The sequence below is a fragment of the Rhizobium esperanzae genome (assembly GCF_014197615.1).
GTDB classification, from domain to species: Bacteria; Pseudomonadota; Alphaproteobacteria; order Rhizobiales; family Rhizobiaceae; genus Rhizobium; species Rhizobium esperanzae_A.
The window spans coordinates 164,317-218,351 of the sequence record NZ_JACIFY010000002.1 but is presented as its reverse complement, the minus strand read 5'-3'; the positions used below and the strand labels follow the sequence as shown (position 1 = coordinate 218,351).

Sequence of the window (54,035 nt, the reverse complement as noted above, 5' to 3'; positions counted from 1 at the left end):
GAAACCCTGGCTGGAAACCGGCTCGGTGCAACTGCCGGATCATCATGGCACCGAGCGGGCGCTTGTGCCGGCAGTGAAGATCGGCCTGTTCGTGTTTCTCGGCGTCGTCGGCGCCGTCTTCAGCCTTGCCGTCAGCGCCTATTTCATGCGCGCGGCATCGGCGGACTGGTGGGGGATGCCGGTTCCGCGGCTGCTCTGGGTAAACACCGCGGCACTGGCCTTGAGCAGCGCCGCACTGCAATGGGCCAAACGTGAAGCACAGCACGGCCGGATGGAAAGCCTGCGGCCGGCGCTTGCGACAGGACTGGCACTTGCCGTCTTCTTTCTCGCCGGGCAGATCCAGGCATGGCGGGAACTGACGGCGGCCGGCTACGTCCTGGCCGACAATCCCGCCAACAGCTTCTTCTATATGCTCACCGGCCTGCATGGGCTGCATATTTTGGGCGGGCTTGCCGTGCTGGCGCATACGACGGTCAAGGCGTTCGCAGCCGATGTCGCACCGGAGAGACTGCGGCTCAGCGTCGACCTTTCGGCCATCTATTCGCATTTCATGCTCGCCGTCTGGCTTTTGCTCTTCGCGCTTTTTGCCGGCTGGGCGAATGATTTCGTCGATCTTTGCCGCACGTTGATAAGCTAAAGGATTTGCAGATGGCACATTCTGTCCAGACACATTCTGTCCAGAAACATGGCGAGGCAGATCTCAGACCCGCGGGGCTTCGCGGAGTCGCGGCCGATTTCAGCTCGGATCAGCGCGCCTTCAAGACCGCCTCCTGGGGCAAGGCGATGATGTGGATCTTTCTGCTCAGCGACACCTTCGTCTTCGGCTGTTTCCTGATCGCCTATATGACCGCCCGCATGTCGACGCCCGTCCCCTGGCCCAATCCGAGTGAGGTCTTCGCGCTGCATATCGGCGGCCAGGATGTGCCGCTGATCCTGATCGCGATCATGACTTTCGTGCTGATCTCGAGCAGCGGCACCATGGCGATGGCGGTCAATTTCGGCTATCGCCGTGACCGCCGCGTGACCGCGATACTGATGCTGCTGACGGCACTTCTCGGCGCAACCTTCGTCAGCATGCAGGCTTTCGAATGGACGAAGCTGATCACCGAAGGCGTGCGCCCCTGGGAGAACCCATGGGGTGCAGCCCAGTTCGGATCGACCTTCTTCATGATCACCGGCTTCCACGGCACCCATGTGACGATCGGCGTCATCTTCCTCCTCATCGTCGCCCGCAAGGTCTGGCGGGGCGATTTCGACGTGGAACGGCGCGGCTTCTTCACCAGTCGGAAAGGCCGCTACGAGGCCGTCGAGATCATGGGCCTCTACTGGCACTTCGTCGACCTGGTGTGGGTCTTCATCTTCGCGTTCTTCTATCTGTGGTGAGGTCGTCATGAGCGAGACAACGGCGCATGCCCAAAGCCAAGCGGTGCACGCACAGGCGCACACCGGACAGCAGCATCCGATCCGGCTCTATCTCCTTGTCTGGGGGCTGCTCTTCGTCCTCAGCGCGGCGTCCTACATGGTCGACTATCTCGGCCTCCAGAGCTATCTGAGGTGGACTCTGATCCTGCTGTTCATGATGCTGAAGGCCGGGCTGATCGTCGCCGTCTTCATGCATATGGCCTGGGAGAGGCTGGCGCTCGTCTATGCCATCCTGCTGCCGCCGGTGCTGGTGCTGGTCTTCGTGGCGCTGATGGTATCGGAAGCGGACTATACGATCTTCACCCGGCTCGCCTTCTTTGGTGCTACGCCGTAGACAGCGATCATCGGGAGAAGGTTTCGTATGGCTGAGGTCTTGTTGTTCCACCATGCTCAGGGGCTGACCCCGGGTGTGTGCGCCTTCGCCGACGTCGTGCGGGCAAAAGGCCACATCGTGCACACGCCGGATCTCTTCGAGGGGCAGGTGTTTCAAAGCATCGAAGAAGGGCTCGCCTATATCGACGGGATCGGATTCGACGAAATGAGGGAGCGCGGCGTTCGCCTCGCCGACGACCTGCCTGCGGAGATCGTCTATGCCGGCTTTTCGTTCGGCGTGCTGCCGGCGCAGAAGCTGGCACAGACACGGCCCGGAGCCCGTGGGGCTCTGCTCTTTTACTCCTGCCTGCCGATCCGTGGCGAGTGGGCCTTCGGACCCTGGCCGGATGGCGTGCCGGTCCAGATCCACGGTATGGACAAGGATCCGATTTTCGCAGGCGAGGGCGATATCGATGCCGCCCGCGAGATCGTCGAGGCGGTCGAGGATGCGGAACTTTTCCTCTATCCCGGCGATCAGCACTACTTCGCCGACAGCTCGCTGCCGTCCTATGACGCGGATGCGACCGCGCTGCTGACTGCCCGCGTGCTTGCCTTCCTGGATCGCGTTTGATCAGTGCCGGCCATCGCAGCGGTTGAACGGCGTCTGACCGGCTGAACCTCGGCTCGGCTTTGGCTGATCGCGACGGCGTCCCCCGGCTGATTTCCGGGGGCGCCAGATCGAAAATCCGAACCTAAAACGCGTCCTAAAACATGATGAAGGTCGCGCCGGGCGAGGATCTCGGCAATGATGGTCTTCCATTCGCCATTTCGATCCTACGGCCCATGATCTTCATTCCGCTTCCCTTCGTCGTTGCCCTGCTGCTGCTCATCCTCTTCGTCATCGTGCTCAGACGCGACGAAGAGGGGCAGCCCAACCGGCCGTTTCTGACGCTCCTTCTGCTGAGCGCACTGCAATCCTTCCTCTCGGGCCTGCGCTGGGGTTATGGGGTGCAGGCCGTCGGCATGATCGTCCCTATCATTGCGGCGCTGGTGCCGCCGCTTGCCTATGCAGGTGTTTCCGGGCTGGTGAAGACGAGCCGGCGGCCGTTGCCGGCGCGGATTGCGCTGCATTCCGTGCCTGCCGCCGTCCTTCTGCTGTTGATGGCGTTCTGGCGGGATGCGATCGACACCGCGTTGGTGCTTGTCTTCGTCGGTTATGCACTGGCGATCCTGCTTCTGATGCGCCCCGGCGCGGATGCGCTTCGGCTTGCGCCCTTCGAGGGAGCGGTGCCGGCCTATCGGGCGATCATCTTCGCGGCGGCGGCGCTCTGCCTGTCGGCCGCGGTCGATACCTTCGTCTTTCTCGATTTCACCTCGGCACATGGCGAACGCGCGCTGACGCTGATCAGCGTCGGCAACCTCGCCGCCCTCGTCATCCTCGGCATCGCGGCGGCGGCGGCGAGCCGCAGCCGGGCGCCGGCCGAAACGGCGGAGCCGGTCCCGAAGCCTGAGACGACCGAGGACAAGGAGACGATCGCCGCCGTCGATGCGCTGATGGAAGCAAGGAAGCTCTATCGCGACGCCAATCTCAATCTCGACCGGCTGGCCCGCAAGGCCGGCATTCCCGCACGCCAGATCTCGGCGGCGATCAACCGGGCGATGGACAAGAACGTCTCGCAATATGTCAATGATTACAGGATCGGCGAGGCATGCCGCCTGCTTGCCGATACCGAGAAGCCGGTCACCGAAGTGATGTTCGAAGTCGGCTTTCAGACCAAGTCAAATTTCAATCGCGAGTTCCGCCGGGTGACGGATATGACGCCAGTCGCCTGGCGGCAGCGGAAGGGGTGAGGCAAGCGCATCGTTCCGATGCTTGGGACGTCGCTATCGATTGTTGTCGGGTGCACTGGATTCCTGTCGCTCCCTCGCGCAGAAGCGTGAGGAGAAAAAAGAGGGTGCCACACGGCAATACAGTTGTTGGTCGAGGCGCGTATGCCCAGTCACGGCCCCCAAGAGCCCGACCACCACGTCCTCAATCGCGATCGAGCACCGCCTGAAACCTGTTCGAGGTCGCGGTTTTGTCACCGGCGGCCATGCTGCCGGCATGAACACGACATCAGAACATGACCGAGCCCTTGCCGCCAAGCTGAGATCGCTTTCGATCGAGCCCGCGGCCTTGAAGACAGAGCCGCCGGAGCCTCGTGGCCGGCGGCGCATGATTCCTGGCGCAATGCTCGCCCTGGCGGCGGCCTCGCTGGCGGGAGTACTTTTCTACCGGCTTGAGGCGCTTGAGCGCATCGAGGCGGCGCTTGTGGGGTTTTCGGGCAGTGATCCGGCTATATCGGATCATCGAGTGGAGGCGCCGGCCAAGGGCGGTGCTGCCGTCGAGGGAATGCAGGCGCCGGCCGACGGCGGGGTGAAGAGCACGGCTGCGCCCAGGGAGATCACCGGCTCCGGCTACGTCGTCGCACCCGATATCGCCACCGTCTTTTCCAAATATGAGGGCCGGATCGTCGCGGTCGAGGTGGAGGCGGGCGATAGGGTGGCGGCGGGACAGGTGCTGGCGCGGCTCGACGATGCCGGCGCGCGTTTTGCGCTTCGGGGCGCGGAGATCGCCCGGCAATCGGCGGAGCTGGCGTTGGCGGCAAAGACCATCGAGCTTGCGCAGGCACGGTCATCGCTTGCGCGCACCGAGCGGCTGGCCGGGCGCGATGCCATGTCGGCGCAGGCCCTGGAGGAGGCGAAAACGGCTGCCGACGGCGCCGAGAATGCCGCCCTGCAGGCAAGGCAGGATGTCGAAAAAGCCGAACTCGAGATCGACAAGGCGCGCGAGCAGGTGGAGGCGCTGACCGTGCGTGCGCCGATCTCCGGCACCGTCACGCGGTTGACCGCGCATATCGGCGATACGGTGCTGTCGCGCGAGGACAGCGTGCGGGAGAATGAAAGCCTGCTCGTCATCGCCGATACCGCAAGCCTGGTCATCGATGCCGATGTCGCTGAGTCCAATATCGCGTTGATGCGGCCGGGCCTGTCCGGCGAGGCGGTGCTTGACGGCTTTCCAGGCCAGCCTTTTCCGGTCGAGGTGTCGAAGATCGCGCCGGTCATTTCGCGGGAAAAGGGGACGGTGACGCTTCGTCTGTCGATCTCCCAGCCGCCTTCCGGCATGCGGCCCGCCATGGCGGCGCGCATCCGGCTGGTGGTTGGGGAGGCTGCCTCCACTCCGCAGGCCGTCGGTGGCCATCAACCGCCCCCGTCCTTCGAGGCTCCGGCCGTTGGCCTGCACACGTCAGGATGAGGGCTGACCGGTGTGCCGTGTTGTGAGGACTGTTGAGGTGCTGTGCGGCCGCGGCTTCGGTGCGACAAGCTGCGACTTCTCTCCGACCTCATCCTGATGCGCCCCGGAGGACGAGGGCGGCCTCCGGCGGCGGGATTTCATCCGATCAATAAACCACCAAGGAGCAGAGCAATGAACGACACTCAAGACCCTTATATCGCGCTCGCCGGCGTCCGGAAGGCGTTCAGGATCGGGGCGGAGACCATACCGATCTTTTCAGGGCTCGACCTTTCCATTCCGCGCGGCGATTTCGTCGCGGTCATGGGGCCGTCGGGTTCGGGGAAATCGACGCTGCTGAATATGCTCGGCGGCATCGACAGCCCGGATGCCGGCGAGATCCGCATCGGGCGCAGCCATCTCGAGCAGATGGGTGAAGGCGCGAGGGCTGCCTGGCGGGCGCACAGCATGGGCATCGTCTTCCAGTTCTACAATCTGCTGCCGATGCTGAATGCGGCGGAGAATATCGAACTGCCGTTGCTCTTGAAGCCGCTCGGCCGCAAGGAGCGGCGGGCGCGCGTCGATACGGTGATGGATCTGGTGGGGCTCGCCGGGCGGCAGCGGCAGTTTCCGTCGAGCATGTCGGGCGGGCAGCAGCAGCGCGTCGGCATTGCCCGCGCCATCGTCTCCGATCCCGACCTCATTCTTTGCGACGAGCCGACCGGCGATCTCGACCGGAAATCGGCCAATGACGTCCTGGAGATGCTGGCCTTCCTCAATCGCGAGCTTCGGAAAACCATCATCATGGTCACGCATGACCCCGAGGCCGCTGCCTTTGCCCGGCGCACGCTGCATCTCAACAAGGGCGCATTCGTCGAGGGGGAAAGCCGATGACCTTTTTCAAGCTCATGCGGCGCAATGCCTGGCGCAAGCGGCTGCGGGCCATCTTGCTGATGTGTTCGGTCGGCATCGCCTTCCTGATCTATGGGCTGACGGCGAGTTTCGTCAGCGGCAGCCAGGGGGCGGCCGGCGCCAGCGACGACCTGCTCGGCGTCTTCAACAAATCGGGCCGGGGGCTGCCGCTGCCGCTTGCCTATCTTAACCGGATCGCTGGGGAAGGCGATGTCGCGGCCGTCGCCTATACCGCGCGCATGCGGGGCTTCGTCGAAGTCGAGAAGAATGTCGTGGCCGTCAGCGCGGTCGATCCGCGGGCGATTGCCGCTGCCAACGGCGCCGAACTCGGACTGACGCCTCAACTGATCGCGGCGCTGGAAGAGGGTGGCGACCGGGTGCTCGTCGGCAGGGCGCTGGCCGAGGCGCAGGGCTGGTCGATCGGCCAGCACATCAGCATCACCAGCCAGATGATGAAGGTCGACGGCAGCCGGAACTGGAGTTTCACCGTGTCGGGCATCTTCGATGGCGCCGATGTCAGCACCGACACCTATTTCATGCTCGCCCGCTACGACATGGTCAATTCAGCCCGCGCAAGAGACAGGGATACGGTCGATGCTTTCGTGGTGCGCCCGCGCGACGGCGTCGCCTCAGGCGTGCTGGCGGGGCGCATCGATGCGCTCTTTGCCAATTCGGCGGCACAGACCAGGACGCAATCGGAAAAACAGTTCCTCGAAGCCTTTCTCCGGCAGTTTGCCGATGTCGGGCTGATCGTCGGCCTCGTCGTCGGCGCCGCCTTCGTGACGATCCTGATGATATCGGTCAACACCATGCTCTTCGCCATCAGGGAGCGCCGCTTCGAGATCGGCGTGATGAAGGTGCTCGGTTTTTCCCGCGGGCGGATCGTGGCGCTCATTCTCGGCGAGACGCTGTTCATCTTCGCCGTCGGCGGCGCGGGCGGGCTCATTCTGGCCAAGCTCGCGACGTTCATGATCGGGCCGGAATTCGGCCTCGTCTTCGGCGGTGAGGTGCTGCTGAAATCCGCCGCGATCATCGCGGGGCTCGGCCTGCTGACCGGGCTGCTGCCGGCCGCAAACGCCATGCGCCTGCCCATCGTCAACGCCTTCAGAACGAGATAATCCAATGTCATCAGCGCTCAAGCAGATCTTTCTCATGATCAGAGTCAACCTCGGCAGCCTGCCCAGGCGGCTCGCGATCTCGCTGTCGATGGTGCTGTCGGTTGCCCTCGTGGTGGCGGTGCTCACGGGCTTTCTGGCGATGGCGCGCGGCTTCGGGGCCACTCTTGCCGGGGCTGGCTCGCCCGATATCGCCGTCATTCTCGGCGGCGGCACCAACCAGGAAACCGGCTCGGACGTGCCTGCCGATGCGATCCGCAGCCTTGCCGCAGTCCGCGGCGATAGCGGAATTGTGGGCGATGGGGTGGGCGAGCCGGTGCTGTCGCGCGAGACCATCGTGCCGATCGATGTCAGGGGGAGCGACGGTGCCGAGCAGACGCTGTCGCTGAGGGGCATGGACCCGGCCGGGCTCGATCTGCGCAGCCGCGCCCGGCTTTCGCAGGGGCGGATGTTTGCATCAGGCGCCCGCGAGATCGTCGTCGGCGCCCGCATCGCGGAGGCTTTCCCCGGCTTTGCCGTCGGCCAGACGGTGCGGTTCGGCGCAGTCGACTGGACCGTCGCCGGTCATTTCACGGCGGGCGGCAGCGCCTTCGAATCCGAGATCTGGGCGGATCTGGACGCGGTGCAATCGGCCTTCGACCGCCAGGGGCAGGTGCAGAGCCTGCGCGTGCGGCTTGCCGGCGGCGACCCCGCAACAGCGCTGGCGGTGCTGCGCCAGCGTCTGTCCGATATATCGGGGACGCCGCTCACCGCCGTCTCAGAGGCCGATCTCTATGCCGCGCAGGCCGAACGCACCGAAAGCCTGATCCACCTGTTCGGCTGGCCGATTGCGCTGCTGATGGCGATCGGTGCGACGGCGGGTGCCTTGAACACGATGATGAGCTCGGTTTCCGACCGCGCGATCGAGATCGCCACGCTGCGCCTGCTCGGCTTTTCCCGCCTGCCGGCCTTTGCTGCCACCTGGGTCGAGGCGGTGCTGCTCTCGGCGGCGGGGGCGGTCGTCGGCGTGATCGGCTCTCGGCTTGCTTTCAATGGCTGGCAGGCGAGCACGATGGGAGCCAACAATACGAAGATGGCCTTTCAGCTCGATGTGACGGCGGATGTGATTTTGACCGCAGGGCTGCTGGGGCTGGCGGTCGGCGTGATCGGTGGGGCGCTTCCGGCGCTGGCGGCGGCGCGGCTGCCGCTGAGCTCGGCCTTGCGGGCGAGGGGGTAGGAGTGCGCTCGTGATTATCACCCGCCCTCGTGGTTCGAGACGGCCCCTCGAGCCTCCTCACCATGAGGGCTGATCGGTGTAGCATGCCGCTGCGGGACGAGCGCGAGCCAAGAGCGAATCACCTGCCGTACACCCTGAAGGTGAGGTGCGTTCCTCCCGGATTCTTCGATTTATTCACTTTCAAGTCGCTGTTTTCTCGGGCCAAGTTGCAACTTTCCGGATGCTTGGCGACACCCGCGCCCTTGTCTGTGGAATAGAGCGGCAAACCGGCCGGCTGCCGCATTGACAACATCTTGTCGCCTCTTTGCCACTTACGTTTGCCCCCGCCGCATTCGGACGGCCGGTCCCGGTCGATTCCAGTGGCGATGTAGCGATCCGACGAACAGGGCAACATTGGCGATATGACAATCTACTATGTGAACTCAACGACTGGCTCCGACGGCAACAACGGAACGAACCAGACATCGGCTTTTGCGACTTTGTCCAAAGTGGAATCCCTCAAACTGAAACCGGGCGACAGCGTGCTGCTGGCCAAGGGGAGCGTGTTCAACGAGCAGTTCGATATCAAATATTCCGGCACCGAAAGCGCGCCGATCAAGATCGGCAGTTATGGGACGGGCTCAGCCCCGGTCATCCACAGCAACGGCGACGGCATTCACAGCCTCTATGCCTCCAACATCGTCATCGAGAACCTGAAGATCTCGAACATCGGCGGCGCCGGCATTTATGGCGGCAGCGTCACGAACTGGACGGTGCGCAATGTCGACATCTCCAAGACGGGATTGTCGGAAAGCGCGGGCGCCGTCACCTTCCGCAGCAGCAAGAACGTCACCGTCGAAAGCAGTAAGGTAACCGATGTCAAGGGCGACGGCTTCTGGATCGAGAAGGTCGCCGGCGTCAAGCTTCTCAACAACACCGTCACCGGCGCGAACGGCTCGACGGCCGATGCCGTGCAGATGAACGACAGCAGCAATATTCTGATCAAGGGCAATCATCTCGATCAGACCGATGCCAGCAGCCCGAAGGGCGTGATCGCGCTTGTCAGGCCGACGAATGCCGTGGTCGAGGACAATGTGCTGACCGGCGGTGGCTTCGGAATCAGCGCGCAGGCGGGCAAGACCATCGCCATCCGCGACAACGACATATCCGGATTTCACGGCTACAGCTGGTCCTTCGCCGTCGGCCTCGGCGATCAGGGCAATGCCCGGGACTATGACATCTCGGGCAACCATATCCATGACGGCGCATGGGGCGTGGCCGTCAGCGGCCCTGTCGGCACCAGCTATACCCGCACCAATATCAAGGTGCACGACAACACCTTCGACGACCTCTCGCAGGCGGCGCTGAAGGTCGACAGGCCGGCCTCCGGTTCCTTCACCAACAACACGATCGAGAGCGGCACAACGGCCACCAGCATCTCGCCCGCCATCGCCGACGCGCACACGTTTACCGTCAGCGGCAACCAGACGGTCGCCAATGTGGAAACGACGCTTGCGAGCGCCGACACCAAGGTCGCCGCCGCAACGACGACGACGGAGGCTGCCGCGGACGCGGCCGTCGTCGCCGTCCACGACAATCTGAAGATCTTCACCGATAACGGCGAGGCCCATCGCGGCAATCTTCTCGAAAACGACAGCTCCGACAACGACACCCTGGTGCTGCGCCGCTTCGGCGACGAAAGTGTAGGCAAGCACGGCCTGACGCTGACCGGCGACTATGGTTCCATCCACGTCGACCGGGAAGGCAACTATGCCTATACGCTCGATGAAACCAAGCTCCCCGGCCATGACGGCCATGTGAGCGAGTCCTTCAGCTACGGGGTCAACGACGGAAACGCGCATCATAGCGATGCGGATACGCTGACGGTGTACATCCATATGGATGGTTTGGTGAGCTGAGAGTGCGGGCGGGGTGGCCTGATCAGCCGCCCGCCCTCGTTCTTCTACGCTGCCGTATGGTGCGGTTGGGTATGCCGTGTGGCACCCCCCTCTGTCCTGCCGGACATCTCCCCCACAAGGGTGGAGATTGGCAAGGGGCTTGACCATCACTCCCTCATGAACGGCTGCGACAATAACTATGCTCAATTGTTTGGGGAAGCCATATCGCCCAGCCGATCTCTCTCCTTGTGGGGGAGATGGCCGGCAGGCCAGAGGGGGGTGCCACTTGGCACGCCCGTAAGGGAAAGAGTCGGCCACTCCATGAGGCCCGACCATTCCCGACAGCACGATAGGTTACCGTTTATTCACCTTTCGGTCGCCGTTCTCTGGATTATTTTCCCATAAGTTGTATTGTTGAAGATGCAGCCACCGCCAGGCTTCTCGGGAGCACGGCAGGCCGATAGGCCTGCCTGACCGCCGTCACGGCATTGAACGCCATTTTGAGCATGGCCTTCACCTCCCGACCGCATCCGATCCACGCGTTGCAGCCGTTCCAGACGGCTCAGCGACCATGCGAGAACAGGCGATATGACAGTCTATTATGTGAATTCGGCGACGGGCTCCAACAGCAATGCCGGGACCAGCGAGGGCGCGCCTTTTGCGTCCTTCTGGGCGGTGGAGAACGTGAAGCTGCAGCCGGGCGACAGCGTGCTGCTGGCCGCCGGAAGTGTCTACAACGATCAGCTCGATCTGAAATATTCCGGCACCGTCGCTGCACCGATCACCATCGGCAGTTACGGCGTCGGCGATGCGCCTGTCATCCATAGCCCGGGCGACGGCATTCACAGCCTCTATGCATCGAACATCGTCATCGAGAATATCAAAATTTCCGACACAGGCGGGGCGGCCATCTATGCCGGCAGTGTATCGAACTGGACCGTGCGCAATGTCGAAGTCGATCACACCGGCTTGGCGGGCAAGGCGGGGTCGGTCACCTTCCGGACCGGCTCGAACATCACCATCGAAAACAGCACGATCAACGACGTGAACGGCGACGGTGTCTGGATCGAAAAAGTCAACGGCGTCAATTTTCTCAACAACAGCGTCACCAACGCCCACGGCACGGCGGCAGATGCCGTGCAGATGAACGACAGCAGCAATATCGTGATCAGCGGCAATTACCTCGATCAGACGGGCGCCGCGACGCCGAAGGGCGTCATCGCGCTCGTCCGGCCGGTCGATGCCATGATCGATGACAACACGATTATCGGCGGCGGCTTCGGGATCGGCGCACAAGCCGGCACCAACGTCGCGATCCATGACAACGATATTTCAGGCTATGGCGGCTACAGCTGGTCCTATGCCATCGGTCTCGGCGACCAGGGCGATACGCGCAACTACGATATATCAGGCAATTACATTCATGATGGCGTCTGGGGCGTCGTGATCAGCGCTGTCGGCACCCCGAGTTACGTTCGCGAAAACATCGATATCCACGAAAATGTCTTCGACGACCTGTCGCAGGCCGCACTGAAGGTCGACAGGGCTGCATCCGGGGCTTTTCACGACAATATCATCGCCAGCGATGTCACGCCCTACAGCATATCCCCGGCAATCATCGCCGCGAACACCTTTCCCGTCAGCAACAACACGACGCTTGACGAAGCGCAGCTTGCGATCCTCGATAGTCACGTTGCGGGAGATACCCATGTGGATGCAGGCCCGACGATCGTCGCAGTCCATGACAGCCTGAAGATCTCCGGCGACATGGATGAGGCCCATCATGGCAATCTCCTCGACAATGACAGTTCGGCCAATGGAATCCTGCTGCTTCGCCGCTTTGGAGACGAGGTGGTCGGCAAGAACGGCCTAACCCTGACCGGCCAATACGGCACCATCCATGTCGACGATCACGGCGACTATAGCTACACGGTCGACGCAGCGAAGCTCGCCGGGCTTAGCGGCGATGTGAGCGAGATCTTCCAGTACAAGATCTCGGACGGGGCTGCGCATCATTTCGACACGGATACGCTGAGCATCTCCATCCACGTGGATGACGTGCTGATCTGAGCGGGATTCCGGCATTAAGCCGCGCCGCGCCGCGTTCGGGGCGCGGCAGTGGCGGGCGAGGGCGGATGTCTCACTATTCGTCGAACAGGATTCTGATGACGTCGATTTCGATTTCGGCGCAGATGATCTCATATTCGGTGATGATCGCGGGATCGGCCGACACATCCTTGCGCATGCGATCAAGGGCGGCGCAGGCCTCGCCATAGGCTTCGCACAGTTCGTAAAGATGGGGCCGGCTGACCGCGGTCGCCCGGATCGTCGCCCTCGTCGCAGGCAGCCTCATCATCAGCCGGGCCATTCCCTGTTCGGCGGCCGGCCGGGGGATGTGTGCTACGCCTTCTTTCCTGACCATACCGTCCTCGCTGTCTGTGGTCTGTCGCCGAGAGCTAAAGCGCATCGCGATCTTTCAGATTCGCTATTTGCGCTTTCGCTCATTGTTCTTACGCATGTCGTTGCCGCAAAACCGCTGCACAGTTTTGCGCGACATGCTTTAATACGCAGGAATGCGGCATCTGGTTTCATGCCGGATGCAGGATTGGCACGCGCTGCCGGCGATTGTCGGCCTTTTCAGCCGCTGCCGCTCAGGAAGAGAGGCCGATCGTGATGGTGGCGGAAAGCACGCCGCCGTCGAGCTTCTCGAAATCGAAGATGTGATCGGCGGCATCCTCCGGGATGATGCCGTCCGCGTCATTGCGCGTATCGCGGGCGGGGCGTCCAAGATAGTCCGGATGCTCGCCATAGATGATGTCGCTCAGCGCATCGTCGAAATAGATCTGGCTGACGAGAAGCTCCTTGCCGTCGGCGAGGATGCGGCAGTGAACATGCGGCGTGCGGCCCTTATACCATCCAGGATAGGCCGTCAGGAAGCTTGCTTGCCCCTCAGCATCCGTCAGCTGGCGTCCGCGAAAGGCGAGCCCGCTGATTGCTTCGGCATCGCCGAACGTACACATGTTCGCCGCCTCACGGCCGGAATAGATGCCGCGGTGATCGGTATGCCAGATTTCAATGTCGGCATGTTCGACCGGCCGGCAATCGGCCGCATGGACAATGCGAACGGCCAGCCGCAAGGGCAGCCCGGCTTTTCCTTCCGAGACGTCCTGACGGACCGGAATATCGTTGACATGGCAGGGACCAAGGGTCTGGGCTGATGTCACGACGCAATTCGAACGGCTGCGAAAGAGCGGTGCGGGCAGCTTTTCCAAGGCGACCGACTTTGTGCCGCCGCTGAGGAAATCCGTTCCCTTCCAGTCGAATGTTCTCGCGGCGACCGTGATATGCCGCCGCGGCCAGATCGCTACCGCAGTTGCGGTTGACGCGACGATGGTCGCACCTCCAAGCACCAGCGTCCGCCTTTTCATGGGTCTTCCTTTGCCTCAAGACGTCTGATGTAAGGAGGATGCGCAGGAAACGCCAATTAAATCCAGGCAATGACCAGTGGACGCGAGAGCCGAGGTTTCGACCCCGGCGCGAACTCCAAAGCGCGGCGTGTCTTTTCAGATGCGCAAGCTCGCTGTAATTCTTTGCAACAGGCATCCGATCTTCATTGCTGAGCCGGGGCAGGGGCACATGGAACCAACCCATTTATTCGAGCTTGTCATTGCAATGTTTCTCGCGATCATCGCGCTGCACTATGCAGCTCACAGGCTCGGACTGCCGCCGTCCGTCGCGCTGCTGACCGGTGGCGTTTTGCTGGCGTTTGTGCCGGGGCTGCCGGCAATATCAGTCGATCCAGAGCTGGTGCTGGTCATCTTCCTGCCGCCGCTGTTGATGGATGGCGCCTGGTCCATCGCGCTGGCGCGGCTGAGGCGCCACATGATCGGCATCGCCTCGCTTGCCGTCGGCGCGGTGTTGTTCACCTGCGCCGTCGTGGCCTTTGTCGCTCATCTTATCTTTCCGTCACTCCCCTGGGCCGCCTGTGCGGCACTGGGCGCGATCGTTGCGCCGCCGGACGCGGTTTCGGCGCGCGCCGTGCTGGAGCGCGTCAGGCTGCCACGGCGGCTTCAGATTCTGCTGGAAGGCGAAAGCCTGCTCAATGATGCGAGCGGCCTGGTTCTCTTCCGTTTCGCCGTTGCCGCCGCCGTAACGGGCGCCTTCAGCGCGGGGGAAGCGGTCGGCAACTTCTTCGTGCTGGCGCTGGGCGGCGCCGTCGTCGGCGTCGTGGTCGGAGCGGCATGGGTCAAACTCGTCCGGCATCTCGGCGACGACTATCTCATCATCGCAGCCACCGTGCTGCTCGGCTGGATTTCCTATCTGCTCGGCGAACTGCTGCATGTTTCCGGCGTCATCGCCACCGTGACCACGGGCCTGATCGCCTCCTGGCACCAGCACACCGTATTTTCAGCCGCGACACGCATGCGAGGCACGTCGTTCTGGACGGTGATGATCTTCCTGATGGAAGCTGCGGTCTTCACATTGATCGGGCTGTCGCTCCGCGATGTCGTCGAACGCGGCGGCGGCCTTACCACCGTGATCGCGACCATGGGACTGCCGATGCTGGCGATCCTGATCACGCTGGTGCTCGCGCGTTTTGCCTGGGTCTTCGCCTCCGATCTCGTTATCCGCTTCTGTGCAGCCCTGGGGGTCACCCGCGCCCAGCCGCTCGGCGCCGGCGGTGCGACCGTGCTCAGCTGGGCTGGCGTGCGCGGCGTGGTCACGCTGGCGCTGGCGCTCAGCCTGCCCGAAGGATTTCCGGGCCGTGACTTCATCCTCGCCACCTCCTTTGCCGTCATTCTTGGAACGGTGCTCGTGCAGGGCACGACATTGGGGAGGGTGATCGCCTGGGCGCGGCTCGCGCCCGAGACGGAAAAAGCGCGCCTCACCATGAGCCAGGCCGAAGCCGCCATGGCACAGGTGCAGTTCGGGATTGTCCAAAACCTGGCCTATGACGCAGAGGGAAAGCTTATCCACCCGCAATTGCTGGAACGCTACCAGCGCAGAGCGACAGCGATCGTCGACTATGCCGAGAGAACCGAGCACTACATGCCTATGCTGCATGCGCATTTCGACGTCGTTCTCGAAGCGGTCGCATCAGGGCGCCGGGAACTCATTCGTCTCCACCGCGCCGGCGACATCGACGACGAGACCTTGGACGAACTGGAACGGGATCTCGATCTCGAGGAACTGAGCGCAATCTCGGCCAAGGCCTGACGCCTCTTTTCCGGCTTCCACTTCTCCTATCCCGTCTTCGGCCGCAGGCTCTCCATCAAATCGTTAGATGGCAATCTGTTCGCCGAGTTCGACGACGCGGTTTGACGGCAGGTTGAAGTAATCGGAAGGATCGATGGCAAGGCCCTCCAACCCCATGAAGATGCGCTCCTGCCAGCCGGGCAGGCCGGTATTCGGCGTCCTGACGAGGTTCCTGCGGCCGAGATAGAAGGAGGTCCTCATAATCTCGAACTTGAAGCCTCCCTCTCTGCACAGAGCCAGCGCCCTGGTGACATCAGGGTCGTCCATGAAGCCGAAGCTGATATCGAGGCGCACGAAGCGCGGCGAAAGCTGGCTGATCCTGATGCGGCGGCTGTCGGGGACGTAAGGTTCGTCTTCGGTCCAGACAGTCAGAATGATGTTCTGTTCGTGGAGCACGTGGTTGTGCTTGAGATTGTGAAGCAGAACACTCGGCGTCCGATCCGGGACGCTCGTCAGGAAGACTGCCGTTCCCGGAACGGTGACCGGTGAATGGTCCGATTTTCGTTCGATCGACCTGATGAAGGAATCGAGCGGGATCTCGTTGTTGGCCCGCACCCTCTTCAGATAGGCCTGCCCTCGGGTCCACGTCCACATCAGCATCATGATCGTCAGCGCAAGGGCGACCGGAACCCAGCCGCCATCGTAGATCTTCAGCAGATTGGCCGCCAGGAACATGACTTCGATGGCGAAGAGCGGCAATAGCCAGGCGGCGGCGAGCACCAGGGAGTAACCCCAGACGACCCGAAGGAACTGGAAGACCAGCATCGTCGAGATGACCATGGTCCCGGTCACCGAGATGCCGTAGGCCGTCGCCAGCGACTCGGAGTCGCCGAAGGAAAAGATCAGCATCAAGACGCCGACCAGCAGGAGAAGATTGACGGCCGGCACGTAGATCTGGCCGGTGTTGGTCTCCGAGGTGAACTTGATCCTCAGCCGCGGCAGGAAGCCGAGGTGAACTGCCGAACGGGATAGCGAAAATGCGCCCGTTATCACTGCCTGGCTGGCGATGATCGTTGCCATCGTCGCCAGGAGAACCACCGGCAGCAAGGCCCAGTCGGGATACATCAGGAAGAACGGGTTGCCGGCCGTTTCGGGATGGGCGAGAACGAGCGCCCCTTGCCCGAGGTAGTTCAACAGCAGCGCCGGAAAGACGAGCACGAACCATGCCGTCTGGATCGGGCGGCGGCCGAAATGCCCGAGATCGGCATAGAGCGCTTCGCAGCCGGTGACAGTCAGAAAGACGGCGCCGAGGACAATGAGGCCGACGCTGCCGGCATGGGTCAGGAACAGGAATGCATTGATCGGATTGAGAGCGGCCAGAATTCTCCAGTCGTCGCCGATATGGATCAGGCCCCCCGCCGCCATGGCCAGAAACCACAAAACCGTGATCGGACCGAAAAACATCGAGACGGCGGCAGTTCCCCTCGACTGGACCGCAAAGAGAACGATCATGATCGCCGCCGACGCAAGCGGGACATATTCGGCAAAGGCGGGCGTGACCAATTTCAGACCTTCGAGCGCCGACATGACGGACAGGGCAGGCGTGATCATCGCATCGCCGATGAAGAGGGCTGCGCCGATCAGGCCGGCGAAGAACAGCACCGGCACATTTCGCCCCATCTTCTTCATTAGCAGGGCGAGGAGCGAAAGAGCGCCGCCTTCGCCGTCATTGTCTGCCCGCAGCAGGAACAGCACATATTTGAAGGTCACGATGATCGTCAGCGTCCAGACCATCAGCGCAATGAGACCGATGACTTCGGCCTCGTGGACGCCATCGGCGGCAAAGGGCCTCAGCGCCTCGCGAAAGGCATAAAGCGGGCTGGTGCCGATATCGCCGTAGACGACGCCGATCGCGCCGACAACCAGTCCGATAAAGCCCTTTCGGCCGGCACCTTCACCCCTGTTGTCTGCATGTTTTGACGTCATGGTTCCCCGCTCATGCCACTTGGCCATGAACACAAACATATGCCGCATTGCAGAACGGCAAGTAAATTGATGGAGGCGCGAATTTTTTGTGAGAGGGGAAGACATAGGCGGCCAGGGTGAGGATGGCGTTGCGAGCCGCTTAACGGTTCCTGTTTTTGCCGCAGCACTTCCGGTCGCAAGGGGTGTGCCGCCGATCATGATCGATCACAAGCCAACCGAACCGGCACAACCCTGCGGTTGCGATGCTGCTCCGGGTGTTGCCTGCGGTTACGTTCGCAAGCCACACCGGGCGATACCCGTCTTCGTCGCTGGCGAATGGGGTGATTGTTATGTATTTCCTGCTGAGCCTAAGTATTATTTTTGGTCTTGCGAAATATAGCTCGTACAGGTGATGGCCTGGGATTGCGCATTGTCGTCGACGCCTGGCGAATGGTCTTGCCGTTCAAGCACTTGCGGGTGCGGCCCATCTCCTCTCAGCGAACCTGGTGCGGATTATGAAGTTCCCGCCTTTCGTGCCTGCAAAGCCTGTCTTTTGCGGGGTTCGCGATAGGTCGTTTCCGGCCACAAGAGAGGCTCGGCCTGATGCTGTCCGCGCCTCCTTTTAGCCAAATTCCCGCCACCAAAATGCCAGTATCAGTTGTTTCTAAATCACGCCATAATTGGCATTTACGTTGCGGCGCCTGTTTTATTCTTCGCCACATTTCTGTAATTCTACATTATACCAAGCAATGGTGGGTAACTATGAAGGTTATTCTCGTCATCGTCCTCATGGCGCTCGCCTTGCCCTGTGAGGCAGACATGCTGGGCACGGCATCCAGGTATAAGAGTATGCACGAACGCTCCATCTCCTTCCTCAGTATCAATCCCCGCAGGGTATCGTGGTGCGGGGCGTTCCTGGCTTTCGTCGCCAAGCGATCTTCGCGGGAGCCGCCGCCCAATCCCAACATGGCGGTGTCCTGGAAGAAGTTCGGCAAGCCGGTGTTCTTCGGCGCCGCCAGGCGAGGAGATGTTGTGGTGATCCGCACCGGAAGGCGCTTTCATGTGAGCCTTTTCGATCACATCGACCAGCGCCGGCAGTACGTCTACCTGTTCGGCGGCAATCAATCCAACCGGGTGCAATTGTCGAGGTATCGCGCCAGTTCGGTCGTCGCAGTGCGACGATGATGCCGGTTGGCGCTCTGCCGCGAAGACCGTGGCCGGCATCGTCCTTCGAGGCGCCTTGAATATTAGCGCGGGCGGGTGAGGGCGCTGATGCTCCTGAACGCAGTGATGATGCTCTCCGCCGCCAGTTGCGCCTCATCCGATGTCGTTTGGAAATTGGTGACGGAGAGGCGTAGGACGTCGCGGCCGCGCCATTTGGCGCCGCCGGCAAAGATCGTGCCGTCCGCCTGGATCCTTTCGATGGTCTTTCGGGTCAGGGCGTCGCCATCTTCGGCGGGCAGGCCGGTTCCGAAGCGGATGACCAACTGGTTCAGCGTCACCTCGTTCAGAATGGCGATGCCCGGCTCACGGGCGAGCAGATGGGCCACCTCACGCGCCGAGGCGCAGCACTGGTCGATGAGGGCGGCGATGCCCTCGCGGCCGAGATGTTTCAGCATCGCCCAGGTGGCAAAGCCGCGGGCCCTTCTCGAAAGCTCCGGCACATAGTGGGAGGGGTCGCGTTCGCCTTCGCCGGCGAGCGGCAGATAGCTTGCGGCGATCGTCATGGCGCGGCGATGGGCGAGCTCGTTGCGGACGATCGCATAGCCGCAATCATACGGCGTCTGCAGCCATTTATGGCCATCGGTCGCCCAGCTGTCTGCGGCTTCGATGCCGCGGCTGAGATGGCTGGTCTTTGCCGATGCCTGCGCCCAGAGGCCGAAGGCGCTGTCGACATGCACCCAGGCACGCTTCGCCTTCAAGAGCGGAATGATGGCGGCGAAATCGTCGAAGGCGCCGGTATTGATCTGCCCGGCCTGGAGAATGGCGATGAGGGGACCGGAGACCGTATCGAGAGTATCCGCCAGCGCTACCGGGTCTATCCGCCCCATCGGATCAGTGCGCAGGCGCTGCACGCGATCGTGCCCGAGGCCCAGGAATTGCAGCGCGGAGAACACCGTTGTGTGAGCGTCGTCGCCGATCAGCACGGTGATCTCGGGCGCGCCGAACAGGCCGTTGGCATCGGCATCCCAGCCCACCTGGCGCAGCACCTCGCCGCGTGCGGCGGCAAGGCAGGTGAAATTTGCGACCGTCGCGCCCGTCACGAAGCCGACCGAGCTTTCGGTCGGCAGCTTCAGGAGATCCAGAAGCCATCTCGCAGCAACGGTCTCGACGGCGGCCGCGGCCGGAGCCGCGACATGGTTTCCGGCATTCTGCCCCCAGGCGCTGGTGAGAAAATCGGCCGCGACGCCGACCGGATGAGAGCCGCCGATGACCCAGCCGAAAAAGCGCGGGCCTGTGGTTGCATGCAATCCAGGTTCGGCGTCTTTCGCCAACTGCCTGATAACGTCAAGCATATCGGAACCGGCCGCCGGCAGCGGCTCATCGAAACAGCCAAGCGAGGTAGCGTAGTCGTGAGTGGGCACGTGGCGGGGAGGTGCGGCCTGCCGAAACCCCGCCGCAAGCCGGGCAGTCTCCTGGAACAGAGATGCAATTGCTGACATCCGGATCCCCCTTGCTGCCGCCGATCCTGCAGAGCCCGCCCTCTCGAAGCTGGCTGTCGGCGCACTGCAATCTAGCCGATATCGCCGGCGCTGTCTTGGACGAGCCTCGCCAAGGGGCGTTGGTGCGGTTCGCCTTTACCGGGATATCCAAGATAAATCGATCAGTGCGGGAGTTGTTTGCTTTATTCCCTTAAATAACGTCCTTTTTCATTCGGCGTAATTTCCAAAATCCTTAACATCCACTTAAAAACTATTGCGTTTTTTCTAAGTATCATTCAATATTTCTGAAATATCATTCGCATCGCCGTTGGGGCCGCTCTGCCAATCAGCGAGGGATATGCACTGAAGTATTTCGTTCTCTACGCGTTGGTGTGCTCTGTTGTCGGGATAGTTCTTATCGTCGTCATCCATCAGGTTGCACCCTTCAGAATGGACAGGCCGAGCGATCAAACGACCGATCAGTCTGCAGATGAACCGACGGCCGGATCAGCCGATCAAACGGCGACCGGGTCAACCGATCAGCCGGATAACGTGGTCGTTCGGTCAACGCGCGAACCGGTGAGCAAGCAGCCGGGTGTCCAGCCGCCCGATCAATGGGACCTCCGGCCAACAAACCAACCGACGGCCCAGCCGCCAGATCAATCGGGCGTCCGGAAGGGTGGCCGAGTGGGGACTCCGGCACAGTAGTTGCAAGCGGAGCCCCCGCCTCGTCCTTCAAGGCCCCTACGGGGCACCTCAGCAAGGATGAGGCTCTCTTGTGCGCTTGCGTGGGGCGGCGCAGTAGAAGTGCCGTCGACGTCATCGTCTCCAATTGCATTGGCAGGAGCCTGCTGTCATGACAAAGCCTGAGATATCCCAGGAGGTGTCCGATGGATGCAGGCGGCGTGACGATCAGGCTTATCCGGGCGGACGAGGTGGAGGCTTTCCGGCGGATCCGTCTGGAAGCGCTGCGCGCCGAACCATCCTCTTTTGCGAGCCGCTATGAAGATTGGGAGGTTTTGCCCGACGAGGAGTGGGTCAATCGTCTGAACGAGCCGGTTTTCATTGCCTTCCAGGACAGAACCCCGGTCGGCATCATGGGACTGTTTCGGCAGCGGCCGAGCAAAATGGCCCATCGCGCCACGATCGTCATGGTCTATGTCAGTGCCCACCTGCGTGGATCGGGTCTTGCCGGGAAGCTGCTGGAGGCGGTTTCCGATCATGCGCGCGATATTGGCATCCGGCAGCTGGAACTCTTTGTCAGCGCGGAGAACCCGGCGGCGATACGGTTCTATCAGCGGCAGGGTTTTGCTGAGATCGGCCGAATCCCGGGCGGTGTTCTGGAGGAGGGCAGGGAGATCGATGACGTCCTGATGGCACGGCGTCTGGTCGGCTAATTTCCTGCGCGGACATTTCAGCGTATCGGTTTCCAGGCCTCTTGACCTCAAGCGGGGTTGGGGTTGCAGGATGCCGGAATGGGCTGGAGGTTTGTTCGTGACGAAAATCCTGAAAGACGAGGATCTTGTCGGCAGCCACTTGATGGCGGTCGCGATCGATGCGCTCGAGACGGCTTTTCGAGCGAGAGCCGGCAATCGGCTCATCTCTCCGCCCCGGCATCATGTCTCGTTTCCCGATCTCGGCGATCTCGTCTTCACCGTCGGCGGCATTCTTGGCGAGAAGCCGCTCGCGGGCTTCCGGGTTTATGAAACATTCGAGGGGGCGGAGCATTCGCAGATCGTCGCGGTGTGGTCGGCCGACGACGCCAGGCTGAAGGGCATCGTTCTCGGAGAGCGCCTCGGCAACCTCAGAACCGGTGCGATTGGAGGCCTCGCCATCAGGCACCTCAGCGCGCCCGATGCCAGGACCATCGGAATCCTCGGCAGTGGAGCGCAAGCGCGAACCCAGCTTGCTGCGGCCGCCGCCGTTCGAAAACTGGATCGCGCCCGCGTCTATAGCCGCGACGCGAAAAATCGAGTTGCCTTCGCAAGCGAGATGCAGGATGCCTTGGGGTTTGATATCCAGCCTGTCGGCAGCGCTCGGGAAGCGGTTGCCGAGGCCGACATCGTCATCTGCGCGACGACGAGCCAAACGCCGGTTATCCATGCGCGGGATTTGAGGCCCGGCGTGCATATCAACACCGTCGGGCCGAAAACGCGTGACGGACATGAACTGGGGTTGGATATAGCCGCTGCCGCAGCCGTGATCGCGACGGATTCGCCCGAACAGACGCGCGCCTACGCGTCGCCGTTTTTTCTGGCCGGCTCCGGCAGCGAGCATCGTATGGCCGACCTCGCCGACATCATTGCGCGGAAAGCGGCCGGGCGGGGATCGTCCGAGGAGATAACGCTGTTCTGCTCCGTAGGCCTCGCCGGAACCGAAGTCGCCGTCGCCTCGGCTATCCTCGATATGGTGGGTGTGCCGGTGTGGGGTTTGATTCAAATTGTTTGCTTAAGTCATTGTTATCACGCGTGTTGTCGCTGAAGGTTTGATTTTGCGGTTTTGAGGCGAGGGAGATCTAAGACATCGCATCAGAAGGCGCAGCATCCGCCAACGTCCCTCATCCTTGCTGAGGCGCGCAGCCAATCGGGCGGAGCCTCGAAGGACACGCCTCAACGCTGCTGCTTGCATTCATCTAATGTCGGCGCACCCGCCTCGTCCTTCGAGGCCCCTGCGGGGCGTACAAGGATGAGGCTCTCTTGGAGGCATTCACAGACGCGCTTGGAATTTGATTCAAGGACGCGCTTCAAGCCTCTGTTCACTCTGCCTGTTCGCTCTTCTCACGCCAGCCCCAAGACATCCCGCATGCCGTATTCGCCGGGTGCGCGTCCTGCGATCCAGCGGGCGGCGGCAAGTGCGCCGCGGGCAAACATGCTGCGATCGAGAGCCGAATGCGAGAGCGTCACGACTTCCTCGGCGGCGGCAAAGAGCACGCTGTGTTCTCCGACAAGCCCACCGGCGCGCAAGACGGCAAAGCCGATCTCACCGGGCGGCCGCTCGCCGGTGATGCCGTCGCGCCCGCGCCGCTCGACGGATGCCAGGGAAACGCCGCGGCCCTCGGCAGCCGCTTCGCCGAGCATCAGCGCCGTGCCGGACGGCGCATCGATCTTCCTGTTGTGATGGGCTTCGAGGATTTCGATATCCCAGCTTTCAGCCGGAAGGGCGCGCGCGGCCTGGGCGACGAGGCCGACCAGCATGTTGACGCCGATGGAGAAATTGCCGGAGCGCAGGATTGGAATTGTCCGGGCGGCCTCTGCGATCCGTTCGATCTCGTCCGGCTCGAAACCGGTCGCCCCGATCACCAGGGCTGGCCCGCCGGCCGAAGCGCACAAGCCGGCAAGTTCGGCGGCGGCACGTCCCGTCGTGAAATCCAGGATCACATCGGCTTCGGCGATCGCAGCCGATCGATCAATCAGCCCGGCGCCTGCAGAGCCCTCACGGCCGACGCCGCCGACGAAGACAAAAGCCGGATCGGCGGCCAGCAGCGGCACGATGGTACGGCCCATGCGGCCGTTCGCGCCGGCGACGGCTATTTTGATTGGGGGTGTCACGGTCTTTCCTAACTCAGGGGGCGGGTGCGAAGCAGAGGAGATTTGTCGTGTTAGACGGAAATAAAGCAGGGCGACCGCGTAAACAACAAGTACGACCGGTATTTCCTGCAGGATCGGAAGCAGGATCATCCCCTCGCCAGGCCCGGCCTCTTCTCCCGGCGCCATCGTCGGTGTCGCCAATATGGCAAGCGTGATTGGCGAGAAAAACACCCATAAAAATGCGGTTGTGTGTGGCAGCCATCGATGTCGCGTGAGCATTCGCGCGATGACGATCGCCGACACGGGGATTAGGATGTTCAAAACAAAGACAAGCGAAAGTGCAAAGAATTTGGGCAGGATTGTCGGGTAATGCGGATCGTAATCCATCAGGCGGCTCAGAGGTTGCTATCGGCGGACATCGGCCAGTTTCGGAGGCTGACTGACATTACCAATTGCCGGGGTCGGCGGTATGATCGATGGTGGCGAATTCATCCGCCTTTCCTCGATCCAGCCTCACCTCGATGGTCACCTTCGTCTCGTCGGTGACAGAGTAGCGGTCGGGGACCGGTCCCCTTGATAGTTCCTGATACAGGAGCAGGGCGGCCTCCTCGGCGGTGTCGGCCTCGATTTCCCGGGTGATGGTGACGGTGAACTTGTGCATGGCTTCGGGCCTTCTCGATCGTCGCGCGGGCGTGTGTGCAGCTTGCTCAGTCTGACACGAGTTTTGTGTCGAGGACACAAAAAGCGCGTTGCCGAGAATTTGATTCATGCGACGGTCGCGGTCCGGATGGTTAGCGCAGATGAACGCTTTATCATGCGCTCAGGCCGATCGGATCGGACGAAGCGCTTACCAGACTGAATTCACGATCGCAGAGCCGATAGAATCCGTCTTGGGGAACGGGCAGTTCCAACATTTCCCGTTTTGAAAGGCCGGAATAGACACCGCGGACCAATCTGCCAAACAGCCCGTGAGAAATCGCGACTGCCGGCCCATCTATTCCCGAGATCCAGTCCTTCGCGCGCGCACAGGCAGCATCAAAGCTTTCCCCGTCCGGAGATTTGAAATACCAATCGAAAGCGTCGGACCCGTCCAGCATTCCTGGAAACTCGTTGTCGATCTCGAACGTCGTCATGCCATCCCAAGAGCCGGTGGTCACCTCCATCAGCCGCGGGTCCAACTGGGTTGCCAGTGGCAATATCCGTTTCACGCGTGCCGCAGTCTCCTGTGTTCGGCCGAGCGGGCTGACGTAGAGTTGGAAAGATCGCTCGCTGCCTGCGATTTCCTTTTTCAGAAGCTTGGCGGCCTGGTCGGCCTGTTCGATGCCGCGCTCCGTCAGCGATGAATCTTTCTGGCCTTGGAAGCGGCCCAAGCTGTTCCAAACGGTCTCGCCATGGCGAAGCAGGTAAATCATCAGCGTTGTTCCAAGCCAATGCGACAATGGGAAGGTCTACTGAACCGAAGGGGCGGTTTAGCCCAGGCATGCTACAGATCGATGATAATCGCAATCGGCGCGATCCTCGCGAGGCCGATCGTTGCGACCACTTGGCGGCGCTCGGCAATCGCCACCGTGAAATTGCTTCCATGGGCTGGAGAAAGACGATTTGCCTCTTAGTTTCAGAACGGGAATGCGAAACAAGGAGCGAAAGGAACGCGCAATGGCAAAGAACACGATCTGCGTATGGTACGACAAGGACGCCGAGGCTGCCGCCCGGTTCTATGCCGCGACCTTTCCCGACAGCGCCGTGGGCGCCGTCATTCGTGCACCGGGAGATTATCCGGATGGCAAGCAGGGAGACGTGCTGGTGGTCGAATTTACCGTCGCGGGTGTTGCCTGCATCGGCTTGAACGGCGGTCCCGCGTTCAAACACAGCGAAGCCTTCTCGTTTCAGATCGCAACCGACACGCAGGAGGAAACCGACCGTTACTGGAACGCCATCGTCGGCAATGGCGGCCAGGAAAGCGAGTGCGGCTGGTGCAAGGACAAGTGGGGGGTGTCATGGCAGATTACGCCGCGCGTCCTCTCCGAAGCGCTTTCGGCGGGTGGCGGTCAGGCAAAGCGCGCGTTCGATGCGATGATGACGATGAGGAAGATCGATATCGCGGCGATCGAGGCGGCTCGGCGCGGTTGAGGGGCCGTCGCCCGCTGAAGCAGAGAGGCGTCAGAACCAGAGATCACGCACGCAGCGCCCTTTGGAGGGCAGGTCTTCGAACGTATCAAGGCCGTCGAAATGATCGATGGGCAGATCGGCGACGAGATCCGGCGGCGCAAGGCGCATGTTGACCGCCATGCGCCGGCGGCCATCCTTTTGAAGCTTCAGCCCGCGCCAGCTCAAGACGCAGGCGCAGGACGGGCAGAACAATATTTCGAGGGATGAGGTTTCCCGGCCGGAGCGGGTGTAGGAGGCGGTCTCCCCGGTGAGCGCGATCCGCTCTCCTTCGTAATCATAGGCCCATAATGTGCCGTAGCGCCGGCAGAGCGTACAGTTGCAGGCGGTGATCGAACCGGGATCGCCTTCAAGCGTCCAACTCGCCTTGCCGCAATGACATGAGCCCGTCAGCATGAGCGTCGTTCAATCCTGCTCCCTGTTCAAGGGCTGCATCTTGCCCCAACCGTGGCGTGGCGGCAATCGGCGCTTTCCGGCGCCTCGCTTCGACGATCGCTTCACCTGGTCGATTTTTTGAATTTCTAGTTGAGAGCGCAGCCGGAAAATGATCCCATACGACCCTGCGTAGCCGAGTCCACGCCTCCTCCCGATTTTGATCCGAGCGGCCCATGTCGATTTCCGATGCGATCTATCGTCCTTTCGAAACCTTGATCCGGCCGCTCGAGATTCCCTATCGGCCGCTGCCCACCAAGGGACCTGTGGCAGTCCTCATGCATTTCATCGCGATGTTTCGGGGTGTCATCATTGCCATGGCGCTGACCTCGATGGCCATCGAGGCAATCAACCTTACGATCATCTGGGGTCTTTCGGTCATCGTCGACGGCGTGACGACCCAGGGCGTGGAACTCTTCGTCGACAGCAAGTTCCAACTGCTGGCACTTCTCGCCTTTCTGCTTTTTCCCGTGATGCCCGTTCTTTTTTACATCACCAATATTCTCAATTCGCACACGATCGGCATCAGCCTGCCCGTTGCGATCCAATGGCAGGGGCATAAGGCCGTCGAGCGGCAGGATCTCGCCTTCTTCCATGATCTTTTCGCCGGCCAGGTCGCGTCCCGGCTCGGTCAGGTTGCCAATGCCGTTCAGCAGCAGATACTGATCGCGTTCCAGACGGCACCCCGCTTTCTGCTTCAGATCATCGGTTCCGTTCTTCTTCTGCTCGCGCTCTCCTGGCAGCTTGCGCTGCCTGTCGTCGTCTGGGTTGCTTTCAATGTGCTGTTTGCGATCAAGGTCGTTCCGGATTTTACGGAGCGCGCGCGCCGCTCGGCAAAGCAGAACAGCCTCATCTCCGGTGCGCTCACGGACATCTACGGCAACATCCAGATGGTCAAGCAGTTCGCAGCGGAAGATAGCGAGGCGGGCGCGCTGAGAAAGATCATGTCCAAGGGGGTCGATACGCTTCATCACGAACAGCGCATCTACCGGACCACGGAGCTTGTCGTCATCAGCCTCAATATGGTGCTCTGGCTCGTTATGCTCGGCATTGGTTTCTGGGGGCTGTTTGATCAGTTCCTGACTGTCGGCGATTTCGCTGCAACTGTTTATATCCTTCAACGCCTCTCGGCAGGGTCCTTCACCTTCCTGCAAATGGGTCAGCAGATCTTCCGCGCGCTTGGCACGATCAAGGATGCCATGCCCGTCATGACGACACCGCCCACCATCACCGACCGGCCGGATGCGGCCGAACTGGCGGTCAGTCGCGGGGAGATCCGTTTCGAGAACGTCCGTTTCGCCTACAAATCAGGCAAGCCCGTCATCGATGACCTGTTGCTGACGGTTCGGCCCGGCGAGAAGGTAGGGCTCGTCGGTCTCTCTGGCGCCGGCAAGACGACACTGGTGAGCCTGCTGCTGCGTTTCTACGATATAGACGACGGTGCAATCCTGATCGATGGGCAGGATATCCGCGCGGTCACACAGTCGAGCCTTCGCCGCGCCATCGGGGTCATCGCCCAGGACGTCGCGCTGCTGCACCGCTCGGTCGGCGACAATATCCGTTACGGCCGGCCGGAGGCGACGCCGCGCGAAATCGAAGACGTGGCGAGGATGGCAAGTGCGGATGGCTTCATTGCCGATCTTTCCGATAGCGAGGGCCGCAGGGGCTATGATGCCTTTGTCGGCGATCGCGGCATCAAACTCTCCGGCGGCCAGCGCCAGCGAGTCGCCATCGCCCGCGTTCTCCTGAAGGACGCGCCAATCCTGGTGCTGGATGAAGCGACATCCGCCCTCGACAGCGAATCCGAAGCCGCCATCCAGGAAAGGCTCAACCTCGTCATGGAGGGAAAGACAGTGATCGCCATTGCACACCGCCTCTCGACCATTGCCAGAATGGACCGGATCATCGTGCTCGATCGCGGGCGGATCGTGGAGGAGGGCAGGCCGGACGAACTGGTCGAACAGGACGGCCTGTTTGCGCGTCTGTGGAAACGCCAAACCGGCGGCTTCATTCCCGAGGATATCGACGACCTCTTGCCGGGCTCGCCAGCGACCTGACCGAATGGTCGATGAGGGCAATGCGCGGCCTCTCCCTGGGCGACCGCTGCCTTGTAGGTCGAAGTGGTCGCATCCGGATGGCGCGGCGCCGGAGCTCACATGCACCTTTGTTGCTACCACTCTCATTCCTGTGACGAGCACGGGAATGAGGAGGAGATGAGGTCCCGCGTGCCGGGATGGCGTCAGCGAGCCCAGAGCAGGCGGCCGCCGATCAGGATCAGGGTGGCGCCCATCACGCGCTCGATGCTGGCTTTGAACCGCAGGAAACCGGCGGAGACGCGGGGGTTGGAGAAGAAAAAGGCCAGGCCGCAATACCAGAGTGCCGAAAGAAGGAAGCAGGTCAGGGCGATGACGCAATAGAGCCAGATGGGCGCATGGGTGGGGATGACAAGCGCAAAGATACTGCCGAAGAAGGCCACCGATTTCGGATTGGTCATGCTGACGACGTAGGCGCGGCGCATGGCCGAGCGCCATGCGACGTCGGTCGGCCCCGTCGCTTTCAAGGGTTTGGCTGCGCCGCGGATCATCTTCAGGCCAAGCCAGATCAGATACAGCGCGCCGGCCACCTGCAATGTTATATGCAGCCATTCGAAATGCGTCAGGAGAAAGCCGAGCCCCGCCATTGCCATGACCGCCCAGGTCAGGGATGCAATCGCAAGTCCGAGGCCTGCAAAGAGCCCGGCCGCGCGGGATGCCGTCATGCTCGTGCTGGTGACGATGATGAAATTCGGCCCGGGGCTGACGAGGGAAGCGACGTAGACGCTGACGAGCAATGCGAGTGAATCGATATATTCCATCCGGCTTTCCCAAGGTTGCTGCCCCGGAGCCTATGCGAGGCAGGTGGTTTTTGAAAGGGCCAGAGCAGATCGCTATTTTGTCGCAGCAGATTGAGCATTGACGAAAGCGGCGGCGTTCCTGCCTATTGCTCCAAGGCAATTGGGGCAAGGTGGTCATGGTCAATCCGTCGGGCAGTTCGGGTATGCGCGACCCCGATGTCACGATCCGTCGTATTTTGAAGGTCAATCATGCGGGCGAATTCGGCGCCATCAGGATCTATGGCGCCCAGATCCTGATGGCTCGGCGGCTGTTTCCCGACATTGTCCCGGCGCTTGAAGAGATGCGTGAGGACGAGATCGACCACTGCCGCTTGTTTCGCGAGGCGATGCCCGCGAGGAGGGCCAAGCCCTGCCGCGTCATGGCATTCTGGAGTCTCGGCGGTTTCGTGCTCGGCATCCTGACGGCGCTCGGCGGGCGCGACATGATCTGGATCTGCACAGAGGCGGTCGAAAGTACGGTCCACCGCCATCTTGAAGACCAACTGGCTTTCCTTAAAGAGCGCGATCCCAAGCTTCACGTCCTCATCGCGACGATTCAGGAACAGGAACTGGCGCATCTCAGGAAAGCCGAAGAAAGTCAGAAGAAGCGGGGCCTGAGCCACGCCTTGCTCCTGCCCATTGTTGGCGCCCTGACAGATCTGATGATCTGGCTCTCCACCTGGGGAGACTCCAGCTGGATGCGCGCCGAAATGGCGCGTGCGGGGAAGGAATAGACTTTGGTCGAGGATTTCAGAGGAAGCGAATGGCGTCAGAGGAGACTGTAAGTTTTGAGGTTGGTGGGCATCGTGTTGTGGGAACATTGTGTCTGGCGGACCCGGTAAACTCACCAATCGTTGTACTTCTTCATGGGTTCGGAGGAAGTCGGCACGAGCTTATGATTTCCGATACTGGGACAGGTATCTTTGCGCATACGGCGCAGCGGCTCGCATCTTTTGGTTTTTCCAGCCTCAGAATAGACTTTCGGGGTGTTGGCGAAAGCGGCGGACGCTTTCAAGACACGACATACAACCGCCAGATCGAGGATTGCATCGCTGCAATGGACTTCGTAAGCGATCTCCCTTCGGGAAGACCCAGCGCGATTTTTCTGCTGGGATGGAGCCAGGGTGGATTGGTTGCTGCTGTCGCAGCGGGCCGAACCAATCGACCAGCGGCGGTGGCACTCTGGGCTCCCGTCGGGGAGCCAAAAGTATCCTTTCCGGCCTTCATCGGGCGCGACGTGTATGAGCGGGCGCTCAGAAGTGGAGCGCCTACCGAGTTTCAAATGCCGTGGGGCGCGTCTCTAACTCTCGGCCCCGCATTCTTTGCAGACGTCGAAAATTTAGACCCGTTGGACGAGATCGCTCCGTATCAGGGGCCAGTTTTTATTGCGGAAGGCAGCTTGGATGTGGCCATTCCGGTGGGAACGGCGTCAAAATTCGCTAAGGCACACAATGGTGCAAACCAAATTTGGGTGGCTCCGATGGATCACATTTTCAACACTTCGAAGAACGTCGAGACGTTAGAAAAGCTGATCACGGCCACGGCAATGTTCTTCAGCGGGCGACCAAATTGCGGCGGGTCCGGATGAGGCGCCAGGCATCGATCGTCGGTCTGCAATGGCTATTCGAGGCCTCTTTCCGGCGGCGTTTGCTGCCGGCACGATGCGCCTCGATCAAAGGCGATGCCTCGTGCCTATTCCACAAGCCCGAAGATCGGGCCATAGCCGCCGTGCCAGGACCAGTCGTTGTGGCCCAATGTCGGATAGTAAAGCCCGACACCTCGTCCGCCATCGAGAAACAAGGCGTCCGGGCATTGCAGCCGGTCGCGAAAGAGCCGTGCGAAATCGTGGAAATTGACGCCGTCTTCGCTGATGGCGAAGCGAACCGCGCCGTCCGCGCAGACGCCGACCCCGCTTCGGCGGGTTCGGTCCGTCGAGCCGGGAATGAAGATCGGGTTCAGCTTGCCGGCGATGACGAGCATCGGGCCGGACTGGGTGGCGAACCGCGCCTTGGGGGCACGCTTCAGAAATTCATCGGTCGGAAGTATGCCGGCGCCGGCTTCGCCGAGAAAGAACACGCCGTTCGGCTTCCTGTAGAAATTCGGGACTTGGCCGGGGGCGCCTCCGCCCCCTGCGGTATTCGCGGGTTTCAATTCCCTGGCGTTTTCGACATAAAGTCCCATCGGCGAAAAATCGGCCCGGTACATTCCGGCATTGACGGCCAAGGCCAGCGTTTTCCCCTCGGCGCGAACGGCTTCGGCAAGGTTTGAAAAAGCGCGGTACGGCTGGCCGTCGGTGCCCTTCCAGAACAGGCGCAGATCGGCTTTTCCCGCTTCCAGCGTGCAGACGACGTATTTCGCCTCTTCGAACGTTTCCGGTTCGCATGGCTCGGCATGGGCTTGATGCTCGGACGCCATTGTTGCTGCCAGCATCATGGCCGCGGCGAGCACGCCTTGTTTGAGAGAGATCATTGGTATTTCGTCCTCGAGCGGCTCACCATGTGCCCGACAAAGCCGCGCCGGCGAGCAGCACGCCGGTCAGGATATTGGCGAGGAACAGGCGGTAATTCAGATCCGGACGGGCAAGGTCGATCCGCCGGGTCTGCCAGGCAAGGTGCGCGGCGATGACCAGCATGCCGATCGCATATGGCGGCGACATCTCCAGCAGCCAGCCTCCGAGCGACCACGCCCAGACCGCCAGAGCATAGAACAGGCCGATCCACATTTTGCCGCGCCTGCCGAACAGGATTGCCGTCGACTTCAGTCCGAGGCGGGCGTCATCCCGCAGATCGACATAGGCATAGACCGTATCATAGCCGATCTGCCAGGCGATGGCCCCGGCCCACATCAGCACGGCGCCGGTGGGAATATGACCACCAACCTCGGCCCATGCCATCAGCATCCCCCAATTGAAAGCCGCTCCCAGCACGGCCTGGGGCCAGTGGGTGAAGCGCTTGCAGAAGGGATAGAGGAAGACGAGCGGCAGAACCGATATCGCGATCAAGCGTGTGTAGGGTGTCAGGAAGAGCAGAAGCGAGGCGGCAGCCATGAGTTCAACGGCCAGAAAGACAAAGGCGTGCAGCGTGCCGAGCTGTCCGCTTGCCAGCGGCCGGAAACGAGTCCGCTCCACGTGACCGTCAAACTTCCGATCCGCCATGTCGTTGACCGTCGAGCCGGCGCTTCTCATCAGCAGGGCGCCGAGAGAGAAGATCGCCAGTCGACTGACCTCCGGCAGGCCGTGCGACGCCTGGATGAGGGCGGCCCAGCATGGGAAAAGCGTCAGCCATATTCCGACAGGGCGATCCAGCCGCGCCAGCCGCGTGTATGGCCGCCATGCGGCCGGCAACCGGCGATCCACCCAGTCGCCATGGTGGATGTCGCTGAGATCGGGGCGGCTGAGAGCTGTCATGAAATTCCTATCGCAATAGACGGGATGCCTCAGCTTTTCATCGCCGTCGGCGGCGCTCAGAATAGGAATTTTTGCAGGCACGGCAATGACTGTCTGTCGCGATGATTTTTTGCGAAATTGCCAGCAATTGTTCTTGTTGTGTTCTCATGTGCGCGATATGAATTCTGCGTGATCCTGCAGCAGGGAAGGGAAGGTCATTAGTGTTTACGCAGCCCTCGGGGCAATCGATTTCGCCAAATCGAACGCCTTTTACGATGCCGTTCTGGCTACGATCGGATGGAGCAAACATAAGGAGTTTCCCGGATGGCGATCCTATTCCGAAAGCGGGAAAGGCGAAGGTTTCATTCTATGGATCTGCAAGCCTTTCGATGGCGAGCCGGCAAGTGCCGGAAATGGCTCGATGGTCGGTTTCATGGCCAAATCCCACGCTGAGGTGGAGGCTTTCTACGAAGCTGCGATGACCAACGGGGGAACCGATGAGGGCGCACCTGGTCTACGTCCGCATTACGGGCCGAACTGGTATTCCGCTTACATGCGCGACCCGGCCGGGAACAAGATTGCTGTCGTTTACGACGGCTGAGGTCAGCTCGATTGCCGCTCTCCGATGCTCGGGGAATGTTCATATTTTCTCTGACATCGGGATAGGTGCGATTCTATGGCTCGTACCTGCAAGGGGCCGGAGAATGCCCTGGATCCCTACCAGGCGGTGCGGGCGGTGCCGAGTGCCGTCGTGTGAGAGGACGAGACGTGGGCGACGTACTCCTTGAGCGACACGACGCAGTTACCGGGACAGCTCAGTTTGTACAGCGTCAGGTGCTTCAGCAACGCCTCGGCGTCGCGTGTTTCGGTTAGTGGAAATGTCATCGTCATGCGAGTTCCTCCAACAGCATTTGTAAAAGTAATGTCTAAATTCTTTTGCGCTGCAACAAGAAAATTTTAATAATAAAATTAAAATCGATTAACTATGAGGCGGAGATTTTTAAGATCGTTTGAAATTGGCTTAGCCTTTTCCAAGGGGACTTTGGCGCCTTTTGGGGGCGCGGGAAAATCCGGGTACGGCTCCGCCGGAAGCAGAGCCGAAGTGCTGGAAGATAGCATTGATGAAGAGACCGCAACTGCCGGGGAAGGCGATTGGCGGGTGTGAGCATCAAGCCGGTGCTGGCGTCTCTCTCCCGTTGCGGGCTGCCCAATTCCTGAGCCGCAGTCCATTGAGCCTGATGAAGCCTTCGGCATCATGATGATCATGGGCGATGGAACTTTCCTCGAAGGTGACGAGGTCGGCGCAATAGAGTGAGCAGGGCGAGGTGCGGGAAATGACCGAGGCGCTTCCCTTGTAGAGCCTGACCGTGACTTCGCCGTTGACGAAGGCCTGGCTTCGGTCGATCAGCGCCTGCAGCATATCCCGCTCGGGCGCGAACCAGAAGCCGTTATAGATCAGCTCGGCGTAGCGCGGCATGATCTCATCCTTCAGATGTGCGGCAGCACGATCGAGCGTGATCGATTCAATCCCGCGATGCGCCGCAAGCAGGATCGTTCCTCCCGGCGTCTCGTAGACGCCCCTCGACTTCATGCCGACGACACGGTTTTCGACCAGATCGAGCCGCCCGACGCCATGCCGGCCGCCGAGGCCATTGAGTTCGGCGAGCAGTGTTGCCGGCGTCATCGCCTGGCCGTTCAGGGAAACCGGGTCGCCGCTTTCGAAGCCGATGGTGATGGTCTCAGGGGTTTCAGGGGCGTCGAGGGGATCGACCGTGCGCTGGTAGACATGAGCGGGGGCGATCGCCGCCGGATCTTCGAGGATCTTGCCTTCGGTCGAGGTGTGCAACAGGTTTGCGTCGGTCGAGAACGGCGCCTCGCCGCGCTTGTCGCTCGGCACCGGGATCCGATGCTTTTCGGCATATTCCAGAAGCTGGCTGCGGGAGCGGATGTTCCATTGGCGCCAGGGGGCAATAACCTCGATCGACGGGTCGAGCGCATTGACGGCCAGCTCGAAACGGACCTGGTCGTTGCCCTTGCCTGTCGCGCCATGGGCAACGGCATCCGCGCCGACCTGCCGGGCGATCGCGACAAGATGTTTGGCAATCAGCGGCCGGGCAATCGAACTGCCGAGGAGATACTGCCCCTCATAAAGCGTGTTGGCCCGCAGCATCGGAAAGACGAAGTCGCGGACGAATTCCTCCCGCAGGTCGACGATGCGGATGTCCTTGACCCCTGATATTGCCGCCTTCGCCCGCGCCGGCTCGAGCTCCTCGCCCTGGCCGAGATCGGCGGTGAAGGTCACGACCTCACACCCGTAAGTCTCCTGCAACCATTTGAGGATGATCGAGGTATCCAGTCCGCCCGAATAGGCGAGGACAATTTTCTCTATCTTTTTCGCCATCAGTCCGTCTCCAATTTGACTTGGGAATAATAGGCCAGCCCATACGCAATGAGCTTGCGAAGCTTCCTCGGAATTGCGAAGATTTGGCATATTGTGCCGCTTCCAAATAAAATGGAGCTATGAAATGCCAATCACTTTGGACCCGATCGATCGGCATATCCTGCGGGTGCTTCAGCGTGACGGGCGTATTTCGAATGTCGAACTGGCAAAAGAGGTGGGGCTGTCGCCTTCGCCCTGCCTGCGCCGCGTGCGCCTTTTGGAAGAGGCCGGGATCATCGATCGCTACGTCGCCGTGCTGGATCCGGCAAAGGTCGGCGCGGGGCTGACGGTTTTCGCCCGCGTGTGGTTCAAGACCCAGGATGCCGAGGTCACGCTGCGGTTCGCCGAAGCCGTCAGGCGGTTTCCCGAGGTGATGGAATGTTACCTGACGACGGGGGAATGCGACGCGGTGCTTCGGATCGCCACCGCCGATCTGCACAGCTACTGGCGTTTTCAGGCCGACCACCTGACGCGCATTCCGAGTGTCCTTAGCGTCAAGACCGACGTGCCGATGGAAACGCTGAAGCGGAGTTATGAACTGCCGTTGCGATAGGCGCCGCTTTTTATCGGGCTTTCCTGGCCAGCCCGTCCTTCGTCTCAGGACGGGCTGGGAAAGAGTAGAACAGACGGCGGATGTCCGCCGCCAGCGGTTTTTTTCGCGACTACGCCTTCAGCGCCGCGGCATGATCGGCCGCATAGGTCTTCAGCGAGCGTGGCGCCTTGCCGGTCAGCGTCTCGACGTCGCCGGTGACGACAGCGGTCCAACCTTGGCGAACCGGATAGAAGATCGAGGCGAGAAAGCCAGCATAATCGGCAGGCACGCCGGCGCCGGTGAGAATGCCGATGAAGGCCTCGTCGGTAATGGCGTTATAGGCGATCGGCTTGCCGATGACCTCGGAAAGGATCGCCGCGGCTTGCGTATAGGACAGCGCTTCCGGCCCGGTCAGATTGAAGGCCTTGCCGTCGAAAGCCGAGGAGGTGAGGGCCGCCACGGCGCTGGCCGCGATATCGCGGGCGTCGATGAAGCTCGTCTTGCCTTCGGCCGCCGGGAGCGCGATCTGGCCATGATCGATGCCTGTTTTCCAGAAGGTGTGAAAATTGTCGGCGAACCAGTTCGGACGCAGGATGACGTAAGGTGTGCCTGATTTTTCCAGCGCAATCTCGACCTGGCGATAGGGAATGGAGTCGTCGGCGTCGACGCCGAGGACGCTCTGGAATACGACCTTCACCTTGCGGGCTGCGGCTGCCTCGACGACCGGCAGCAGCAGGCCCTTGGCATCGACATAGCCGGAAGGCAGCAGCACATGGGCGCGGTCGACGCCGTCAAAGGCCGGGCCATGGGTATCCGGTTTGCCATGGTCGAAGACGACGCCTTCGGCGCCCGCCACGGGCTTGCCAGAGCGGGAGGCGGCCCTGACGGTCTCGCCCTTCGCCAGCAGCCCGTCCACCACATGCCTGCCGACGGTGCCCGTCGCGCCGAGGACCAGAATCTTGTTGCTCATATCGCTCTCCTTGGTATCTATTGGAAACTATCTAGCCACAAGATAGATACAGGCAAATCAGGATTATAAAAGAGAGCACTTTTTCGTAACATGGTTTCGTCAAGGAAACCGGCAAGGGGAAACAGATGACCGTGATGCAACAGGCCTACAACGTCTACGAGGACCGCTGCCCGACGCGCCTGGTGCTGGATCGGCTGGCAGATAAATGGGCGCTGCTCATTCTCGACCGGCTGGAAGGCGGGCCGGTGCGTTTCAATCATATCCGTCGCGACATCAAGGGCATATCACAGAAAGTTCTTGCTCAGACGCTGCGGAAGCTGGAGCGCGACGGGTTGATCTCGCGCACGATTTTCCCGACTGTGCCGGTGACCGTTGAATATGCGCTGCTGCCGCTGGGACGCACCCTGACGGATACCGTTTCGGCCCTTGCCCACTGGGCGGAGAAGAATATGGATGCGATTTTTACGGCGCAGCGCGCCTATGATGAGGCGCATTCAGTCTGAGGGCGGTTGCCATGCTAGCCGTAAGGGGCGCTCGACCGGCGCAATTCCTCGTTTGGTATCCGTCGAACTTAACCCATGTCATTCGATAATCTTGCCTCTGCCGTGAGAACGAATGTGCGTCGCAAGTTTGAGGATAAATCCAACGGTTGGAGCGCTCCATACGAAGACGATGAGCCAAGCCGTGGCGGTCGCGCCCAGACATTCGCTCTCGTCAATTTCACAAGAGGCTCTTACGGCAATTTCGTATAGGCACAGTGCTCCAACGACCAATGCGGAGCTGGTGATCGCAATCGATATCCATAGCCGCCTGCCTTGCCCCATAATCAGAGTGGCGATGAAGATCGCTGCAAACGGCAAAAGCGTAAGCCAGACCATGCCTGTTTCCATTCGAAGATTCTCTCGAAGGCTATAAACTCTCAGGAGATCGCAAATATTTTCTCGCGGCGCAACGCATCTCTATCGGCCCCCGCCGCGTCGTTTCGGATGGGCCGTCCTACTCGACCTGGATATGAAGATGGTCGTCGTGGCGGGCGGCTCGGCAGCCTTGGAAGCGGACATGGCTGTCGGTGATGCCAAGCGCATTCTTCAGATGCGGTTCGATGAAGATCTTCTCCAGGCCGAAGCGCGCGACGCCTTCGCTGGTCAGCCAGCGAACCGCGGCCGACGTCCGCTGCTCTTCGATCCGATAGGCGGGGAACAGGGGCTGCAGGGCGTCGAAATCCCAGCGGGTGGTAAGCCAGTCGTTACGCCCTTCGCATGGCAATTCATCGCCGGGCGCTGGCTCTTCGAAGGCGAAATAGCCGATCGGGGAGCGGGTGACGCCATTCAGGAAGGCGCCGTCCGCATCCTTGTAATAATAGGCGAAGTCGAGCTTCTTGCCATCGGCATGCGACAGATGCGGCAGCAGCGGAAAGCCGTTTACGAAGGGGAAATTCGCGTCCAGCGCGGTGGTGACGGTTCCGGGAAACTCCTCGTCCATGTGAGCGGCAAGCGCCTTTGCCAGGTCGCGCACCTCGGGCCTAACGTAATTGCGGTTCAACAGGCAATAGATCGGGGAGCGGACCACGAGCCTGTCTGTCGCGCTCGACAGGCAGGAGAGGGGAACCCGCCCGAACATCGGGGCGGCGAGGCCTGCTGCGAACGACGCGCTGACATAACAAAGCAGGAAGATCGCGAGCTTCGCCAGAAAGCGCCGGATCCCCCAGGCGCGCGACGCCGCCAGCGCGATGAGATAGGCGAGGCCGCCGATCTGGGTGAGCAGCGTCAGGATGACGGCGATCAGGGCGTGGAGGATAAAGCGGAGCACCGGGCGGCCTTGCGTGGGGAAGTTGCATTGCCATAGGTGAGGGAGCGGGGATGCGCAAGGTGGTCTGTGCGCCTGGCTATGGCACCGAAGCATTTTGGGGAAGGTGAGCAGCGTCGCATCAGGCGGCGCTCGTCGTTCATGGGGAAACAGGTCGCGGGCGGCGTTTTACTGGTGGTCCAACTGCCTCGATAGCTCGGCAAAAAGCTTGTCGTGGTCAGTGTTCAACTGGACGAGGTCGACGGCAATGGTGATGGCGCGGCGCCCTTCGACGCTGTCGATGTCGAGCTTCTTCTCGCAGCACCATTGCCGAACGGCATTGGTGACGATTGCGATTTCATCATCGGTGAGTGAGATGAGCGATAAGAGCATGGCGTCCCCCCGTGAAGCGGCAAGAGCACCTATGATCTCTCAAGCGGTCGTGCCGATACCGATGGGCCGATGGGTTCACTCTACGCTCATTCCCCACCAACGCCACAGCTATTTTGACATGGTTTGGCGCAGCCCGATGTCCAGGGGATGGCCGGCCTTCAGGCGCCATGTCCTTGGCGGTCCGCGCTTGCCGATCGGCCGCGAGCCAACATAATGTCAAGGCTACCCGAACGGGAGGAGCAACGGATGAGCGATGACACCGGCAGAAATGGTCGGGCGCTTCAGGTGACAGCCCATGGCATCATACTCAAAACAGAACGTTTCGAGGAATGCGTCCGCTTCTACCGCGACATTCTGGAACTGCCCGTCTGGTTCGAACAGGACGACCTCACATGCCTGCGGTTCGGCGACGGCTATCTCATGATCGAAACCGGAGGAATGGCGCGGGACAGCCGAAAGCTCGGCCACGAGAATCCGACCATCCTGCGGCTCAACGTCGTGGATGTCGGGGCTGCGGCGGCCGCGCTCCAGTCCCGGGGCGTCGCTGTCGATATCAGGCGCTTCAGCTGGGGCGTCATCGGAGCGTTCGTCGATCCCGATGGGAATGCGTGTGAATTGAAGAATGCCGGCGCCCCGTTTTCCTGAGGTTGTCAGACCGGCATCTGCGATGACTGCTTGATCTTCTGCATCGGGATTTCGGTTTTGATGTTGCGGCCGCTTTCGATGCGGCCGAGATGTTCAATCTGGAAACGCCCGTAGCCGTCCAGATCGGGGGCCACCACCCTGAGGATGAAATCGCAGTCGCCGGCCATCAGATGGCATTCGACTGCGGCTGGTTATTTCGCCAGGACGATATGCGTGGCGTGTTCGGTGGCGACATGTTCGACGACGCGGAAGCCGAGGGCCGGCAAGTCGATGCCTGCAAACATCGCTTCGCCCTTGCCGAGCACGACGGGCGCGATGGCGAAATGCAATTCGTCGATCAAGCCGGCCTGCAGATATTGGCGGACGGTGCTGACGCCGCCGCCGATCTTGACGTCCTTGTCGCCTGCGGCCGCTTTCGCCTTGTCGAGTGCCTCATGAATGCCGCCGGTGACGAAGTGGAAGGTCGTGCCGCCTTCCATGACGAGCGGCTCGCGCGGGTAGTGCGTCAGAATGAAAGTCGGCGCGTGGTAGGGTGGGTTCGGTCCCCACCAGCCCTTCCAGGCCTCGTCGGGCCAGTCGCCTCGGACAGGACCGAACATGTTCCGTCCGAGGATGAAGGCGCCGAAATTGGCCATGCCGCGGGCGGCGTAATCCTCGTCGACACCTGACGAACCGTCGTCCTTTCCCTGCATCGCCCGGAAGGTGCGGGTGTGGAAGAACCATTGGAACATTTCCGGCCCCCGCTTTCCGAGCGGATCGTTCAAGCTCTGCTCCGGCCCGGCGCCGAAGCCGTCCACGGAAAGGGAAAATGCTGCAACACGCACCTTGGACATGCTTTCCTCCATCTGATTGCGTTTTGAAACTGGTTGCTTTGTCGCATGTGTGATCCTATATTGCAACCAGTTTTTGAAGGAGATGTTTTGTGGATATCGAACTGCGGTCGGGCTGCCCGATCAACCTGACGATGGAGGTGCTGGGCGACAGGTGGAGCCTCATCATCATCCGCGACATCATGTTTGGCAACCGCCGCCATTTCCGCGAGCTTCTGACCCATTCGCAGGAGGGGATCGCCTCCAATATTCTGGCCGCCAGGCTGAAGCGCCTGCTCTCGCTTGGATTCATCAGCAAACGCGATGATCCGAGCCACAGCCAGAAAGCCATTTACAGCCTGACGGAACCGGCGATCCAGCTCGTTCCCGTCTTCGCCATGATCGGCGCCTGGGGCCGGCGCCATCTGCCTGTCAGCGAAGATCTCAGCATCCGCGCCGAACTTCTCGAAGAGGGCGGGCCGCCGCTCTGGGGCGAATTCATGGAGGATCTTCGGCAGATCCATATCGTCGATCCGATCGGCGGAGCCAACGGGACGTGCACGTCGGCGGTGCTCGCGAAGCTGACGGCGGCGTTCCTCGAGGTTCGCGCCAGATCGTCGTCGCAGCTATCCTGACCCGGCTTGTCCGATCAGCCGCCGGCGCCCTGATATTTGCCGGTGGCGTACCGCCAATAAGACATGGCGATCAGCACCCAGATCGGGCCGGCAGCGAGAGCCACGGGCCCGGCCCAGTCCCCGAGGATCGGGATGGGTTTGCCGAGCAGGGCGCCGACCGGGACCGAACTGGTCAGCGCCAGCGGAACCGCGGTGATGAGAGTGATCTGAATGCCGCCGGGGAAGATATTGAGGGGGTAGCGGTTCAATTCCCAACAGCCGAAGAAGATCGAGAACAAGTGGTTGGAACGCACCCAGATCAACGCCGTGGCGCCGATCATGGTGATCAGCGCCCCCGTCACCAGCGTCGCGCTGATGAGCGCCGCCATGAAGAACGACACGGACCAGAGCGACCAGGCGAAGTCGACGGACAGGATGGCCCAGCCCATCAGCGCCACGGCCAGGATGACGTGGCCGGTATAGCCGATATTGAGGCCGGAAAAAATCAGATAGGCCCAGGGGCTGAACGGTTTGACCAGCAGCGTATCGAAGGTGCCGAGCCGCACCAGTTCTTCCAGATCGCGCAGTTGCACGAAGCTCATCGCCGCGCCGAGCGAATAGGCCAGCAGCTGGAAGCTGAACAACAGAGCGAGTTCCGGCCAGCTCCAGCCGCCGAGTGTGTCGAAGCGGGCAAGCAGGATGCCGATGGTGGCGAAGACGCTGCCATAGGAGAGGATCTGCGCAAAACGATCGAGCCAGAAAGCGCCGCGATATTCCATCTGCGAGCGGACATGCATCCGCACCAGCAGCGGCAGGACCCGCAGGTGATGAATGAGCACGATCAACCTCCCTGCACGGTGATGCGGCCGGAAGCTGCGCGCCACAGAAAAAGGACGCCGGCCAGGAACAGGGCGGCCCAGCAGAGGCCGAGGCCGAAATGGAGCCAGACATCGGGGGCCGAGAGCCTGCCGAGATAGACGGCATTGGGATAATAGACCACCCAGGCAAAGGGCAGATGGCGGGCAATCGTCGCCAGGGGTTCGGGGAAGAACCAGAAGGGCACCAAAAGGCCAGAGAATAATTGCAGCAGGGCGCCCAGGATCCAGTCCAGCGAGAAGCTGGTCATCAACCAGAAGGCCATCAGGCCGAGGAGCGCCGACATCAGGAACAGCAGCGTGAAGGACAATGCCCAGAAGGCGATGAACATCAGGCCATGAAACAGGCTCGCCGGCGGCAGCATGCCGTAAAACAAGGCGGTGAAGGCGACGGTCGGAATGACCTGGCTTGCCAGGCGATAGAAAAAGCTGCCGCATTCGTTGGCAAAAAGATAGAGCGGATAGGACAGGGGCTTGAGCAGCCAGATCGCAACATCGCCCGTTTTCAGCGACCGGCCGATCTCGCCGATGATCCTTTCAGGGCGGGTCGCGCCCATCACCGCGCCGCCGAGCAGAGCATAGGTCACCATCTGCTGCAGCGAGACCCCATCGACCACCATCGCGCCGACACCGGCATAGGCCGCCTGCCAGATGGCGACACGCGCAAAGACCTGCACGAGCTTGCCGAAGATGTTGGCCCAGACTTCGTTGCGGTAGGCGAGCTGCGAATGGAAGGAACTGCGCGCAAAGGCGAAGTAAGCGCTCATGACGCTCGGGCCTCGGCATTGCGGCGCTGGTAGAAGGTGCGGATGACCTCTTCGATGTCGGGCTCGTGCAGTGCCACGTCCTTGAGATCGCGCCCGCTACCGACCTCCGACAGGATTTTGACCAGCGATACGTCTTCGCGCTCGATCAGATAGTTCTTGCGCAAGCCCTCGTCGCTGACGAGCGAGGCCGTGCTGAGCGGCAAAGGCCCGGGGTCGCTGGCAAACTCCAGCGTCAACCGCCGGGCCGAGCCCAATGCCGCCCGCAGGCTCCTCAATTCGCCATCGAAGATCAGCCTCGAGTGATCGACCATGATCAGCCGCGGGCAGATGGTTTCGATGTCCTGCAGGTCGTGGGTGGTAAGGATGATGGTGACGCCGCGTTCGCGGTTGATTTCGGCAAGAAATCGCCGCACGGCATCCTTGGCGACCACGTCGAGCCCGATCGTGGGTTCGTCGAGAAACAGGATCTTCGGGTCGTGCAGCAGCGACATGACGATCTCGGCGCGCATGCGCTGGCCGAGGCTGAGCTGGCGCACCGCGCGGTCGAGAAAGGGCGTGAGATCGAGCAGCTCGCTGAAGCGCCGGAGATTGTCCGCATAGCGGGCAACGGGAATCTCATAGATGCGCTGGTGCAAGGTGAAACTGTCGACCAGCGGCAGGTCCCACCAGAGCTGGCTGCGCTGGCCGAACACAACGCCGATCTCGCGCGCATTGTCCATCCGCTTGAGATGCGGCGTCCGGCCGAGCACCGTCAGCGCGCCGGCGCTCGGCACCAGGATGCCGGTCATCATCTTGATCATGGTGGATTTGCCGGCGCCATTGGGGCCGAGATAACCGACGGCTTCGCCGGCCGCGACGTCGAAATCGATGTCGGAAACCGCCTGAACTTCGGTGTATTCGCTCGTCACCAGCGTCTTCAGGGCGCCCAGAAAACCCGGAAATCTCTTGTGCTGCCGGAAGCGTTTGCTGACGCCCCGTGCCTCGATCAAAGCCGTCATATGTATTCCCGCCGATTCGGCAGTTGTGAGTGGGAACGCAGGCTAACGCCGAGCTCGGCCGGTGCAAGCAAAAGTCGCTTTTGGTCATCACTCAATCGTGCAATTCAAACTGCGGCAGCGTGCTTTTCGCATCCGAAAGATGCGCCGCAGCCTTTGGCGTTGACAGCCATAGCCAATCGGTCGCTGTTAGGGCCATGAAGATTCTCGCAATATCCGGCAGCGCCCGGCGCAATTCCACCAATACATCAATGCTGCGGGCCGTCAGCGCCATTGCGTCAGATGACATCGAGATTGCGATCTTCGATGGCGTGGGATGTTTGCCGGTGTTCTCGCCTGATCTCGAGGGGGAATCTCTGCCGGAGGCGGTGCGGGATTTCATCGCTCTGATCTCTCAGAGCGACGGGGTGATCATTGCCAGTCCGGAATATGTACGATCCATTCCCGGCGGCCTCAAGAATGCGATCGACTGGCTCGTATCGGGAGATGAGATCGTCCACAAGCCGATCGCTCTGCTGCACGCATCGCATCGGGGCGACGACATGCTGGCTGGTCTTCGTACCGTCCTTGCAACCGTCACCGACCGGTTCGCGGACGATATCTTCCTCCGGCTTCCGCTGATGAAACTGGAGCCGGCCGAGGTGTTTCAGGCCGTCGAGATGGCAGAGAACCGTTCCCAAGTGCGGGCCTATCTGCAGGCCTTCTCGGCCTATTGCACTGAAGACAGCGAGACCGTCTGAAGCGCCCATCATTGCACCTGCATCAGGAGGCCGCTCTCGAACGCAGCCTTTTGGTGAAGCGTGTGCAGAATGACGAGCGGGGCTGCGAGCAGCGCCGCGAGAATGAGGGCGGAGAGGAAGTGTCTCGTCAGGAGACAGAGGATAGGCCGGATCATCTTGATCTCCAACTGCTGCGGATAGTCTTCGTGCTGGACCTCAACAATTGCGGCAGCATGACCGGCTTCCTTTCAGCCTCCGCAATGCTGCCGCAATCCTTGTGGCGGAGAGAGGGGAAGCGAAAAGAACGGGCGGGCGATGCGGATATTGCTGATAGAAGACGAGAGGGATCTGGCCGAGGCGCTCTCGGCAGCGCTCGGCAAGCATGGGATCGTCACCGACCACACGATGCATCTGGCCGATGCCATCGAACTGACGCGGCAAAACCTCTACGACGCGATCCTGCTCGACCGGCGCCTGCCCGATGGCGAAGGGCTGAGCTTCATTCCGGCGCTGCGGCGAACGGGCAAGGATACGCCGATCATCGTGCTGACGGCGCGCAACGAGCCGAAGGAGCGGATCGAGGGCCTCGACCTCGGTGCCGACGATTATCTCGGCAAGCCGTTTCTGGTCGAGGAGCTGATGGCGCGGCTGAGAGCCGTGCTGCGGCGGTCGCCTGAACTTTCCGAACTCAAGATTGCTGTCGGGCGGATGGAGATCGATCCGCTGCATCTCAGCGTCACCGTCGGTTCGGTGCCGCTCGACCTGCCGCGACGTGAACTTCTGGTGCTGGCAGCCCTTGCGAGGCGCAAGGAGAAGACCGTGCTGCGCTCGACGCTGGAGGCGGCTGTCTACAATTACGAGGAGGAAATTCAGTCCAATGCGCTCGACGCGCATATTTCCCGGTTGCGCAAGCGGCTGATCGATGCCGGCGCCGGCGTCGCGATCCACAATATTCGCGGCGTCGGTTATCTCATGAAGGAAGAATGATGGCCGTAACCGGCAACGTCAATCCGTCGCTGCGGTGGCGGCTCAGCTGGCAGCTCAGCCTCGTCTTCGTTGCCGTGGTGGCGGCCGTCATCGTCGGCCTTTGCGTTTACGGGGCGATGATCCTTTCGCCGAATGTCGGCACGAAGGACCGGCTGATAGCAGCGCTTGGGGAGGCGCTGAACCGCGATGCGCAAGGCAGGCTTGTCATCGCCGACAGCCGGCGCCTCAGCGCTTTCAAGGCGGAGAGCGAGCGGCTTTGGTTCGTCGCGGCGACGCCGGATGGGCAGACGGTTTCCTACGGCGCGGTGCCGGAAGCCTATCAGGCGCTTGGCCCCTATGTGCACCTGATCAAGGAGGCTGACATACGCGGTGCCGCTTCTACCGGCGAGAGTGCCACGATCGACAGCGCCGAGGCGCGGATCGGGCCTTTCCGGGTGATGTATGGCGGCAATCCGAGCCGGAGCGCCACCTTCCTGACCATGCTTGCAGAGACCTACCCGATCTATGTGCCGCTGTTGGCGATCGCCCTGCCGGCAGTCTTCTTCACCGTGCCCAGGATCGTCGGTCGGGGCCTGGCGGGGATCAGCGACGTGGCGCGTGAGGCGGCGGCAATCGAGCCGCTGCGGCAGGGCGCACGTCTTCCCGTAAGCGGCATTCCCCGGGAAGTGTCGCCGCTGGTGACCGCCTTCAACGACACGCTGGAGCGATTGGAGAATGAATTCCGCAAACGCCAGCGCTTCCTGATCGATGCTGCGCATGAGCTGCGGACGCCGATCGCCATCATGCAGACGCGCATCGACGGTATGCCCGATGGCCACGAGCGGCAGCGGCTGCTCGGCGACGTGGCGCGGCTGGCGGAGGCCGCCGAACAGCTGCTCGATTTCGAGCGAAACGATCAGGCCGCCGATCTTGACGAAACGGTCGATCTGGTCGGCATCGCCCGCAGCGTGGTCGCCGACCTCGCGCCGCTGGCAATCGCAGGCGGCTACCAGATCTGCTTTCAAAGCGAGACGGAAAGCCTCGAACGCCGCGGCAGCGCTTCCGCCCTGCCGCGGGCGATCAGCAACCTGGTGCGCAACGCCATCGACCACGGCGGCAACAGGGGCATGATCACCGTATCGGTATCGCGCTCGGCTTCCGGCGGCGGCAGGATCAGCGTTGCCGACGAGGGGCCGGGCATTCCGGCCGAACATCGCGAACTGGTGTTCGAGCCCTTCTATCGTGTCACTCCAAGAAGCAAGGGGGCCGGTCTCGGCCTCAGCCTCGTCAAACAGGTCGCCGCAAACCATGGCGGCGAGGTCGGCATCGAGAGCAGTGCCGCCGGGACGCGGGTGACGATCGAACTCTGACAGGTCAGGCTAGGCTCAAGCGGCATCCGCCGGTCGGGAGCGAAGTTGTAATGTTGCGGCAATTCTCGACCGCCACTTTCGCCTGCACTAGAGGGCCGCGCGTCTGACAAGACGCAGGGACTTTTAGCGCTTTAAACCTGCGCATAATCCCGAAAATGGATTTCGGATTATGCGCGATCGGCGACGGAGGCCAGGCAGCGTGCGCAGCAATCCATTTTTATTTTCCTTTCCACCGGCGTTGAGGGGCTTGTCTCTCGCCTTGCCGCTGACGCTCGCCATGGCTGCTGCAGGGTGCAGTTCCGTACCCCTCAAGGAGGTCGGCACGCTTTCCTCCTACGGCAATCTCGGCGCGCCGAAGGGCAAGCTGCAGAAATCGCGCGTCTATGTCGACGGGAGGCGTCTGATCACGGCAAAGACGGTGAACATCGTGCCGACGACTTTTGCTTTCAGTGCTGCGACCCGCGTCAAATCGGACGCCGACCGGGTGATGGTGGCGAATGCGCTGGACCGGGCGCTCTGCGTTTCGCTCAGTGACAAATATCAGCTGGTCTCTTCAGGCCAGCCGGCGGACCTGACGATCCGCTCCGTCGTCACCGACATCGTACCGACCAATAAGACCATGGCGGGCGTTTCGACGATCGTGACCGTCGGCACCGGTTTCGTGCTGCCCGTCGGCGTGCCGCGGCTGCCGGTCGGCCTTGGCGGGCTGGCGGTCGAGGCGGAAGCCGTCGACAGCGGTGGTGTGCAACGGGCGGCGATAGTCTGGTCGCGCGGGGCAAACTCGCTGCAGAACAATCCACGCGTTTCCGAAGTCGGCGACGCCTATGATCTGGCTTCGAAATTCAGCGGCGAGTTTTCCCGCATTCTGATCAAAGGCAGGGAAGCGAAGGGATTGGACATCTCGCTGCCATCCGGCCAGCGGATGAAATCCTGGCTCGGCGGCAAACCGAAATACGCCGCCTGCGACGCCTTCGGCAGGTCGCCCGGACTGATGGGCGCTGTGGCCGCCAAATATGGGGCGCCGCCGCAATGGACCGAGAAGAAGCCGAAACCGGCCGCAAGCTACTGAGAAGATCCGCGGCGGCGCCGACGGCCGCCGCGACAGCACGCAGCCCCGCCGCAGACGTTGTCCCCGCGGCATCAAAAAAGCCCCGCATCTTGATGCGAGGCTTATGCTGACGGGTGGACCGGTTCAGCGGCACTGGCGGCGCGGGCCGTAGCTCGGCTGGTAGGTGTTGTCGTAGGCGCGATAGGACCGGTAGCGGCTGTAGCAATAATCTTCGTGCGAGCCGTAGCCACGTGAAGAATAGGCGCGCGGCTGCGAGGCGATGATGCCGCCGAGGAGGGCGCCGGCGGCCAGGCCGCCAATGATGGCGCCGGTATTGTCATGGTGGTGATACCGGCGGTCGTAGCGGCGATCCCAGCCATAACGATCGTTTCGGCGGTAGTCGCGGTCCCCGTAGTAGTTGCGATCACGATAATGATGGCGTTTGCGATACCAATCGTCATCATTCCTGCCGAACTGACCCGGGCAATTGGTGAAGTTGTTGCAGCCAACGGTCGTTATGTCGGGATTTCCGGGCGCCGGTTGCGCCGCTGTCTGCATCGGGCTCGGCACGAAGGCCGGACCTGCCGAGGCCGGCATTCCGGAGAAGGCCGTCGCTATAGACAGGGCAATGATGGCGATTCTGTTCATTTCACTCACCTTGGGTAAACGGATGTATCGAAGGCGTAACGCAGCGGAAGGGATTAAGTTCATTTTGGGGATGGGAGAGGGTGATGTATGTGCGTCTCGACTAACGTATAGGGCAAGACGGAGCTCGGCCGCCGGCGGTTGGCGCAGTGGCGCGTGCCTGACGGAAACCCAAGCAAATGCTGAATTCGAGCGTACGCGGATGGCGCGTTACCGCCGTCATTTTCCGCCGGCCAGCAATCGAAGCTGGCTCTCGTCATGCACGCCTTGCCGGTAAAGCTCGATGATCAGAGCGCCAAGCCGGTTGGCTTCTGCGCTCGATCTGTCGATATCGAGCCCGCTGCAGAGGGCTTCGTGGACGCGCCTGCACACATCGAGGTCTTCGGATGCGAGCGGTTCGTCACGCGTGTTGACCAGCTTGTCTGACATCGCAATCTGCCCTTTTTCGATGCCGTGAATCGCTATTGTGAAAAAGATAATTTCACGATCCTGGCTCTACAAGATGGGCGAAGGTCCGAAATACAAACAATTGGTGACGTGGAAATACGGACAGGGGCTTGCGCGGCTCGGGGATGAGACAGGCGGGCGCATCGGCCCGACAGGCGGCGCGCGCGTGGCGACCTATTCGGTGGCAGGGTGCTTGCCGCTTTGCTGCGACAGGCGCAGTTCCTTCAGCCGTTTGGTCTTCTCCCGGCGAGCCCGCTGCTCCGCCTCGATGGTTTCCTTGGCGGCCCGCTCGGTGTTTTCGAACCGATCCTGCCGGTAAGCCTTTGATGAGGGTTCACGTTCTCTGGTCATGGCCGCTAAACGCAAAGCGGCGAAAACGGTTTCATCGGAAAACGCGCAACCGGCCATCAAACGGCCGCGGCGGTCGGGGCGCAGCCCGTTTGCTGCAACCCGCGGCTGATAATCTTGCCGTGTCGGGCAGGTCGTGCCGGGCGCCGGACGCGCGCTGTGGCGCCCGGCGGCCTGGCGGATCAGCCCTTGATGAAGGCGAGGATGTCGGGATTGATGATGTCGGCATGGGTGGTGCACATGCCGTGCGGAAATTTTTCGTAGACCTTCAGCGTCGCGTTCTGCAGCAGCTTGGACGAGAGCAGGGCAGAGTCGGCGATCGGCACGATCTGGTCGTCGTCGCCATGCATGACGAAGGTCGGCACGGTGATGATTTTCAGGTCTTCGGTGAAATCGGTTTCCGAGAAGGCCTTGATGCCGTCGTAATGCGCCTTGGCACCGCCGATCATGCCCTGGCGCCACCAATTGTTGATGACCGGCTGCATCACCTTCGCGCCGGGCCGATTGAAACTGTAAAACGGGCCGGCCGGCAGATCGTAATAGAACTGCGCGCGGTTGGCGGCGAGCTGCGCGCGCAGGCCGTCGAAGACCTCGATCGGCAGGCCGCCGGGATTGGCATCGGTTTTCACCATGATGGGCGGCACGGCGCCGATGATGACGAGCTTGGCGACGCGGCCCTGCGGCTGGCCATGGCGGGCGACATAGTGGGTTGCTTCGCCGCCGCCGGTGGAGTGGCCGATATGGACGGTGTTCCTGAGATCGAGATGCTCGACGACGGCTGCGGCATCGGCGGCGTAATGATCCATGTCGTGACCGTCGCCGACCTGGGTGGAGCGGCCATGGCCGCGCCGGTCATGGGCGACGACCCGGTAGCCCTTCTCGAGAAAGAACAGCATCTGGGCATCCCAGTCATCGGAGCATAGCGGCCAGCCGTGATGGAACATGATCGGCTGGGCGGTCTTCGGCCCCCAATCCTTGTAGAAGATCTCGACGCCGTCCTTGGTGGTGACTGTGCTCATGTCTGGGCTCCTCGATGGGGTTGGCTGATGTGGTTAGAAATTTGCGCCGTTGCCGGCAAAATTGGCAAGGCGATAGGCACCGCAGCGCGCGGCCAGGTTGGAATATGCAGATGTCGTCATCAAGCTGATCTTTATATTCAATTGACATAACAGAATTTTATCATGAGGCCAGACCACAGCCGGACAATTCGGGTCGATGCGTTACAGGAAGCCTCGGCAGGCGCCGCCGCCGGGGCGCCCTTGAACGCGGTTCATCGCCCAACCATCTAATCCACTACACATCATCACCATGGCGAACCGTCGCAACCGCGGCCGCTTCGCCGGCGGCGGGACGGCCGTTTTGCCGCCTGAGGACCAGATCATGGGTTATATGGACAAGGAGATCGTGCCTCAGACCGACGGGGCGCCGATCGATGCCTATTCGCAATCGATCGCAGCAGCAGTCGACATCGTCGGGCCGGCGGTCAGCCGGATCGAGAGGGTGGGTGGCCGGCAGGGGCACGGGTCGGGCTTCGCCATTTCGCCTGACGGCCTGATCATCACCAACAGCCATGTCGTCGACGATGCCAAGGCCGTTCGCATCACCACGCCCGATGGCTTCGTCACCGAGGGCCGGGTGCTCGGCCGCGATGTCGATACCGATATCGCTCTCATTCGCGCCAATACCGGGACCAGCGCCTGGGCGAAGCTCGGAGATTCCCAGCGCCTGCGCAGAGGCCATATCGCCATCGCGATCGGAAACCCGCTCGGCTTCGAATGGACTGTCACCGCCGGCATCGTCTCGGCGCTCGGCCGGTCGATGCGGGCAGCCAGCGGCCGGCTGATGGAGGATGTCATCCAGACCGACGCCGCACTCAATCCCGGCAATTCAGGCGGGCCGCTGGTGTCGTCAGGCGGGGAGGTTATCGGCGTCAATACCGCCGTCATCCAGGGCGCACAGAGCATCGCCTTCGCCGTGGCGTCGAATACCGCCAATTTCGTGGTTTCGGAGATTCTCCGCTACGGGCAGGTGAGGCGTGCCTTTATCGGTATTGCAGGCGACACCATCGTGCTGCCGCGCCGGGTGGCGCTGGCGGCGGGCACGGTGCAGACGACCTCCGTTCGCATCCGCGGGGTCGAGCCGGAAGGGCCGGCGGCAAAAGGAGAGCTGCAGGAGGGCGATTATATCCTCGCCATCGACGGCAGCCCGGTCGGCGGCGTCGATGATATCGTTCGATTGATGGATGGCAGCCGGATCGGCAGAGAGACTGAGATCCTGGTGTTTTCGGTGGCGGGCCGGATCGAGAAGAAGAGCTTGTTGCCGATGGCGCGAACATGAGCCGCTGCAGACTACGCAAGAAACAGTAAGCGCATGCGGCGTGTCCGCTCGTCGCTGTAGGCCCGATGATCGACTGGACGGATCGGCATTGCCGCTATTTCCACTTGCAGATCGGTCGGGCTGGCACTGCTTTGTATCGAGTTGGCGGTGCGTAATATGATCATCCACGGCTGCGCCTACGTCACGTCGGGCGCACGGCAAAGACATCACCCAACGTCAGGCGCTGACCGCCTCCTGCTCCGTCCCTGAAAAATCCACAGCCGCAAAGGCCGCCGCCAGCACCTCCGGCCCGGCGCCGCTTTTGGCCGCGTCGGTCGAGAGGATCTGGCGATAGCGCCTGGCGCCGGGCAGGCCGGTGAAGAGGCCGACCATGTGGCGGGCCACATGCTGCAGCCGGCCGCCGGCCGCGATGTGGCGTTCGGCATAGGCCATCATCCGATCGCGCAGCGCTTCCCAGTTCGGTTCGGCCGCCGGCGCGCCGAAGAAGCGCTGGTCGACCTCGGCAAGGATCGCGGCATTCTGATAGGCGGCGCGGCCCAGCATGACGCCGTCGACCTGTTCGAGATGGGCTGCGGCTTCGTCAAGCGTGCGGACGCCGCCGTTGATGCCGATGAAGACATCGGGCCAGCGCTGTTTCATCCGGTAGACGATCTCATAATCGAGCGGCGGGATCTCGCGATTCTCCTTCGGGCTCAGGCCCTTCAGCCAGGCCTTGCGCGCATGGATCCAGATCGCGTCGGCGCCGGCATCGAGAACGTGGGTGATCAGCTCCGGCAGCGCCTGCTCCGGTTCCTGCTCGTCGACGCCGATCCGGCATTTCACCGTCACCGGCACGGTGGCGACCACCTTCATCGCCGCGATGCATTCCGCCACCGTCTTCGGCGTCAGCATCAGGCAGGCGCCGAAAGTGCCGGATTGCACGCGGTCGGAGGGGCAGCCGACATTGAGGTTGATCTCGTCGTAGCCGTAGGGCTCGGCGATCTTCACCGCCTCGGCAAGCTTTGCCGGGTCCGAGCCGCCGAGCTGCAGCGCCAGCGGATGCTCCGCGGCGTCATGGCCGAGCAGCCGGTCGCGCGGACCGTGGATGATCGCATCGGCCACCACCATCTCTGTATAGAGCAGCGCCTGCCGGCTGATCTGGCGGTGGAAATAGCGGCAATGCCGATCCGTCCAGTCGATCATCGGGGCGACCGCAAAAATCGGGCTCTTCTGCGTCATCGACGTTCCATTATTCGTTATTCCCGGGGCGCCGCAAAGGGGCTCTGCAATGCGGAGCCCACCGCCGCGGGGCGGGATCATTCATCAAGCGCGCATATAACATCCGGCGGTGCGATCGACAAATGACACTCCCGCCGCAAACAGAAACGGCGCCCCTTGCGGAGCGCCGTCCATACCGCCGAAGCGGAAATCTGACTTACGAAGCCGAGATGTTGACGGCCTTCGGGCCCTTGCCCATGCGGTCCGGCTCGGTGTCGAAGGTAACCTGCTGGCCTTCGCGCAGCGACTGGATGCCAGAAGCCTGCAGCGCAGAGATATGGACGAAAACGTCCTTTGCGCCGCCGTCCGGCGTGATGAAACCAAAACCCTTGTCCTGGTTGAAGAATTTTACGGTGCCCTTGGTGGCCATTGGGATCGTCCTTTTCCCTTAGTCTGTGTAGTATCCGCGCCCCCGAGAGGAAGCGGACGGCTTTAGCTTTCGCCCCGATCGATTGGGACGAAGGGTCAGTCGGAGAAGTCACGTACGGGGAAAGAACGTCTACGTAGGCGGGTAGTCCCGCGCCGCCTTCCAAACGGAAGGGATTACCACATCAGTCCAGTCACCGGCATGCAAATGCCCGAGTAGGCGAATTGGTGCCAGCTTTTCGGGCAAAAAGCAAGCGGGATTATTTTGGCATGTCTGCATCTATGTCAGGAAATGCCGAAGATTCAGATACTTGAGGAAAAGTTAGCGTTTCCTTGCATAGCTGTGCCATAGCGGGATTCCGTGCCGAAACGGGATGAGGGGCGGATTCGGTGGCCGGGTATGGAGTTTGCGCGCCCGCCCTCGTGGTTCGAGACGGCCCCTTGGGCCTCCTCACCATGAGGCTCTCTTTGGCGCCAGCGGCATTTATTCTACGGCTAGCGCAAGTATCCGCCCTATCCTCGTCGCGGGCGAGCCCCCCGCCTACTGCCCATCCCCCAGCAACGCGCTTAGGCTCCAAGGATTTTCCGCCTTCTGGTTGGCGATGTCGTCGACCTTCCAGCCGCCATGTTCCTTGACCAGGGTGTAGAAGAGCGTCACCTCTTCGCCGTTTTCGAACTCCACCTCCACCTCGGCCTTGTCGTCGAGCAGGATCGGCTGGCCGATCCTGACGTCGCTCGCCGTGCCGTCCTGGCCTGATATGACCGGATCGAAGTCGACCGCGCCGACATCGCCCTCCGGCGTGTTGTCGAGATCGGCCTGGAGGAGCTCGTTCAGATGGTCGGAGAAGAAGATCGAATAAGGCGAGGGTGCCTCAGCGTCGCTGTTGTCGGTGTTGTAACTGTAGAGCGCCTTGAGCAGCGCCTTCGGTGTCTTGTAGGTTTCAGCCGATGCGGGCAAGGCTGCGAGCGCCGACACGGCAAAGGCGAGGATGAATGTGGGCAGGCGCATGCGGGCTCTCCTCCGATAAGCAGAGAATCATATCCGAAACGGGCGTCGAGGTGGAGCTGCATTTTGGAAAAGGGTTGCCCGGGAGCGGCGCTGGGTCTTGCCGTCTCCGGTTGATGCCGGCGGGCGACCATCAGCAAAGTTCGGCCGGTGGGACTGCCGGAAGGGAAGTCCCACCTGTTGTCGATGTCGTCGGTGGCGTATCTCTGCGCGCAACCGCGATCGGATGGCAGTTAGATCAGTGCTTCATGCGACATTGCCGAAAACGACGGCTCGAAGACGTCCTTCACGGCGAGTGTGAAGCTGTGGCTGGTGGTGTTTCCGGCCGCGTCATAGGCTTCAGCGGTGAAGGTCAGGCTGTGGGTGCTTTCGTAGTCGATTCCAGCTTTTG

At 61.7% G+C, this 54,035-nt stretch carries 59 protein-coding genes and 2 pseudogenes (2 of these 61 only partly in view); 29 read left to right on the top strand and 32 right to left on the bottom strand.

Annotation, left to right across the window (positions count from 1 at the left end; all coding sequences use genetic code 11):
- The 11 genes and pseudogenes from GGD57_RS03635 to GGD57_RS03585 all read left to right on the top strand — a co-directional run.
- On the top strand, positions 1-637 hold the 3' portion of the coding sequence (locus tag GGD57_RS03635; protein WP_184466938.1) for a cytochrome c oxidase subunit 3. 77 nt of this gene lie to the left of the window's left edge; only the last 637 of its 714 coding nucleotides appear in the window; its start codon lies beyond the left edge, outside the window; its stop codon occupies positions 635-637.
- Between the two features lie 11 nt (positions 638-648).
- On the top strand, positions 649-1,383 hold the full coding sequence (locus tag GGD57_RS03630) for a heme-copper oxidase subunit III family protein (RefSeq protein WP_184466936.1): 735 nt from the start codon (positions 649-651) through the stop codon (positions 1,381-1,383).
- A gap of 7 nt (positions 1,384-1,390) precedes the next feature.
- Positions 1,391-1,756, top strand: coding sequence for a cytochrome C oxidase subunit IV family protein (locus tag GGD57_RS03625; protein WP_184466934.1), 366 nt, complete (start codon positions 1,391-1,393; stop codon positions 1,754-1,756).
- A 27-nt stretch (positions 1,757-1,783) separates the two neighbouring features.
- Positions 1,784-2,365 carry a dienelactone hydrolase family protein gene (locus tag GGD57_RS03620; RefSeq protein ID WP_184466932.1) on the top strand — a complete coding sequence of 194 codons (582 nt, stop codon included), beginning with the start codon at positions 1,784-1,786 and terminating at the stop codon, positions 2,363-2,365.
- A 174-nt stretch (positions 2,366-2,539) separates the two neighbouring features.
- Positions 2,540-3,585: pseudogene (locus tag GGD57_RS03615) on the top strand (helix-turn-helix domain-containing protein).
- 253 nt (positions 3,586-3,838) lie between these two features.
- The gene (locus GGD57_RS03610) at positions 3,839-5,029 is read left to right on the top strand and encodes an efflux RND transporter periplasmic adaptor subunit (protein ID WP_246713536.1); all 1,191 of its coding nucleotides are present in this window, start codon (positions 3,839-3,841) and stop codon (positions 5,027-5,029) included.
- 171 nt (positions 5,030-5,200) lie between these two features.
- A complete protein-coding gene (locus GGD57_RS03605) occupies positions 5,201-5,899 on the top strand; it encodes an ABC transporter ATP-binding protein (protein WP_184466930.1) in 699 nt (232 codons plus the stop codon).
- Complete coding sequence (locus GGD57_RS03600) at positions 5,896-7,035, top strand: ABC transporter permease (RefSeq protein WP_184466928.1); 1,140 nt, start codon at positions 5,896-5,898, stop codon at positions 7,033-7,035. Before GGD57_RS03605 ends, GGD57_RS03600 begins: the two co-directional genes overlap by 4 nt.
- Before the next feature lie 4 nt (positions 7,036-7,039).
- Complete coding sequence (locus tag GGD57_RS03595; RefSeq protein WP_184466926.1) at positions 7,040-8,248, top strand: ABC transporter permease; 1,209 nt, start codon at positions 7,040-7,042, stop codon at positions 8,246-8,248.
- A gap of 401 nt (positions 8,249-8,649) precedes the next feature.
- Positions 8,650-10,146 carry a right-handed parallel beta-helix repeat-containing protein gene (locus GGD57_RS03590; RefSeq protein WP_184466924.1) on the top strand — a complete coding sequence of 499 codons (1,497 nt, stop codon included), beginning with the start codon at positions 8,650-8,652 and terminating at the stop codon, positions 10,144-10,146.
- Between the two features lie 567 nt (positions 10,147-10,713).
- A complete protein-coding gene (locus GGD57_RS03585; RefSeq protein ID WP_184466922.1) occupies positions 10,714-12,195 on the top strand; it encodes a right-handed parallel beta-helix repeat-containing protein in 1,482 nt (493 codons plus the stop codon).
- A 73-nt stretch (positions 12,196-12,268) separates the two neighbouring features.
- Here GGD57_RS03585 and GGD57_RS03580 read toward each other — a convergent pair whose 3' ends face one another.
- Together GGD57_RS03580 and GGD57_RS03575 are read right to left on the bottom strand one after the other, a co-directional pair.
- On the bottom strand, positions 12,269-12,547 hold the full coding sequence (locus GGD57_RS03580) for a nodulation protein (protein WP_184466920.1): 279 nt from the start codon (positions 12,545-12,547) through the stop codon (positions 12,269-12,271).
- Positions 12,548-12,776: 229 nt separating this feature from the next.
- Positions 12,777-13,553 (bottom strand): protocatechuate 3,4-dioxygenase, encoded by a 777-nt coding sequence (locus GGD57_RS03575; protein ID WP_184466918.1) that lies wholly within the window; start codon positions 13,551-13,553, stop codon positions 12,777-12,779.
- 208 nt (positions 13,554-13,761) lie between these two features.
- On the opposite strand from GGD57_RS03575, the gene GGD57_RS03570 reads away from it, so the two are divergent.
- Positions 13,762-15,342 carry a Na+/H+ antiporter gene (locus GGD57_RS03570; protein ID WP_184466916.1) on the top strand — a complete coding sequence of 527 codons (1,581 nt, stop codon included), beginning with the start codon at positions 13,762-13,764 and terminating at the stop codon, positions 15,340-15,342.
- Positions 15,343-15,405: 63 nt separating this feature from the next.
- Here GGD57_RS03570 and GGD57_RS03565 read toward each other — a convergent pair whose 3' ends face one another.
- The gene (locus tag GGD57_RS03565) at positions 15,406-17,307 is read right to left on the bottom strand and encodes a potassium transporter Kup (protein ID WP_184466914.1); all 1,902 of its coding nucleotides are present in this window, start codon (positions 17,305-17,307) and stop codon (positions 15,406-15,408) included.
- Between the two features lie 741 nt (positions 17,308-18,048).
- Between GGD57_RS03565 and GGD57_RS03560 the strand changes: the two genes are divergently transcribed.
- Positions 18,049-18,471, top strand: coding sequence for a TIGR02594 family protein (locus tag GGD57_RS03560; RefSeq protein WP_184467396.1), 423 nt, complete (start codon positions 18,049-18,051; stop codon positions 18,469-18,471).
- A gap of 62 nt (positions 18,472-18,533) precedes the next feature.
- Here the strand turns inward: GGD57_RS03560 and GGD57_RS03555 are convergent, their stop codons facing one another.
- Positions 18,534-19,949 carry a pyridoxal phosphate-dependent decarboxylase family protein gene (locus GGD57_RS03555; RefSeq protein ID WP_184466912.1) on the bottom strand — a complete coding sequence of 472 codons (1,416 nt, stop codon included), beginning with the start codon at positions 19,947-19,949 and terminating at the stop codon, positions 18,534-18,536.
- Positions 19,950-20,818: 869 nt separating this feature from the next.
- Here GGD57_RS03555 and GGD57_RS03550 point away from each other — a divergent pair.
- Both GGD57_RS03550 and GGD57_RS03545 read left to right on the top strand, forming a co-directional pair.
- Positions 20,819-21,325, top strand: a complete 507-nt coding sequence (locus GGD57_RS03550) for a GNAT family N-acetyltransferase (protein ID WP_184466910.1) — start codon at positions 20,819-20,821, stop codon at positions 21,323-21,325.
- Between the two features lie 97 nt (positions 21,326-21,422).
- Positions 21,423-22,409: an ornithine cyclodeaminase family protein gene (locus GGD57_RS03545; protein WP_184466908.1), complete on the top strand. Its 987-nt coding sequence runs from the start codon at positions 21,423-21,425 to the stop codon at positions 22,407-22,409.
- 296 nt (positions 22,410-22,705) lie between these two features.
- Here the strand turns inward: GGD57_RS03545 and dapB are convergent, their stop codons facing one another.
- The 3 genes from dapB to GGD57_RS03530 form a co-directional block, all read right to left on the bottom strand.
- Positions 22,706-23,476 carry a 4-hydroxy-tetrahydrodipicolinate reductase gene (gene dapB / locus GGD57_RS03540; RefSeq protein ID WP_184466906.1) on the bottom strand — a complete coding sequence of 257 codons (771 nt, stop codon included), beginning with the start codon at positions 23,474-23,476 and terminating at the stop codon, positions 22,706-22,708.
- A gap of 424 nt (positions 23,477-23,900) precedes the next feature.
- Complete coding sequence (locus tag GGD57_RS03535) at positions 23,901-24,116, bottom strand: hypothetical protein (RefSeq protein ID WP_184466904.1); 216 nt, start codon at positions 24,114-24,116, stop codon at positions 23,901-23,903.
- Between the two features lie 151 nt (positions 24,117-24,267).
- Positions 24,268-24,867 (bottom strand): histidine phosphatase family protein, encoded by a 600-nt coding sequence (locus GGD57_RS03530; RefSeq protein ID WP_184466902.1) that lies wholly within the window; start codon positions 24,865-24,867, stop codon positions 24,268-24,270.
- Positions 24,868-25,111: 244 nt separating this feature from the next.
- Between GGD57_RS03530 and GGD57_RS03525 the strand changes: the two genes are divergently transcribed.
- Positions 25,112-25,585, top strand: a complete 474-nt coding sequence (locus GGD57_RS03525; protein WP_184466900.1) for a VOC family protein — start codon at positions 25,112-25,114, stop codon at positions 25,583-25,585.
- Between the two features lie 30 nt (positions 25,586-25,615).
- On the opposite strand, the gene GGD57_RS03520 is transcribed toward GGD57_RS03525, so the two are convergent.
- Entirely contained in the window at positions 25,616-26,017 is a 402-nt protein-coding gene (locus tag GGD57_RS03520; protein WP_184466898.1) for a GFA family protein, read from the bottom strand.
- A 212-nt stretch (positions 26,018-26,229) separates the two neighbouring features.
- Here GGD57_RS03520 and GGD57_RS03515 point away from each other — a divergent pair, with 212 nt between their 5' ends.
- On the top strand, positions 26,230-28,110 hold the full coding sequence (locus GGD57_RS03515) for an ABC transporter ATP-binding protein (RefSeq protein ID WP_184466896.1): 1,881 nt from the start codon (positions 26,230-26,232) through the stop codon (positions 28,108-28,110).
- A 182-nt stretch (positions 28,111-28,292) separates the two neighbouring features.
- On the opposite strand, the gene GGD57_RS03510 is transcribed toward GGD57_RS03515, so the two are convergent.
- Positions 28,293-28,907, bottom strand: coding sequence for a LysE family translocator (locus GGD57_RS03510; protein ID WP_184466894.1), 615 nt, complete (start codon positions 28,905-28,907; stop codon positions 28,293-28,295).
- A gap of 155 nt (positions 28,908-29,062) precedes the next feature.
- On the opposite strand from GGD57_RS03510, the gene GGD57_RS03505 reads away from it, so the two are divergent.
- Entirely contained in the window at positions 29,063-29,659 is a 597-nt protein-coding gene (locus GGD57_RS03505) for a demethoxyubiquinone hydroxylase family protein (RefSeq protein ID WP_184466892.1), read from the top strand.
- A gap of 29 nt (positions 29,660-29,688) precedes the next feature.
- The gene (locus GGD57_RS03500; RefSeq protein ID WP_184466890.1) at positions 29,689-30,513 is read left to right on the top strand and encodes an alpha/beta hydrolase; all 825 of its coding nucleotides are present in this window, start codon (positions 29,689-29,691) and stop codon (positions 30,511-30,513) included.
- A gap of 104 nt (positions 30,514-30,617) precedes the next feature.
- On the opposite strand, the gene GGD57_RS03495 is transcribed toward GGD57_RS03500, so the two are convergent.
- Entirely contained in the window at positions 30,618-31,394 is a 777-nt protein-coding gene (locus tag GGD57_RS03495; protein WP_184466888.1) for a phosphodiester glycosidase family protein, read from the bottom strand.
- 22 nt (positions 31,395-31,416) lie between these two features.
- Positions 31,417-32,331, bottom strand: coding sequence for a 4-hydroxybenzoate octaprenyltransferase (gene ubiA / locus GGD57_RS03490; protein ID WP_184466885.1), 915 nt, complete (start codon positions 32,329-32,331; stop codon positions 31,417-31,419).
- 196 nt (positions 32,332-32,527) lie between these two features.
- Between ubiA and GGD57_RS03485 the strand changes: the two genes are divergently transcribed.
- Positions 32,528-32,911 (top strand): VOC family protein, encoded by a 384-nt coding sequence (locus GGD57_RS03485; protein WP_184467394.1) that lies wholly within the window; start codon positions 32,528-32,530, stop codon positions 32,909-32,911.
- 116 nt (positions 32,912-33,027) lie between these two features.
- On the opposite strand, the gene GGD57_RS03480 is transcribed toward GGD57_RS03485, so the two are convergent.
- Complete coding sequence (locus tag GGD57_RS03480; RefSeq protein WP_184467430.1) at positions 33,028-33,195, bottom strand: hypothetical protein; 168 nt, start codon at positions 33,193-33,195, stop codon at positions 33,028-33,030.
- 283 nt (positions 33,196-33,478) lie between these two features.
- A complete protein-coding gene (locus tag GGD57_RS03475) occupies positions 33,479-34,711 on the bottom strand; it encodes an argininosuccinate synthase (protein WP_184466884.1) in 1,233 nt (410 codons plus the stop codon).
- 124 nt (positions 34,712-34,835) lie between these two features.
- Here GGD57_RS03475 and GGD57_RS03470 point away from each other — a divergent pair, with 124 nt between their 5' ends.
- Positions 34,836-35,303 (top strand): Lrp/AsnC family transcriptional regulator, encoded by a 468-nt coding sequence (locus tag GGD57_RS03470; protein ID WP_184466882.1) that lies wholly within the window; start codon positions 34,836-34,838, stop codon positions 35,301-35,303.
- Between the two features lie 109 nt (positions 35,304-35,412).
- Here the strand turns inward: GGD57_RS03470 and GGD57_RS03465 are convergent, their stop codons facing one another.
- Positions 35,413-36,252 carry an SDR family oxidoreductase gene (locus GGD57_RS03465; RefSeq protein ID WP_184466880.1) on the bottom strand — a complete coding sequence of 280 codons (840 nt, stop codon included), beginning with the start codon at positions 36,250-36,252 and terminating at the stop codon, positions 35,413-35,415.
- A gap of 125 nt (positions 36,253-36,377) precedes the next feature.
- Here GGD57_RS03465 and GGD57_RS03460 point away from each other — a divergent pair, with 125 nt between their 5' ends.
- Positions 36,378-36,755, top strand: a complete 378-nt coding sequence (locus GGD57_RS03460; RefSeq protein WP_184466878.1) for a winged helix-turn-helix transcriptional regulator — start codon at positions 36,378-36,380, stop codon at positions 36,753-36,755.
- A gap of 78 nt (positions 36,756-36,833) precedes the next feature.
- Here the strand turns inward: GGD57_RS03460 and GGD57_RS03455 are convergent, their stop codons facing one another.
- The 3 genes from GGD57_RS03455 to GGD57_RS03445 all read right to left on the bottom strand — a co-directional run bounded on the left by GGD57_RS03455 (position 36,834) and on the right by GGD57_RS03445 (position 38,430).
- Positions 36,834-37,130 carry a hypothetical protein gene (locus GGD57_RS03455; protein ID WP_184466876.1) on the bottom strand — a complete coding sequence of 99 codons (297 nt, stop codon included), beginning with the start codon at positions 37,128-37,130 and terminating at the stop codon, positions 36,834-36,836.
- Between the two features lie 118 nt (positions 37,131-37,248).
- Entirely contained in the window at positions 37,249-38,061 is an 813-nt protein-coding gene (locus GGD57_RS03450) for a hypothetical protein (RefSeq protein WP_184466874.1), read from the bottom strand.
- A 165-nt stretch (positions 38,062-38,226) separates the two neighbouring features.
- A complete protein-coding gene (locus GGD57_RS03445) occupies positions 38,227-38,430 on the bottom strand; it encodes a hypothetical protein (RefSeq protein ID WP_184466872.1) in 204 nt (67 codons plus the stop codon).
- Between the two features lie 246 nt (positions 38,431-38,676).
- Here GGD57_RS03445 and GGD57_RS03440 point away from each other — a divergent pair, with 246 nt between their 5' ends.
- Positions 38,677-39,075 carry a VOC family protein gene (locus tag GGD57_RS03440; protein WP_184466870.1) on the top strand — a complete coding sequence of 133 codons (399 nt, stop codon included), beginning with the start codon at positions 38,677-38,679 and terminating at the stop codon, positions 39,073-39,075.
- 5 nt (positions 39,076-39,080) lie between these two features.
- Here GGD57_RS03440 and GGD57_RS03435 read toward each other — a convergent pair.
- Positions 39,081-39,251 (bottom strand): annotated as a pseudogene (locus GGD57_RS03435) (Lrp/AsnC ligand binding domain-containing protein); the annotation flags it as partial.
- Between the two features lie 15 nt (positions 39,252-39,266).
- Positions 39,267-39,908 (bottom strand): dihydrofolate reductase family protein, encoded by a 642-nt coding sequence (locus tag GGD57_RS03430; protein WP_184466866.1) that lies wholly within the window; start codon positions 39,906-39,908, stop codon positions 39,267-39,269.
- 89 nt (positions 39,909-39,997) lie between these two features.
- Between GGD57_RS03430 and GGD57_RS03425 the strand changes: the two genes are divergently transcribed.
- The gene (locus GGD57_RS03425; RefSeq protein WP_184466864.1) at positions 39,998-40,519 is read left to right on the top strand and encodes a winged helix-turn-helix transcriptional regulator; all 522 of its coding nucleotides are present in this window, start codon (positions 39,998-40,000) and stop codon (positions 40,517-40,519) included.
- A gap of 14 nt (positions 40,520-40,533) precedes the next feature.
- Here the strand turns inward: GGD57_RS03425 and GGD57_RS03420 are convergent, their stop codons facing one another.
- From GGD57_RS03420 to GGD57_RS03405, 4 genes are all read right to left on the bottom strand, one after another.
- Positions 40,534-41,337, bottom strand: a complete 804-nt coding sequence (locus GGD57_RS03420) for an ABC-2 family transporter protein (RefSeq protein WP_184466862.1) — start codon at positions 41,335-41,337, stop codon at positions 40,534-40,536.
- 2 nt (positions 41,338-41,339) lie between these two features.
- Entirely contained in the window at positions 41,340-42,140 is an 801-nt protein-coding gene (locus GGD57_RS03415) for an ABC transporter permease (RefSeq protein ID WP_184466860.1), read from the bottom strand.
- The gene (locus GGD57_RS03410; RefSeq protein WP_184466858.1) at positions 42,137-43,138 is read right to left on the bottom strand and encodes an ABC transporter ATP-binding protein; all 1,002 of its coding nucleotides are present in this window, start codon (positions 43,136-43,138) and stop codon (positions 42,137-42,139) included. The genes GGD57_RS03415 and GGD57_RS03410 overlap by 4 nt, the downstream gene beginning before the upstream one ends.
- A gap of 91 nt (positions 43,139-43,229) precedes the next feature.
- On the bottom strand, positions 43,230-43,409 hold the full coding sequence (locus GGD57_RS03405) for a hypothetical protein (RefSeq protein ID WP_184467428.1): 180 nt from the start codon (positions 43,407-43,409) through the stop codon (positions 43,230-43,232).
- Here GGD57_RS03405 and GGD57_RS03400 point away from each other — a divergent pair.
- On the top strand, positions 43,333-43,875 hold the full coding sequence (locus tag GGD57_RS03400) for an NADPH-dependent FMN reductase (protein WP_184466850.1): 543 nt from the start codon (positions 43,333-43,335) through the stop codon (positions 43,873-43,875). The two genes, GGD57_RS03405 and GGD57_RS03400, sit on opposite strands and share 77 nt — an antisense overlap.
- A gap of 8 nt (positions 43,876-43,883) precedes the next feature.
- Here the strand turns inward: GGD57_RS03400 and GGD57_RS03395 are convergent, their stop codons facing one another.
- Positions 43,884-44,030 (bottom strand): hypothetical protein, encoded by a 147-nt coding sequence (locus GGD57_RS03395; protein WP_184466848.1) that lies wholly within the window; start codon positions 44,028-44,030, stop codon positions 43,884-43,886.
- Positions 44,031-44,169: 139 nt separating this feature from the next.
- Between GGD57_RS03395 and GGD57_RS03390 the strand changes: the two genes are divergently transcribed.
- From GGD57_RS03390 to GGD57_RS03380, 3 genes are all read left to right on the top strand, one after another.
- The gene (locus GGD57_RS03390; protein WP_184466846.1) at positions 44,170-44,841 is read left to right on the top strand and encodes a response regulator transcription factor; all 672 of its coding nucleotides are present in this window, start codon (positions 44,170-44,172) and stop codon (positions 44,839-44,841) included.
- Complete coding sequence (locus GGD57_RS03385; RefSeq protein ID WP_184467392.1) at positions 44,841-46,190, top strand: sensor histidine kinase; 1,350 nt, start codon at positions 44,841-44,843, stop codon at positions 46,188-46,190. Before GGD57_RS03390 ends, GGD57_RS03385 begins: the two co-directional genes overlap by 1 nt.
- Before the next feature lie 169 nt (positions 46,191-46,359).
- Positions 46,360-47,259: a DUF3313 domain-containing protein gene (locus tag GGD57_RS03380; protein ID WP_184466844.1), complete on the top strand. Its 900-nt coding sequence runs from the start codon at positions 46,360-46,362 to the stop codon at positions 47,257-47,259.
- A gap of 123 nt (positions 47,260-47,382) precedes the next feature.
- Here GGD57_RS03380 and GGD57_RS03375 read toward each other — a convergent pair whose 3' ends face one another.
- From GGD57_RS03375 to GGD57_RS03360, 4 genes are all read right to left on the bottom strand, one after another.
- Positions 47,383-47,886 (bottom strand): BA14K family protein, encoded by a 504-nt coding sequence (locus GGD57_RS03375; protein ID WP_184466841.1) that lies wholly within the window; start codon positions 47,884-47,886, stop codon positions 47,383-47,385.
- A 216-nt stretch (positions 47,887-48,102) separates the two neighbouring features.
- Complete coding sequence (locus GGD57_RS03370; RefSeq protein WP_184466839.1) at positions 48,103-48,312, bottom strand: hypothetical protein; 210 nt, start codon at positions 48,310-48,312, stop codon at positions 48,103-48,105.
- Positions 48,313-48,504: 192 nt separating this feature from the next.
- Positions 48,505-48,738, bottom strand: coding sequence for a hypothetical protein (locus GGD57_RS03365; RefSeq protein ID WP_184466837.1), 234 nt, complete (start codon positions 48,736-48,738; stop codon positions 48,505-48,507).
- A 122-nt stretch (positions 48,739-48,860) separates the two neighbouring features.
- A complete protein-coding gene (locus GGD57_RS03360; RefSeq protein WP_184466835.1) occupies positions 48,861-49,697 on the bottom strand; it encodes an alpha/beta fold hydrolase in 837 nt (278 codons plus the stop codon).
- A gap of 361 nt (positions 49,698-50,058) precedes the next feature.
- Between GGD57_RS03360 and GGD57_RS03355 the strand changes: the two genes are divergently transcribed.
- Positions 50,059-51,015 (top strand): S1C family serine protease, encoded by a 957-nt coding sequence (locus GGD57_RS03355; RefSeq protein ID WP_184467390.1) that lies wholly within the window; start codon positions 50,059-50,061, stop codon positions 51,013-51,015.
- Between the two features lie 216 nt (positions 51,016-51,231).
- On the opposite strand, the gene dusA is transcribed toward GGD57_RS03355, so the two are convergent.
- The 4 genes from dusA to GGD57_RS03335 form a co-directional block, all read right to left on the bottom strand.
- Positions 51,232-52,233 carry a tRNA dihydrouridine(20/20a) synthase DusA gene (gene dusA, locus GGD57_RS03350; protein ID WP_184466833.1) on the bottom strand — a complete coding sequence of 334 codons (1,002 nt, stop codon included), beginning with the start codon at positions 52,231-52,233 and terminating at the stop codon, positions 51,232-51,234.
- A 196-nt stretch (positions 52,234-52,429) separates the two neighbouring features.
- Positions 52,430-52,642, bottom strand: coding sequence for a cold-shock protein (locus GGD57_RS03345; RefSeq protein ID WP_003540801.1), 213 nt, complete (start codon positions 52,640-52,642; stop codon positions 52,430-52,432).
- A gap of 537 nt (positions 52,643-53,179) precedes the next feature.
- The gene (locus tag GGD57_RS03340; RefSeq protein WP_184466831.1) at positions 53,180-53,647 is read right to left on the bottom strand and encodes a DUF3828 domain-containing protein; all 468 of its coding nucleotides are present in this window, start codon (positions 53,645-53,647) and stop codon (positions 53,180-53,182) included.
- A 230-nt stretch (positions 53,648-53,877) separates the two neighbouring features.
- Positions 53,878-54,035: the 3' end of a cadherin domain-containing protein gene (locus tag GGD57_RS03335; RefSeq protein WP_184467388.1), read on the bottom strand. The gene runs 1,567 nt beyond the window's last position; the window shows 158 of its 1,725 coding nt (coding positions 1,568-1,725); its start codon lies off the right edge, out of view; its stop codon occupies positions 53,878-53,880.

What these genes read in the sequence shown, in the direction of transcription:
- GGD57_RS03630 (WP_184466936.1), top strand. Translation starts at nt 649, where the DNA reads ATGGCACATTCTGTCCAGACACATTCTGTCCAGAAACATGGCGAGGCA.
- GGD57_RS03625 (WP_184466934.1), top strand. Translation starts at nt 1,391, where the DNA reads ATGAGCGAGACAACGGCGCATGCCCAAAGCCAAGCGGTGCACGCACAG.
- GGD57_RS03620 (WP_184466932.1), top strand. Translation starts at nt 1,784, where the DNA reads ATGGCTGAGGTCTTGTTGTTCCACCATGCTCAGGGGCTGACCCCGGGT.
- GGD57_RS03610 (WP_246713536.1), top strand. Translation starts at nt 3,839, where the DNA reads ATGAACACGACATCAGAACATGACCGAGCCCTTGCCGCCAAGCTGAGA.
- GGD57_RS03605 (WP_184466930.1), top strand. Translation starts at nt 5,201, where the DNA reads ATGAACGACACTCAAGACCCTTATATCGCGCTCGCCGGCGTCCGGAAG.
- GGD57_RS03600 (WP_184466928.1), top strand. Translation starts at nt 5,896, where the DNA reads ATGACCTTTTTCAAGCTCATGCGGCGCAATGCCTGGCGCAAGCGGCTG.
- GGD57_RS03595 (WP_184466926.1), top strand. Translation starts at nt 7,040, where the DNA reads ATGTCATCAGCGCTCAAGCAGATCTTTCTCATGATCAGAGTCAACCTC.
- GGD57_RS03590 (WP_184466924.1), top strand. Translation starts at nt 8,650, where the DNA reads ATGACAATCTACTATGTGAACTCAACGACTGGCTCCGACGGCAACAAC.
- GGD57_RS03585 (WP_184466922.1), top strand. Translation starts at nt 10,714, where the DNA reads ATGACAGTCTATTATGTGAATTCGGCGACGGGCTCCAACAGCAATGCC.
- GGD57_RS03580 (WP_184466920.1), bottom strand. Translation starts at nt 12,547, where the DNA reads ATGGTCAGGAAAGAAGGCGTAGCACACATCCCCCGGCCGGCCGCCGAA.
- GGD57_RS03575 (WP_184466918.1), bottom strand. Translation starts at nt 13,553, where the DNA reads ATGAAAAGGCGGACGCTGGTGCTTGGAGGTGCGACCATCGTCGCGTCA.
- GGD57_RS03570 (WP_184466916.1), top strand. Translation starts at nt 13,762, where the DNA reads ATGGAACCAACCCATTTATTCGAGCTTGTCATTGCAATGTTTCTCGCG.
- GGD57_RS03565 (WP_184466914.1), bottom strand. Translation starts at nt 17,307, where the DNA reads ATGACGTCAAAACATGCAGACAACAGGGGTGAAGGTGCCGGCCGAAAG.
- GGD57_RS03560 (WP_184467396.1), top strand. Translation starts at nt 18,049, where the DNA reads ATGAAGGTTATTCTCGTCATCGTCCTCATGGCGCTCGCCTTGCCCTGT.
- GGD57_RS03555 (WP_184466912.1), bottom strand. Translation starts at nt 19,949, where the DNA reads ATGTCAGCAATTGCATCTCTGTTCCAGGAGACTGCCCGGCTTGCGGCG.
- GGD57_RS03550 (WP_184466910.1), top strand. Translation starts at nt 20,819, where the DNA reads ATGGATGCAGGCGGCGTGACGATCAGGCTTATCCGGGCGGACGAGGTG.
- GGD57_RS03535 (WP_184466904.1), bottom strand. Translation starts at nt 24,116, where the DNA reads ATGCACAAGTTCACCGTCACCATCACCCGGGAAATCGAGGCCGACACC.
- GGD57_RS03530 (WP_184466902.1), bottom strand. Translation starts at nt 24,867, where the DNA reads ATGATTTACCTGCTTCGCCATGGCGAGACCGTTTGGAACAGCTTGGGC.
- GGD57_RS03525 (WP_184466900.1), top strand. Translation starts at nt 25,112, where the DNA reads ATGGCAAAGAACACGATCTGCGTATGGTACGACAAGGACGCCGAGGCT.
- GGD57_RS03520 (WP_184466898.1), bottom strand. Translation starts at nt 26,017, where the DNA reads ATGCTGACGGGCTCATGTCATTGCGGCAAGGCGAGTTGGACGCTTGAA.
- GGD57_RS03515 (WP_184466896.1), top strand. Translation starts at nt 26,230, where the DNA reads ATGTCGATTTCCGATGCGATCTATCGTCCTTTCGAAACCTTGATCCGG.
- GGD57_RS03510 (WP_184466894.1), bottom strand. Translation starts at nt 28,907, where the DNA reads ATGGAATATATCGATTCACTCGCATTGCTCGTCAGCGTCTACGTCGCT.
- GGD57_RS03505 (WP_184466892.1), top strand. Translation starts at nt 29,063, where the DNA reads ATGGTCAATCCGTCGGGCAGTTCGGGTATGCGCGACCCCGATGTCACG.
- GGD57_RS03500 (WP_184466890.1), top strand. Translation starts at nt 29,689, where the DNA reads ATGGCGTCAGAGGAGACTGTAAGTTTTGAGGTTGGTGGGCATCGTGTT.
- GGD57_RS03495 (WP_184466888.1), bottom strand. Translation starts at nt 31,394, where the DNA reads ATGATCTCTCTCAAACAAGGCGTGCTCGCCGCGGCCATGATGCTGGCA.
- ubiA (WP_184466885.1), bottom strand. Translation starts at nt 32,331, where the DNA reads ATGACAGCTCTCAGCCGCCCCGATCTCAGCGACATCCACCATGGCGAC.
- GGD57_RS03480 (WP_184467430.1), bottom strand. Translation starts at nt 33,195, where the DNA reads ATGACATTTCCACTAACCGAAACACGCGACGCCGAGGCGTTGCTGAAG.
- GGD57_RS03475 (WP_184466884.1), bottom strand. Translation starts at nt 34,711, where the DNA reads ATGGCGAAAAAGATAGAGAAAATTGTCCTCGCCTATTCGGGCGGACTG.
- GGD57_RS03470 (WP_184466882.1), top strand. Translation starts at nt 34,836, where the DNA reads ATGCCAATCACTTTGGACCCGATCGATCGGCATATCCTGCGGGTGCTT.
- GGD57_RS03465 (WP_184466880.1), bottom strand. Translation starts at nt 36,252, where the DNA reads ATGAGCAACAAGATTCTGGTCCTCGGCGCGACGGGCACCGTCGGCAGG.
- GGD57_RS03460 (WP_184466878.1), top strand. Translation starts at nt 36,378, where the DNA reads ATGACCGTGATGCAACAGGCCTACAACGTCTACGAGGACCGCTGCCCG.
- GGD57_RS03455 (WP_184466876.1), bottom strand. Translation starts at nt 37,130, where the DNA reads ATGGTCTGGCTTACGCTTTTGCCGTTTGCAGCGATCTTCATCGCCACT.
- GGD57_RS03445 (WP_184466872.1), bottom strand. Translation starts at nt 38,430, where the DNA reads ATGCTCTTATCGCTCATCTCACTCACCGATGATGAAATCGCAATCGTC.
- GGD57_RS03440 (WP_184466870.1), top strand. Translation starts at nt 38,677, where the DNA reads ATGAGCGATGACACCGGCAGAAATGGTCGGGCGCTTCAGGTGACAGCC.
- GGD57_RS03430 (WP_184466866.1), bottom strand. Translation starts at nt 39,908, where the DNA reads ATGTCCAAGGTGCGTGTTGCAGCATTTTCCCTTTCCGTGGACGGCTTC.
- GGD57_RS03415 (WP_184466860.1), bottom strand. Translation starts at nt 42,140, where the DNA reads ATGAGCGCTTACTTCGCCTTTGCGCGCAGTTCCTTCCATTCGCAGCTC.
- GGD57_RS03410 (WP_184466858.1), bottom strand. Translation starts at nt 43,138, where the DNA reads ATGACGGCTTTGATCGAGGCACGGGGCGTCAGCAAACGCTTCCGGCAG.
- GGD57_RS03400 (WP_184466850.1), top strand. Translation starts at nt 43,333, where the DNA reads ATGAAGATTCTCGCAATATCCGGCAGCGCCCGGCGCAATTCCACCAAT.
- GGD57_RS03405 (WP_184467428.1), bottom strand. Translation starts at nt 43,409, where the DNA reads ATGGCGCTGACGGCCCGCAGCATTGATGTATTGGTGGAATTGCGCCGG.
- GGD57_RS03395 (WP_184466848.1), bottom strand. Translation starts at nt 44,030, where the DNA reads ATGATCCGGCCTATCCTCTGTCTCCTGACGAGACACTTCCTCTCCGCC.
- GGD57_RS03390 (WP_184466846.1), top strand. Translation starts at nt 44,170, where the DNA reads ATGCGGATATTGCTGATAGAAGACGAGAGGGATCTGGCCGAGGCGCTC.
- GGD57_RS03385 (WP_184467392.1), top strand. Translation starts at nt 44,841, where the DNA reads ATGGCCGTAACCGGCAACGTCAATCCGTCGCTGCGGTGGCGGCTCAGC.
- GGD57_RS03380 (WP_184466844.1), top strand. Translation starts at nt 46,360, where the DNA reads ATGCGCGATCGGCGACGGAGGCCAGGCAGCGTGCGCAGCAATCCATTT.
- GGD57_RS03375 (WP_184466841.1), bottom strand. Translation starts at nt 47,886, where the DNA reads ATGAACAGAATCGCCATCATTGCCCTGTCTATAGCGACGGCCTTCTCC.
- GGD57_RS03370 (WP_184466839.1), bottom strand. Translation starts at nt 48,312, where the DNA reads ATGTCAGACAAGCTGGTCAACACGCGTGACGAACCGCTCGCATCCGAA.
- GGD57_RS03365 (WP_184466837.1), bottom strand. Translation starts at nt 48,738, where the DNA reads ATGGCCGGTTGCGCGTTTTCCGATGAAACCGTTTTCGCCGCTTTGCGT.
- GGD57_RS03360 (WP_184466835.1), bottom strand. Translation starts at nt 49,697, where the DNA reads ATGAGCACAGTCACCACCAAGGACGGCGTCGAGATCTTCTACAAGGAT.
- GGD57_RS03355 (WP_184467390.1), top strand. Translation starts at nt 50,059, where the DNA reads ATGGGTTATATGGACAAGGAGATCGTGCCTCAGACCGACGGGGCGCCG.
- dusA (WP_184466833.1), bottom strand. Translation starts at nt 52,233, where the DNA reads ATGACGCAGAAGAGCCCGATTTTTGCGGTCGCCCCGATGATCGACTGG.
- GGD57_RS03345 (WP_003540801.1), bottom strand. Translation starts at nt 52,642, where the DNA reads ATGGCCACCAAGGGCACCGTAAAATTCTTCAACCAGGACAAGGGTTTT.
- GGD57_RS03340 (WP_184466831.1), bottom strand. Translation starts at nt 53,647, where the DNA reads ATGCGCCTGCCCACATTCATCCTCGCCTTTGCCGTGTCGGCGCTCGCA.